Origin of the sequence: Streptomyces albicerus, assembly GCF_008905045.1 — a bacterium.
Taxonomy (GTDB): Bacteria; Actinomycetota; Actinomycetes; order Streptomycetales; family Streptomycetaceae; genus Streptomyces; species Streptomyces albicerus.
Genome location: NZ_VWMY01000011.1, coordinates 56,094 through 113,325 on the forward strand (window position 1 = coordinate 56,094; position 57,232 = coordinate 113,325).

At 69.7% G+C, this 57,232-nt stretch carries 48 protein-coding genes and 1 pseudogene (2 of these 49 only partly in view); 22 read left to right on the top strand and 27 right to left on the bottom strand.

Annotated elements, in window-relative coordinates; genetic code table 11:
• The 3 genes from GAS53_RS11365 to GAS53_RS11375 form a co-directional block, all read right to left on the bottom strand.
• Nucleotides 1–268: the 5' end (the start) of a phosphoribosyltransferase gene (locus GAS53_RS11365; protein WP_151477376.1), read on the bottom strand. It extends 395 nt beyond the left edge of the window; the window shows 268 of its 663 coding nt (coding positions 1–268); it begins with the start codon at nt 266–268; the stop codon falls past the left edge of the window.
• Nucleotides 269–496: 228 nt separating this feature from the next.
• Nucleotides 497–1,264: a response regulator gene (locus GAS53_RS11370; RefSeq protein ID WP_151477377.1), complete on the bottom strand. Its 768-nt coding sequence runs from the start codon at nt 1,262–1,264 to the stop codon at nt 497–499.
• On the bottom strand, nt 1,261–2,946 hold the full coding sequence (locus GAS53_RS11375) for a sensor histidine kinase (protein ID WP_151477378.1): 1,686 nt from the start codon (nt 2,944–2,946) through the stop codon (nt 1,261–1,263). Before GAS53_RS11375 ends, GAS53_RS11370 begins: the two co-directional genes overlap by 4 nt.
• Nucleotides 2,947–3,286: 340 nt before the next feature.
• Between GAS53_RS11375 and GAS53_RS11380 the strand changes: the two genes are divergently transcribed.
• The 3 genes from GAS53_RS11380 to GAS53_RS11390 are packed head-to-tail and all read left to right on the top strand — an operon-like array spanning nt 3,287 to nt 6,301.
• On the top strand, nt 3,287–4,270 hold the full coding sequence (locus GAS53_RS11380; RefSeq protein ID WP_192583078.1) for a Bug family tripartite tricarboxylate transporter substrate binding protein: 984 nt from the start codon (nt 3,287–3,289) through the stop codon (nt 4,268–4,270).
• Nucleotides 4,267–4,806, top strand: a complete 540-nt coding sequence (locus GAS53_RS11385; RefSeq protein WP_151477380.1) for a tripartite tricarboxylate transporter TctB family protein — start codon at nt 4,267–4,269, stop codon at nt 4,804–4,806. The genes GAS53_RS11380 and GAS53_RS11385 overlap by 4 nt, the downstream gene beginning before the upstream one ends.
• A gap of 1 nt (nt 4,807) precedes the next feature.
• Nucleotides 4,808–6,301, top strand: coding sequence for a tripartite tricarboxylate transporter permease (locus tag GAS53_RS11390; RefSeq protein WP_151477381.1), 1,494 nt, complete (start codon nt 4,808–4,810; stop codon nt 6,299–6,301).
• Between the two features lie 157 nt (nt 6,302–6,458).
• On the opposite strand, the gene GAS53_RS11395 is transcribed toward GAS53_RS11390, so the two are convergent.
• Nucleotides 6,459–6,800, bottom strand: a complete 342-nt coding sequence (locus GAS53_RS11395) for a VOC family protein (protein WP_151477382.1) — start codon at nt 6,798–6,800, stop codon at nt 6,459–6,461.
• 167 nt (nt 6,801–6,967) lie between these two features.
• On the opposite strand from GAS53_RS11395, the gene GAS53_RS11400 reads away from it, so the two are divergent.
• Complete coding sequence (locus tag GAS53_RS11400; RefSeq protein ID WP_151477383.1) at nt 6,968–7,873, top strand: helix-turn-helix domain-containing protein; 906 nt, start codon at nt 6,968–6,970, stop codon at nt 7,871–7,873.
• 28 nt (nt 7,874–7,901) lie between these two features.
• Here GAS53_RS11400 and GAS53_RS11405 read toward each other — a convergent pair whose 3' ends face one another.
• A complete protein-coding gene (locus GAS53_RS11405; protein ID WP_151477384.1) occupies nt 7,902–8,717 on the bottom strand; it encodes an SAM-dependent methyltransferase in 816 nt (271 codons plus the stop codon).
• Nucleotides 8,718–9,013: 296 nt separating this feature from the next.
• Nucleotides 9,014–9,466 carry a phospholipase gene (locus tag GAS53_RS11410; protein ID WP_151477385.1) on the bottom strand — a complete coding sequence of 151 codons (453 nt, stop codon included), beginning with the start codon at nt 9,464–9,466 and terminating at the stop codon, nt 9,014–9,016.
• A 475-nt stretch (nt 9,467–9,941) separates the two neighbouring features.
• Between GAS53_RS11410 and GAS53_RS11415 the strand changes: the two genes are divergently transcribed.
• On the top strand, nt 9,942–11,477 hold the full coding sequence (locus GAS53_RS11415) for a purple acid phosphatase family protein (RefSeq protein WP_151477386.1): 1,536 nt from the start codon (nt 9,942–9,944) through the stop codon (nt 11,475–11,477).
• A 31-nt stretch (nt 11,478–11,508) separates the two neighbouring features.
• On the opposite strand, the gene GAS53_RS11420 is transcribed toward GAS53_RS11415, so the two are convergent.
• The 5 genes from GAS53_RS11420 to GAS53_RS11440 all read right to left on the bottom strand — a co-directional run bounded on the left by GAS53_RS11420 (nt 11,509) and on the right by GAS53_RS11440 (nt 17,821).
• Nucleotides 11,509–12,702 (bottom strand): amidohydrolase family protein, encoded by a 1,194-nt coding sequence (locus tag GAS53_RS11420; protein WP_151477387.1) that lies wholly within the window; start codon nt 12,700–12,702, stop codon nt 11,509–11,511.
• Nucleotides 12,703–12,732: 30 nt separating this feature from the next.
• Nucleotides 12,733–14,136, bottom strand: coding sequence for a type I glutamate--ammonia ligase (locus tag GAS53_RS11425; protein ID WP_151477388.1), 1,404 nt, complete (start codon nt 14,134–14,136; stop codon nt 12,733–12,735).
• Nucleotides 14,137–14,351: 215 nt separating this feature from the next.
• On the bottom strand, nt 14,352–15,992 hold the full coding sequence (locus tag GAS53_RS11430) for a thiamine pyrophosphate-binding protein (protein ID WP_151477389.1): 1,641 nt from the start codon (nt 15,990–15,992) through the stop codon (nt 14,352–14,354).
• A complete protein-coding gene (locus tag GAS53_RS11435; protein WP_151477390.1) occupies nt 15,989–16,774 on the bottom strand; it encodes a cyclase family protein in 786 nt (261 codons plus the stop codon). Before GAS53_RS11435 ends, GAS53_RS11430 begins: the two co-directional genes overlap by 4 nt.
• A 249-nt stretch (nt 16,775–17,023) precedes the next feature.
• Entirely contained in the window at nt 17,024–17,821 is a 798-nt protein-coding gene (locus GAS53_RS11440) for a PIG-L deacetylase family protein (protein WP_151477391.1), read from the bottom strand.
• A gap of 251 nt (nt 17,822–18,072) precedes the next feature.
• On the opposite strand from GAS53_RS11440, the gene GAS53_RS11445 reads away from it, so the two are divergent.
• Entirely contained in the window at nt 18,073–19,821 is a 1,749-nt protein-coding gene (locus GAS53_RS11445) for a serine/threonine-protein kinase (RefSeq protein WP_151477392.1), read from the top strand.
• A gap of 91 nt (nt 19,822–19,912) precedes the next feature.
• On the opposite strand, the gene GAS53_RS11450 is transcribed toward GAS53_RS11445, so the two are convergent.
• The 7 genes from GAS53_RS11450 to GAS53_RS11480 form a co-directional block, all read right to left on the bottom strand.
• On the bottom strand, nt 19,913–21,718 hold the full coding sequence (locus GAS53_RS11450; protein WP_151477393.1) for an RICIN domain-containing protein: 1,806 nt from the start codon (nt 21,716–21,718) through the stop codon (nt 19,913–19,915).
• Between the two features lie 28 nt (nt 21,719–21,746).
• Nucleotides 21,747–23,873 carry a beta-galactosidase gene (locus tag GAS53_RS11455; RefSeq protein WP_151477394.1) on the bottom strand — a complete coding sequence of 709 codons (2,127 nt, stop codon included), beginning with the start codon at nt 23,871–23,873 and terminating at the stop codon, nt 21,747–21,749.
• A gap of 46 nt (nt 23,874–23,919) precedes the next feature.
• A complete protein-coding gene (locus GAS53_RS11460; protein WP_225858861.1) occupies nt 23,920–24,867 on the bottom strand; it encodes a carbohydrate ABC transporter permease in 948 nt (315 codons plus the stop codon).
• Complete coding sequence (locus GAS53_RS11465; RefSeq protein ID WP_151477395.1) at nt 24,864–25,763, bottom strand: carbohydrate ABC transporter permease; 900 nt, start codon at nt 25,761–25,763, stop codon at nt 24,864–24,866. The genes GAS53_RS11460 and GAS53_RS11465 overlap by 4 nt, the downstream gene beginning before the upstream one ends.
• A complete protein-coding gene (locus tag GAS53_RS11470; protein WP_151477396.1) occupies nt 25,760–27,151 on the bottom strand; it encodes an ABC transporter substrate-binding protein in 1,392 nt (463 codons plus the stop codon). Before GAS53_RS11470 ends, GAS53_RS11465 begins: the two co-directional genes overlap by 4 nt.
• 336 nt (nt 27,152–27,487) lie before the next feature.
• Entirely contained in the window at nt 27,488–28,543 is a 1,056-nt protein-coding gene (locus GAS53_RS11475) for a LacI family DNA-binding transcriptional regulator (protein WP_151477397.1), read from the bottom strand.
• Between the two features lie 215 nt (nt 28,544–28,758).
• On the bottom strand, nt 28,759–29,664 hold the full coding sequence (locus GAS53_RS11480) for an AraC family transcriptional regulator (RefSeq protein WP_151477398.1): 906 nt from the start codon (nt 29,662–29,664) through the stop codon (nt 28,759–28,761).
• Nucleotides 29,665–29,857: 193 nt separating this feature from the next.
• Here GAS53_RS11480 and GAS53_RS11485 point away from each other — a divergent pair, with 193 nt between their 5' ends.
• On the top strand, nt 29,858–30,175 hold the full coding sequence (locus GAS53_RS11485; RefSeq protein ID WP_151477399.1) for a putative quinol monooxygenase: 318 nt from the start codon (nt 29,858–29,860) through the stop codon (nt 30,173–30,175).
• A 171-nt stretch (nt 30,176–30,346) separates the two neighbouring features.
• Complete coding sequence (locus GAS53_RS11490; protein ID WP_151477400.1) at nt 30,347–31,315, top strand: alpha/beta hydrolase; 969 nt, start codon at nt 30,347–30,349, stop codon at nt 31,313–31,315.
• 406 nt (nt 31,316–31,721) lie between these two features.
• On the opposite strand, the gene GAS53_RS11495 is transcribed toward GAS53_RS11490, so the two are convergent.
• The gene (locus tag GAS53_RS11495; protein WP_151477401.1) at nt 31,722–32,900 is read right to left on the bottom strand and encodes a serine hydrolase domain-containing protein; all 1,179 of its coding nucleotides are present in this window, start codon (nt 32,898–32,900) and stop codon (nt 31,722–31,724) included.
• Between the two features lie 654 nt (nt 32,901–33,554).
• On the opposite strand from GAS53_RS11495, the gene GAS53_RS11500 reads away from it, so the two are divergent.
• Entirely contained in the window at nt 33,555–34,169 is a 615-nt protein-coding gene (locus tag GAS53_RS11500) for a dihydrofolate reductase family protein (RefSeq protein ID WP_151477402.1), read from the top strand.
• Nucleotides 34,170–34,303: 134 nt separating this feature from the next.
• Here the strand turns inward: GAS53_RS11500 and GAS53_RS11505 are convergent.
• Nucleotides 34,304–34,627 (bottom strand): annotated as a pseudogene (locus tag GAS53_RS11505) (LysR family transcriptional regulator); the annotation flags it as partial.
• 234 nt (nt 34,628–34,861) lie between these two features.
• Between GAS53_RS11505 and GAS53_RS11510 the strand changes: the two are divergent.
• Together GAS53_RS11510 and GAS53_RS11515 are read left to right on the top strand one after the other, a co-directional pair.
• Nucleotides 34,862–36,139, top strand: coding sequence for a PucR family transcriptional regulator (locus GAS53_RS11510; protein WP_151477403.1), 1,278 nt, complete (start codon nt 34,862–34,864; stop codon nt 36,137–36,139).
• 105 nt (nt 36,140–36,244) lie between these two features.
• Complete coding sequence (locus GAS53_RS11515) at nt 36,245–36,952, top strand: S41 family peptidase (RefSeq protein ID WP_404829207.1); 708 nt, start codon at nt 36,245–36,247, stop codon at nt 36,950–36,952.
• A 404-nt stretch (nt 36,953–37,356) separates the two neighbouring features.
• Here the strand turns inward: GAS53_RS11515 and GAS53_RS11520 are convergent, their stop codons facing one another.
• Entirely contained in the window at nt 37,357–38,190 is an 834-nt protein-coding gene (locus tag GAS53_RS11520; RefSeq protein WP_151477405.1) for an LLM class flavin-dependent oxidoreductase, read from the bottom strand.
• 250 nt (nt 38,191–38,440) lie between these two features.
• The gene (locus GAS53_RS11525) at nt 38,441–39,718 is read right to left on the bottom strand and encodes an IS110 family RNA-guided transposase (RefSeq protein WP_192583079.1); all 1,278 of its coding nucleotides are present in this window, start codon (nt 39,716–39,718) and stop codon (nt 38,441–38,443) included.
• A gap of 487 nt (nt 39,719–40,205) precedes the next feature.
• Between GAS53_RS11525 and GAS53_RS11530 the strand changes: the two genes are divergently transcribed.
• The gene (locus GAS53_RS11530; protein WP_151477407.1) at nt 40,206–40,436 is read left to right on the top strand and encodes a hypothetical protein; all 231 of its coding nucleotides are present in this window, start codon (nt 40,206–40,208) and stop codon (nt 40,434–40,436) included.
• Nucleotides 40,437–40,563: 127 nt separating this feature from the next.
• On the opposite strand, the gene GAS53_RS11535 is transcribed toward GAS53_RS11530, so the two are convergent.
• Both GAS53_RS11535 and GAS53_RS11540 read right to left on the bottom strand, forming a co-directional pair.
• Nucleotides 40,564–42,135: a serine/threonine-protein kinase gene (locus GAS53_RS11535; protein ID WP_318721981.1), complete on the bottom strand. Its 1,572-nt coding sequence runs from the start codon at nt 42,133–42,135 to the stop codon at nt 40,564–40,566.
• A gap of 159 nt (nt 42,136–42,294) precedes the next feature.
• Complete coding sequence (locus GAS53_RS11540; RefSeq protein ID WP_151477408.1) at nt 42,295–43,005, bottom strand: 2-phosphosulfolactate phosphatase; 711 nt, start codon at nt 43,003–43,005, stop codon at nt 42,295–42,297.
• A 178-nt stretch (nt 43,006–43,183) separates the two neighbouring features.
• Here GAS53_RS11540 and GAS53_RS11545 point away from each other — a divergent pair, with 178 nt between their 5' ends.
• On the top strand, nt 43,184–43,837 hold the full coding sequence (locus GAS53_RS11545) for a M15 family metallopeptidase (RefSeq protein WP_151477409.1): 654 nt from the start codon (nt 43,184–43,186) through the stop codon (nt 43,835–43,837).
• An 88-nt stretch (nt 43,838–43,925) separates the two neighbouring features.
• Here the strand turns inward: GAS53_RS11545 and GAS53_RS11550 are convergent, their stop codons facing one another.
• Nucleotides 43,926–45,461: an MFS transporter gene (locus GAS53_RS11550; RefSeq protein WP_151477410.1), complete on the bottom strand. Its 1,536-nt coding sequence runs from the start codon at nt 45,459–45,461 to the stop codon at nt 43,926–43,928.
• A gap of 22 nt (nt 45,462–45,483) precedes the next feature.
• Nucleotides 45,484–46,425, bottom strand: a complete 942-nt coding sequence (locus GAS53_RS11555) for an alpha/beta fold hydrolase (protein WP_151477411.1) — start codon at nt 46,423–46,425, stop codon at nt 45,484–45,486.
• Between the two features lie 394 nt (nt 46,426–46,819).
• On the opposite strand from GAS53_RS11555, the gene GAS53_RS11560 reads away from it, so the two are divergent.
• The 8 genes from GAS53_RS11560 to GAS53_RS11600 are packed head-to-tail and all read left to right on the top strand — an operon-like array spanning nt 46,820 to nt 55,222.
• Nucleotides 46,820–47,179 carry an NADH-quinone oxidoreductase subunit A gene (locus tag GAS53_RS11560; protein ID WP_151477412.1) on the top strand — a complete coding sequence of 120 codons (360 nt, stop codon included), beginning with the start codon at nt 46,820–46,822 and terminating at the stop codon, nt 47,177–47,179.
• Complete coding sequence (locus GAS53_RS55085) at nt 47,170–48,624, top strand: DUF4779 domain-containing protein (RefSeq protein WP_192583071.1); 1,455 nt, start codon at nt 47,170–47,172, stop codon at nt 48,622–48,624. Before GAS53_RS11560 ends, GAS53_RS55085 begins: the two co-directional genes overlap by 10 nt.
• Nucleotides 48,617–49,519 (top strand): NADH-quinone oxidoreductase subunit H, encoded by a 903-nt coding sequence (locus GAS53_RS11575; RefSeq protein ID WP_151477415.1) that lies wholly within the window; start codon nt 48,617–48,619, stop codon nt 49,517–49,519. Before GAS53_RS55085 ends, GAS53_RS11575 begins: the two co-directional genes overlap by 8 nt.
• A gap of 37 nt (nt 49,520–49,556) precedes the next feature.
• The gene (locus GAS53_RS11580; protein WP_151477416.1) at nt 49,557–50,117 is read left to right on the top strand and encodes an NADH-quinone oxidoreductase subunit J; all 561 of its coding nucleotides are present in this window, start codon (nt 49,557–49,559) and stop codon (nt 50,115–50,117) included.
• A complete protein-coding gene (locus GAS53_RS11585; RefSeq protein WP_151477417.1) occupies nt 50,114–50,419 on the top strand; it encodes an NADH-quinone oxidoreductase subunit NuoK in 306 nt (101 codons plus the stop codon). Before GAS53_RS11580 ends, GAS53_RS11585 begins: the two co-directional genes overlap by 4 nt.
• A complete protein-coding gene (locus tag GAS53_RS11590) occupies nt 50,416–52,290 on the top strand; it encodes an NADH-quinone oxidoreductase subunit 5 family protein (protein WP_151477418.1) in 1,875 nt (624 codons plus the stop codon). Before GAS53_RS11585 ends, GAS53_RS11590 begins: the two co-directional genes overlap by 4 nt.
• A 5-nt stretch (nt 52,291–52,295) precedes the next feature.
• Nucleotides 52,296–53,801: a complex I subunit 4 family protein gene (locus GAS53_RS11595; RefSeq protein ID WP_192583080.1), complete on the top strand. Its 1,506-nt coding sequence runs from the start codon at nt 52,296–52,298 to the stop codon at nt 53,799–53,801.
• The gene (locus GAS53_RS11600; RefSeq protein WP_151477420.1) at nt 53,798–55,222 is read left to right on the top strand and encodes an NADH-quinone oxidoreductase subunit N; all 1,425 of its coding nucleotides are present in this window, start codon (nt 53,798–53,800) and stop codon (nt 55,220–55,222) included. Before GAS53_RS11595 ends, GAS53_RS11600 begins: the two co-directional genes overlap by 4 nt.
• Nucleotides 55,223–55,261: 39 nt before the next feature.
• Here the strand turns inward: GAS53_RS11600 and GAS53_RS11605 are convergent, their stop codons facing one another.
• A complete protein-coding gene (locus tag GAS53_RS11605; protein ID WP_151477421.1) occupies nt 55,262–55,579 on the bottom strand; it encodes a hypothetical protein in 318 nt (105 codons plus the stop codon).
• Nucleotides 55,580–55,939: 360 nt separating this feature from the next.
• On the opposite strand from GAS53_RS11605, the gene GAS53_RS11610 reads away from it, so the two are divergent.
• A protein-coding gene (locus GAS53_RS11610; protein WP_151477422.1) for an MFS transporter crosses the window boundary here: on the top strand, nt 55,940–57,232 show its 5' portion. The gene runs 153 nt beyond the window's last position; only the first 1,293 of its 1,446 coding nucleotides appear in the window; the start codon lies at nt 55,940–55,942; the stop codon falls past the right edge of the window.

Consider the following 57,232-nt stretch of genomic DNA (forward strand, 5'->3'; position numbering starts at 1 on the left):
GCCCGGCCAGGGTCCGGTCGTCGAAGAGGGGAGGCTCGTCTCCGGCGATCGCGCCGACGCCGAGCTCCTCCTGGAACGGCGCCCCGATCTTGCGCACGACGAGCACGTCCAGCGGGGCCTGGAGCATCCGCGCGACTTCGCGGGCGACCGGGACTCCGCCGCGGGGCAGGGCGAGTACCACGGGATGTGGAAGGGCCCCCTTCTCCTGCAGGACACGAAGCCGTTCCGCCAGCTCCTGTCCCGCCTGCCTGCGGTCACGGAACTGCATCTGCTTCTTCTTCCTCACGGCACCGAGTGACGATGGTGCGGCGTGCTTCTCATCTGTCACCGCGTACCCAACGGGCCTCCGTCCAACCGCGCACCCCGCCGACACCCCACGTGCGGTTCGGCCGAGGCCCCGTTAGGGGCGCGGGGCTGTATCGATATGCGGCTCCGCCGCGTGGGCGCGACCAGCCCCCACCGGCCCGCAGGTTCATCCGTGCTTCCAGCGGAGCGCTCACGCGTGGGCTTCGCCACCGGGCCGGAGTCCCGTGGGCTGCCCGCGGAACCGGTAGCGGCGCTCGGGCCGTCCGGCCACGCCGTAGCGCAGGGACACATCGGCGTTACCGACGGTGTGGAAGTACTCCAGGTAGCGGCGGGCGCTGACGCGGGAGATGCCGGCCAGGGTCGCGCACTCGGCGGCGGACAGGGTGTCCTCGGCGTTGCGGAGGGTGCGTTCGATCAGGTCGGCGGTCTCCACGCTCATGCCCTTGGGCAGCGTGCCCGTCGACGTCGGCACGGCTGCTCCGGCCAGGACCCGGTCCACGTCGGCCTGGCCGTTCACGACAGTGGCGAGCAGGCGGCCGCGCTGGTGGGCGTAGCGCTCCAGGCGGGCGCGCAGGTCGTCGAACTCGAAGGGTTTGAGGAGGTAGTCGACGGCGCCGTGGCGGACGGCGCCGCGGACCGTGTCGGCTTCCCGTGCGGCGCTGATGACCATGATGTCGCAGTCGTGGCCGGCGGTGCGCAGCCGCGGGATGACGTCCAGGCCGAAGACGTCCGGCAGATACAGGTCGAGCAGGACGAGGTCCGGGTGCAGTTCGTCGACGGCCTGGACCGCCTGCTCGCCGGTGTTGGCGACACCGACGACGCGGAACGGCTCGACGCGTTCGACGAAGGTGCGGTGGACTCGGGCCACCATGAAGTCGTCGTCGACCACCAGCACGTCGATCGTGCCGGTCGTACCGGGCGCCCCCTGCTCGCCTCGCTCGCCTCTCTCGCCGCTCATCGTGGTGCTCCTTCCGCCACCGCATCGGTGAGGTGGCTGACGGTCATGCGTGCGGTGAACATGGCCCCGTCAGGGGTGTTGGTCACCGAGATCTCACCACCGTGACGCTCGCAGACCAGGCGGGTGAGCGCCAGACCGATACCGCGCTCGCCCTCCTGGGCGGCCTTGGTGGTGAAGCCGTGCGAGAACACCTCCCGGGCGAGTTCCGGTGCGACGCCGGGGCCGGAGTCACGGACCACGATCTCCACACTGGAGGCGTCCTGCCGCAGTTCGACCTCGACCCAGGCCTCGCGGGCAGCGGGGTCAGGTACGGCGGCGCCGTGGGGTTCAGGCCCCGTGGCGGCGACGGCCGCGGCGTCCACGGCGTTGTCGACGAGGTTGCCGACCACGGTCGCCACATCGGCGGCGTCCTCCGGTGTGAGCCGGTCGAGCGCCGTACTGTCCGAGATCCGCAGGCTGACCTTCCGTTCGGCGGCCAGGGAGGACTTCGCCATGAGCAGGGCGGCGACGGCGGTGTCGCGGACACGGCGACTGAGGGTGACGTCCAGTGACTGGCGGCGCTGGTTCAGCGCGCGGATATAGCTCACGACCTCGTCCTGCTCGCCGATCTGGATCAGTCCGGAGATGGTGTGCAACTGGTTGGCGAACTCATGGGCCTGGGCGCGCAGCAGTTCGGAGGAGCTGCGGAAGGATCCGATCTCCCGCTCCAGCCGGGCCAGTTCGGTGCGATCCCGCAGGGTGGTGACCGAGCCGAGCGGGCGGCCGTCCTTGGTGACGGTCATCCGGTTCATCACCAGCACCCGGCCGTGGCGGACGACGACCTCGTCGCGCCGGCCGGCCGCGCCGTCCCGGTCGCCCGCCAGGACGTCCCGCAGCCGTCCCTCGATGGAGAGTTCGGCCAGGCTCCGGCCCACGCAGTCCTCGGGAAGGTCGAGCAGGCGCCGGCCCATGTCGTTGACCAGGGTGAGCCGGTGCTGCGGGTCGAGGGCGATCACGCCCTCCGCGATCCCGTACAGCATCGCCTCGCGGTGCTCGGCGAGGCCGGCGATCTCGCGCGGCTCAAGGCCGAGGGTCTGCCGTTTGACGCGTCTGGCCAGCAGCCAGGAGCCGACCAGACCGAGTCCGCTGGCGATGCCGAGGTAGGCGAGCAGGTACGAGGACGCGCCGCTGAGCCGCTGCCACACCGTCGGGTCGGCCTCGCCGATCATCACCGTGCCCAGATGCTGCCCGAGGTTCTCCTGCGTCGCGCCGAGTACGGGAACCTGGGCCACGAGTTCGCGGCCGCCGTCCAGGGTCAGCGAGCCGGACCAGCCCCGGCCCTCGGCGGCGTCCTCGCCACGAGGCAGCCGGTCGCCGATCGTTGTGGGGTTGGTGGAGCTGACGATCCGGCCGCCGGCGTCGGCCACCGTGACCGAGGTGACCCCGGACTGCGTCTGCGTGGAGTTCACCAGCGGGGCCAACGCCTCCTGCGGCACGGGCTGTGCGAGCTGGCTGCGTACGAGGGGGTTGGCGGCCAGTTGCTCGGCCAGCGCGCCGACCCGGCGGCCCTCTACGCGGTTGAAGGTCGCCTCCGACTGCGCGAGGGAGACCGCGGCGACCGCCAGCAACACCACGACGACGATGGCGAGTTGCAGCACCAGCATCTCGCCCGCGAGGGTCTGGCGACGGAAGGCGGCGACCACGACGTACTCAATCTCTCGTGCCGGCCCGGCACTGGGCGGCTGATCTGCGGGGCCGCACCATCATGGCGTCCGCCCGCGGCCGGGGAAAGAGCCGCGAGAGGAGCCAGGAGGCGAGAGGCGCCGAACCCTCCTCCCTACGCACACGGTGCCGGTGATTCCGCACATGGTGCCGCGGGCTTACGTACTTGGTGCCGGTGACCGCAAAGACCACAACCTCCGTTGGTTCCGGAAGAGAGACAGGCCGTTTACCTGCGGGCAACATGTGGCCCACATCACCCTCCCCCACAGGGCTGCCGTACCTCATCTACCTTCACCGACGTACCGACAGGTGGTGGCATTCGTGCGCCTGCGCACCCCCCTTGCCCTGCTCGGGGCCGCCGTGCTCGTGCTCGTGGGACCTCCGTTGCTCACGTCCGGCAGTGACGCCGCGACCGGCACGCAGATCCCGGGCCTGCGCTTCATGGTCCCCAACACGCCCGGCGGCGGCTACGACATCACGGCCCGTACGGCCGCGAAGAACGCCGAGGACGCCGATCTCACCCACAACATCGAGGTGTTCAACCTGCCCGGGGCCGGCGGCACCGTCGGGCTCAGTCGGCTGGTGAGCGAGCACGGCAACGGCAAGCTCGCCATGTCGATGGGCCTCGGTGTCGTGGGCGCCGTCCGCTCCAACCATGCGCCCAAGACGCTAGCCGACACCACCCCGATCGCCCGGCTCACCGAGGAGCAGGACGTCGTCGTGGTCGCCAAGGACTCCCCGTACAAGACCATCGACGAGCTGATCGGCGCTTGGAAGGCGAACCCCGGCAAACTCCCGGTCGGCGGCGGCTCCTCGCCCGGCGGTCCTGACCACCTCGCGCCCATGCTGATGGCGCGGGCCGCCGGGATCGAGCCGAAGGACGTCAACTACATCCCCTTCGACGGCGGCGGCGAGCTGCTCGCCTCGATCCTCGGCAACAAGGTCGCCTTCGGGGTGTCCGGCGTCGGCGAGTACCTCGACCAGATCAAGGCGGGCGAGCTCCGGGTGCTGGCGGTGACCGGCCCCGAGCGCGTCGACGAACTGGACGCGCCCACGCTCAAGGAGTCCGGCTACGACGTGGACTTCACCAACTGGCGCGGCATTGTCGCCCCGCCCGGCCTGTCCGATGCCGAGCGCGACAAGCTCGTACGTCTCGTCGAGGAGCTGCACGACTCCCCCGAGTGGCAGAAGTCCCTGCAGCAGAACGGCTGGGACGACGCCTTCCTGACCGGCGAGAAGTTCGGCGCCTTCCTGGGGGCCCAGGACAAGCGCGTGGTTTCGGTGCTGAAGGAGCTGGGACTGTGACGACGCAGACGACCGACATCCCCCCGACGCCCACGGACGAGCGTCGCTCGTGGCTGCGCGAACACTCCGAACTCGGGGTCTGCGTCCTGCTGTTGGCTCTCGGCGCGCTGGTTCTGACCGACGCGCTCACCATGGACGTCGACATCACCCAGCGCGGGCCCGTCGGACCGAAGACCGTGCCGGTCGTCGTCGGTATCGGGCTGCTCGTCATCGCCGCCCTGCTCGCCGTCGACGTGTTGCGCGGCGGCCACGGCCAGGCGGAGACCGGCGAGGACATCGACCTGTCCGAGCCCGCCGACTGGCGTACGGTCCTGCTGCTCACCGGCGTCTTCCTCGGCGCGGCCGTTCTGATCGAACCTCTCGGCTTCCCCATCGCGGGCGCTCTCCTCTTCTGGGGAGCCGCCTTCGCGCTCGGCAGCCGCCGGGTCGACCGGGACCCGCTCATCGCGGGCGTTCTCTCCCTCGCCACCTACGCCCTCTTCAACAACCTGCTCGGAGTACCGCTGCCCGGCGGCCCGCTGATGGGAGTGATGTGACATGGATGCCCTCAACTCCCTGATGGACGGCTTCGGTACGGCTCTGACGCCGATCAACCTGCTGTGGGCCGCCATCGGTGTGCTGCTCGGCACCGCGATCGGCGTCCTGCCCGGCATCGGTCCCGCGATGGCGGTCGCGCTCTTGCTGCCGGTGACATACGGGCTCAATCCGATCGGCGCGTTCATCATGTTCGCCGGCATCTACTACGGCGCGATGTTCGGCGGCTCGACCACCTCGATCCTGCTCAACACCCCAGGTGAGAGCGCCGCGGTGGTCGCGGCCATGGAGGGCAACCCGATGGCCAAGTCGGGGCGCGGCGCGCAGGCGCTCGCGGCCGCCGCCATCGGCCACTTCGCGGGCGGCCTTATCGGCACCATCCTGCTGGTCGCGCTCGCGCCGACGGTCGCGGAGCTGGCGGTGGACATCGGTGCGCCGGACTACTTCGCCATCATGGTGCTGGCGTTCATCGCGGTGACGTCGGTGCTGGGTTCGTCCCGCATCCGAGGCCTGGCGTCCCTGCTGATCGGTCTGACGCTCGGCCTGGTGGGCCTGGATCAGATGACCGGCCAGCAGCGCCTGACCTTCGGTTCCCTCCAACTCGCCGACGGCATCGACGTGGTGATCGTGGCGGTCGGTCTCTTCGCGATCGGCGAGGCCCTGTGGGTGGCGGCGCACCTGCGGCGCAGGCCGCCGGAGCCGATCCCGGTGGGCCGCCCCTGGCTCGACCGGGGCGATGTGAAGCGCACCTGGAAGTCGTGGGCGCGCGGCCCGTTCATCGGCTTCCCGTTCGGCGCGATCCCGGCGGGCGGCGCGGAGATCCCCACCTTCCTCTCCTACGTCACGGAGAAGCGCCTGTCCAAGCACAAGGACGAGTGGGGCAAGGGTGCGATCGAGGGCGTGGCGGGGCCGGAGTCTGCGGCGTCCGCCTCGGCGGCGGGCACGCTGGTGTCCATGCTGACCCTGGGGCTGCCGACCACGGCGGTCGCGGCGGTGATGCTGGCCGCCTTCCAGCAGTACGGCATCCAGCCGGGCCCGCTGCTGTTCGAGCGTGAACCGGATCTGGTGTGGGGCCTGATCGCCTCGCTGTTCGTGGGCATGGTGCTGCTGCTCGCGCTCAACCTGCCGCTGGCGCCGGTGTGGGCGAAGCTGCTGCGCATCCCCCGGCCGTACCTGTACGCCGGGATCATGTTCTTCGCGGCGGTCGGCGCGTACGCGGTCGGCGGCGAGGTCATCGACCTGGTGATCCTCCTGATCATCGGCCTGATCGGCTTCGGCATGCGGCGCTACGGCCTGCCGATCCTGCCCGCCGTCATCGGCGTCATCCTCGGTCCGAACGCCGAGCAGCAGCTTCGGCGTGCCCTGCAGATCAGCGACGGCAGTGTCACGGGACTGGTCAACACGCCCTTCGCGGTGACCGTGTACGCGGTGACAGCGGTGCTGCTGGCCTGGCCCCTGCTCAAGCGGCTCGTGGTGCGCGACCGCGTGAGCGCCTGATTGTTCGTTCGCGGTGTCCGGCCACCTTCGTGGCCGGGCACTGTGTCGTTTCGGCTGACTTGCGGACGAGCATGGTCACCGCCTCTCCTCTCCCGGTCACCCATGGGGCAAGGTGGTGCTGGAGACGCGCCAGGAGTGGGCGACGGGTGCGGGCGGATCAGTGTGAAGCGCCGCCGAATCCGAACTCGTTGCCGTCCGGATCGTGGTACGTGATCTTGCGCATGCCTTCCGGGTAGGTCGCGCGGCTCGTGGGCTTCAGCCCCCGATCGGCGATCTGGGCGACGCGGGCATCGAGGTCGTCGACGAGGATGGTGTGCATGGCGTGGCCGGCCTGCTCGGGCCGCTCCGCGATGTACACGTACCGATGTTCCGCGAGTTCCCACACGGCTTCCGTGTCGTTCGGGACGAACGCCGGTGGGGAGCCGAGGAGCCGTTCGTACCAGGCCACTGCCGTGGCGTAGTCGTTGACCGGGATGCCTGCGAAGAGGTCGAGGGGCATGCCGTCATGGTAGGTCCGGCGCCTTGGTGAATCACGGCTCCACTCGCACCCCACCAGCAACGAGTCCATTCCCATGACTCGAAGATCATGTACAGGACAGCCCCTAGGATGGCTAGCCGCAGCGCTTGCACGCGTGCAGAGTTGGGTTCACCGCAGGGAGCATGCCCATGGGCACCACAGAGGCCGCATACACACCCTCCGACAGCGGGGTCCTGGACAGCCGGTCGGTCGGCCCCATGGTGCCGCGCCTGATACTGGGCGCACGGCTGCGCAGGCTGCGGGAGGAGCGGCGCATCTCCCGTGAGGCCGCGGGTCACGTCATCCGCGCCTCCCGGTCCAAGATCAGCCGGCTGGAGGGTGGTCGCCACGGGTTCAAACTGCGTGACGTGGCCGATCTGCTCACCCTCTACGGAGTCACGGACGAGGCCGAACGCGCCACCTTGCTGGCCTTGGCCGAACAGGCCAACACCCCCGCCTGGTGGCAGTACTACAACGACGTGGTGCCCGCCTGGATGCAGGCCTACCTCGGGGCCGAACAGGCAGCGAGTCTCATCCGCTGCTTCGAGGTCCAGCGTGTTCCCTGCTTGCTGCAGACCCCCGACTATGCGCGTGCCGCCGTCCGGCTTGCCCACCCGGGCGCCGATGCGGAGGAGATCGACCGGCGCGTCGCGTTGCGGATGACACGCCGGCGCATCCTGCACCGGGAGCCGGCGACTCAGCTCTGGGCCGTGATCGACGAGGCGGCGCTTCGTCGCCCGGTGGGCGGCACCAGCACGATGCGCGCCCAGCTCAGGCATCTCATCGAGATCTGCCAACTCCCGCAGGTCACCGTCCAGATCATGCCGTTCCACGTCGGCGGCCACGCCGCGGAAGGCGGTCCGGTCACCATCCTGCGCCTGCCCGGCGGTCAGTTGCCCGACGTGGTCTACCTCGAACAGCTCGCCACCGCCCTCTATCCCGACAAGCCCGCCGAGATCGAGTGCTACTGGGACGTCATGAACCGCCTGGTGGTCGAGGCCGAATCACCGGACGAGACGCCCACGATCCTCCATCGCATCCTCCAGGAAACCTGATCCCGGAGGTGGGTCGGCCGTCGGCGGGTCAGCGCTTGAGGGCGACCCCGCCGTACTGATGTACCTCCGCCGGCAGGCCCCAGGCGCCGGCGTCGGGACGCCAGCGTGAGCACGACGCCACGCCCGGTTCGAGCAGTTCCAGACCCTCGAAGTAGCCCGCGATCTGCTCCGGGCTGCGGAGAATGTACGGGATCGAGCCGCCCTCGTTGTACTGCTGGATGGCCTCGACATAGGCCTTGCTGGTGCTGGTGCTGTCGTACTGCACGAGGTAGCTGCCGGCGGGCAGAGCGTCCACCAGCTGCCGCACGATCGAGCGCGCCTCGTCGTAGTCCTCGATGTGGCCCAGGATGCCCATCAGCATGAGAGCGACGGGCTGGTCGAAGTCCAGCGTCTTCCCGGCTTCCCGCACGATGGTGCTCGGCTCGCGCAGGTCGGCGTCGACATAGTTGGTGACGCCTTCCGGGGTGCTGGTGAGCAGCGCGCGGGCGTGTGCCAGCACCAACGGGTCGTTGTCGACGTAGACGATCCGGCATTCGGGGGCCACCCGCTGCGCGATCTCGTGGGTGTTGTCCACGTTGGGCAGCCCGGTGCCGATGTCCAGGAACTGCCGGATGCCCTCCTCTGCGGCCAGATGACGAACGGCGCGGGCGAGGAAGTACCGGGCGGCACGGGCTCCGGTCTCGATACCGGGGAAGATCGTGCGGAACGCGTCACCGGCCACACGGTCGACTTCGTAGTTGTCCTTCCCCCCCAGCCAGTAGTTCCAGATCCGAGCCGACTGCGGCACGGAGGTATCGATCTTGGAGAGCGCCTCCTGCTTGGAGTTCTCTGCCTCATCAGTCATGGACGCTCCTGTGTGTACGTAGTGCCGGAACCACGAAACCGTCGAACACCAGTTGTGGACGCCCACGTTATTCCCCACGGCCCGACTCATGTAAATCACCGGCCCCAACCTGCCTTTGTGCGACGGCCAGTTGGCTTGTTTGCCTCCTCCGGTGAGGTGTGACGACAAGTCGAGGTGCGGCGCATGAAGGCGGCCGGCAGTGCGCCGATGAGTTGTACGGGAGTGCGAGGGGCGGCACGACGCCGGGCCCCGGCTGGTCGGCCGCCCCCTGTTCACCCGGCTCGGCCGACGGTCTGTCAGCCGAGGGCCCTGACGGCCTGGTAGTAGGTCCACGCCGTGCTGTTGCAGGCGGTCTTCGTCCCGCCGCTGTAGTTGTTGCAGACGCGCTTGAGGTCCTCGTAGAAGGCGCTGTCGAGGCGCGACTTGTTGGCGCTGAAGGTGCCCGCGGCCTTGTAGTTGCGGTAGCCGAAGTCGTGGCGTGCGCAGGACGTGGCGAAGGGGAAGCCGAACGGGTTGTCCGGCGAGGAGGAGCAGTAGTCGGTGGACCAGTCGAACTCGTAGGCGGCCCAGGTGGTCTGGTTCGCTCGGGCGGCGGCCCAGAGGCTGTAGCTCGACGCGCTGGTCTGGGTCCAGTTCGCGAGGACCTGGGGCTTGTCGGCGGGAGCGGCGTCAGCGGCTGTGGCGGTGCCGGCGACGGTGATCAGGGCCAGGGCCGAAGCGGCCATACCGGTGGCGAGTCTGCGGTGCATCCCACACCTCCATGAGGCTGCGATCCGCCCATCGGATCGCAGGTTCATGACAAGATGATTCGCCCCTCAAGAGTGCTTTCACACCGCATGCGCCCTAATGGCCCGTTAACTCTGGGGCATGACAGGAGAGCGGAGCGTGAACCGGACGGGAGATCCGGACACGGAAAACGCCTCGCCGCGCTCGACGCCCGGTCATGATCCAGGGCAACTGCGTGGAAATGGTGGCGAAGAACACGTTCGGGCGAGATGCGCGGCCGTTCGGCCGATGCGCCGCTCCGGCTCAGGGTGCGTGACGCTCCCTGCGGATACCGCCAAATCCCTTGCGGTACAAAGGCGTTGGGCCCACGTGGACGAGAGCGCGAGCGTGGAGAAAGATCGAGTATGTCGGCAACCGGGTGGAGATGTCGCATCCCGTACCGGGTGCCGCCGTCGTCACCACCGCCAGCGTTCACCGCGCACGGGCACATACTCAGGCATGCGCTGCTGCTTCTCCGCCCCCCTCGCGGCCCTGTCGGCCCTGCCCTCACCCTGTGAAGTCGTGCGATCCGGCGCCCTCCTCGCCCCCACTCTGCTGCGGGCCGCCGCCGGTGCCTTCCACGGCTCCGCGCGCAAAGGCCACAACCGTCACCCCGACGCCCTGGCGGCCGTCCATCTGGAACTGGTCACCGTGACCGAGGACCGCGCCATCATCACCTGGTACACCGGGGTGCCCGGCACCTACGACGGGCTGGGCCACATGCTCCCCGCCGTCACGGAGGGCGAGGTCGTCTACGGCACCCACCCCGCCCGGCTGGACCGCACCGCGGCGGAGGACCGGCCCACCGCGCACCACCATGTGGAGCTCACGGGCCTGGAGCCGGGGCAGACGTACTACTACCAGGCCCGCTCACGGGGCAAGGCCGCCACGCCCACACCGCTGCACCTCATCCGCGGCAACGCCGTCGGCACCAACCGCTTCGGGCTCGGTTCGAGCGGGGGTCCGTACTCCTTCACCACACCGCAGCCCCCGCCGGGGCGGCATCTGCTGTCGATCGCGCTCTGCAACGACCTCCACGTCGGGGAGACCACCGCCGGTCTGATGGCCGGTGTGCCCCTGCTGCGCGGGGTGACGCAGGAGCCGGGGCTCGCGCCGTATCCGGAGATCATGAGCCGAGCCCTGGTGGAGGAGGCCCAGCGGCGCGGAGCGGACCTGCTGCTGGCCGCAGGGGACATCTCGGCCGGCGGCGCGCTGCGGGATCTGGCCGAGGCCAAGCGGATCCTGGACGGCTTCGGCACACACGGGCAGGACTACTTCGTCGTGCGCGGGAACCACGACCGGCCCCGTCGCGACGGCGATGGTGACGCCTTCCGCGACGGGTTCCTCGGCGGCGAGGGACCCGCCTACTTCGCCCGCGACCTCGGCGGACTGCGCATCGTCGGGCTCGACACATACGAGAAGGACGGCAACGGCGCCGACGCCGGCGGGCTCGGTGCCGAGCAACTGTACTGGTTCAAGGATCAGTTGAAGGAGCACAGGGACCAGCCCACCGTCGTGTTCGGCCACCATCCGCTGACCGTACGGGACTCCGTCTTCCCCGTGGCCCGCGGTCAGCGACTGGGCCGCCGCCAGGCCCGCTCAATCCTCGACGCCTACGCCGCCGCGCCCGGTGTCTTCCTCCACCATGCGGGCCACACCCACCGCAACAAGCGCACCGTCCTGCCGCAGGCCCCGCACGTCACCCTGCAGGAGGTCAGCGCCGTCAAGGACTATCCCGGCGGCTTCTGCCTGCTCCGGATCCACTCTGGCGGCTACGCCCTCAACCACTACAAGACCAGCAGCGCCCAGGCCCGCGAATGGGGCGAGCGCAGCCGCCGGGTGGCCGGAGGTCTGTGGCCGCACCACGCTCTCGGCCGCTCGGTCGGCGACCGCAACAGCATGACCCCCCACGACCTGTCGGGCATCAGCCCTGTCCGACTCGCGGCCACCGGGCCGGCGGATCTCCGTCACAGCCTCGACACCGCCGGATCATAGACATCCGGGGAACACCCTTCCCCGGACGTGGTCAGGTCGTAGCCGAGCCCTGACCATGCCGCTCGGGGAGGCCGTAGACGCGGCGGGCGTTGTCGCGTCCCGTCCATCTCGCGACGCGGAGGGCGTCGGGCAGGCTCAGGTCGTCGGCATTCACCCGGTCCTGGAGCAGCCCGGCCAGCCCTTGACGGAACGCGAGCGCGCCGAGCTGGTAGAACTCCGCGACTCCATAGGCGTCGGAGCTGTAGAGCAGTTTGCGGAACGGGGTGATCTCGAGCGCCTCCTCCAGGATCACGCGGGCCCGGGCGGGGCCGACGTAGTGCAGGGCGAGTCCGACATCGAGGTACACCCGCTCGAAGACCGTAGCCAGGTAGGCGGCCTGTCGCTGGTACGGCCAGCAGTGCAGCAACAGCACCGGAATGGTGCCCGAGGTCAGGTGCAGCCAGTCGGTGAGACGGGTGGGGTCCACCCGGTGCATCCGGATGTCGCTGTCCCCGAGTCCGGTGTGCAGCTGGAGGGGGAGCCCGAGATCCACGGCGGTCCACAGCAAGTGACGTACGAGGACGGGGTCTGCCAGTCGGCCGCGCCCCTCGGCGGTCTCGAACCAGCGCCGGGCCGCTTCCGTGACCTCCGCCGCCGAAGGCCTGCTCGGGTCCAGGTCGAAGCCGGTGCGATAGGCGGCCACGGACTTCACCGCCACCACGCCCGGCCGTGCGATGGCGTCCTGTACGGCCGAGACGAACCCGGGCGCGTACTCGTCCGGCTCCGCTCCCCTCGCCGCGACGGCCTCGGCGACGCTCTCCAGGCGTACGACCTCGTACGCCTCGGCCGTGCCGCCCGCGGCGTCGGCGAGTTCCGTCGGGGTCGTGATGCGGTCCGGGGCGTATCCGGTGTCGACGCAGAACACCCCGGTGCCGGCGGCCGCGACGAACCTCCGGTTCACCTCGCGCCAGCCCAGTTCGGCCCGCCGGGCCAGGTATTCGGTGGCGGGCGCGTGCCGCGGCAGGTCCAGTACGGGAGCGCAGTGGCGGCGGACGGCCACGCCGACGGGGCTGTCGAAGGACGAGATGCCACTGCCGGGCCATACATCGCCCTCGGTGATCAGCGACTCGTACCGCTCCGCGCCGAGGTCGGCGGTGACGACGCCGTGGCAGTGGTGGTCCACGAGGGACAGCCCGGCGACGGCCTCGTGCACGGGCCCGAAGGCATGGTGTGACGCGGTGCTCACCCGTTCCACCCGATCTTCCGATCCCTCCGGTCAGTACTTCCACCGGTACGCGGCCGCCACCAGCTCGTCGTCCAGCCCGTCCACGGCCGCGATCTCCCCGAGTCGCACGGCGATCACGGCGTCGGCCAGGACCGGTCCCAGCGCCGCGCGGAGCCGTTCGTCCTTGCGGAACTCCTCGATGGCCTCGTCCAGCGACGTCGGCAGGCGGCGCACGCCCCGGGCCACGGCTTCCTCGGCGCTGAACCGGGCGGGATCCCCGGTGATCTCACCGGGCAGGGACGAGGACGACTCCAGGCCGTCAAGACCGGCGGCGATGAGGGATCCGAGCGCGAGGTACGGGTTGGCCGCCAGGTCGACCGGCTTCACCTCCAGGTTCGCGGCCTGGTCGCGCACACCCGCCGTGCCGGTGATGACGCGCACCGCGGATTCACGGGTCTCCAGGCCCCAGGCGGTGAACACCCCCGCCCACTGGGAGGGTTTGAGCCGCAGATAGCTGGCCGGGCTCGGGGCGGTCACGGCCGTGAGGGCCGCCAGGTGCGCGAGCACTCCGGCCGCGAACGACTCGGCCGCGGCGGTCATGCCGTAGCGGCGGTCGCCGCCGGCGTGCAGGTTCGCCCCGGCACGCCAGGCCGAGAGGTGCACATGGCCGCCGTTGCCGACGCCTTCGGCCAGGACGGCCGGCGAGAACGACACCTTGAGGCCGTGCCGCTGCGACACCGCCCGGATGGTCTGCCGTACGAGCACGCTCCGGTCGGCCGCGGCCACCGGGTCGAGCGCGCCCACCGAGATCTCGAACTGCTCGGCCGCGTACTCGGGATGGATCTGGTCGATGTCCACGCCCTGCGCCGCGAACGCCGCCATCAGCCCCGCCGTGTAGTCGCTCAGCTCGACCTGCCGGGTGGCGCTGTAGGCCGGTCCGGAGAGCGCGGGGACGAACTCGTCACCGGAGGTCCAGCCCAGTCCGATGGCCCACTCGACCTCGACGGCCCCCTTGAACGTGATGCCGTGGTCGCGGGCGGCCTCCGCGACGATCCGGCGCAGGAAGGTGCGGCTGCACGCCGGGTGCCGGCCGCCCTCCTGGGTGATCCGGTCGACCGGGGCCCACGCCCAGCCGGGCTGCCCCGACAGGACCACCAGCTGGTCGAGGTCGGGGTAGAGGCGAAGGTCACCGTCCGGCGAGCCGAGCACATCGGTTGCGACGATGGAGTCGTTCGCCAGAAAGGTGTCGAACACCGGCGACATGCCGACGCCCCAGGCCGCCGCCGAGGCGAGCCGTGCCACCGGGATCGTCTTCACCCGGCCGATGCCCGCGGTGTCGACGTAGGACAGGACGATGCCGTGCACGCCCCGCCCGGGCAGCTCCACGCTCAGCGCGGTGGCCCGCTCGACATCGCCGGGGCGCCCGCCCGGGACGGGGTCGGCGAGGGTGGTCATACGTCCTCCTTGGCGAGCTGGGCAGTACTGCGTCCGCGCCTCCCGGAACGGTGCGGCGCCTGCACACCGTAGGGCGGTTCGATGCTCACGCAGATGCGGTGGGCGGGCAAGTCCGCCTTGTGTTCGCCGCGCGGCGACGCCCGTCCCGTACGTTGCCGCGCGACTCCCGCCCCGTACGTTGCCGCGCGACGCCCGCCCCGTACTCGACATCTGCCTCAATGTCCGCGGAACGCCTCCTCCAGCCACCAGGCACCTCGGTCGCTGACCACCTTGGCGTCGATGAGCAAAGGCGCGGATCGTGGCCCGGCGAGCCAGTCCTCGACAGGCTTCAGATCCGCCCGCGTACGCACGGTCACCGCCTCGAAGCCGTACCCTCGCGCCACGGCGGCGACGTCCGTAGGCGGGAACTCGACTGTCCCGAGCGGATGTCCCTCGGGCCCGAAGTGGTGCACCTCCGCCCCGTAGGCATCGTCGTTGTACACGACGACCACCATCGGCAGCCCGAGGCGGCGCACCGTGTCGAGTTCCGCGGCGCCCATCAGCGCGCCGCCGTCCCCGAGCGCGGCCACCGGAAGCCGGTCAGGCCGCGCCAGTGCCGCGCCGATCGCAGTCGCAAGGCCCAGGCCGATCGACTGGAACGCCTGGGTGAAGCACAGGCCGTTCTCGTCCGGCACCGACAAGTACATGCTCGGGTAGCCCATGAAGTTGCCTGAGTCCACGCCGATCACCCGCTCCGCGGGGAGGATGTCGTCGAGCGCGATGCTCAGCGTTCGCGGGTCGATCCGCTCCCGGCTGCTCGTGTCCTCGTACGGCACATCACGCCAGCGCACGCGGGCGGCGATGGCTTCGGCGATGTCGGTGGTCCGGTAACCCTGCCGTGTCCCGCCGCTCGTCTCGAGCACGCGCCGTGCCGTGAGTTCCACGTCGCCGGTGACCCCGAGCTGCACGTCCCGGTGAACGCCGAGCGCCGACGCGTCGTCGTCGATCTGCACGACGGTCGTGTCGGCCCCGATCAGGCGGCCGTGCCGCATCGTCCACATGTTCAGCGCGCAGCCCCAGCCCACGATCGTGTCCGCGGCCGAGATCAGTTCGGCTGCCAGGGGCGAGGAGAAACCTCCGGACACATCGAGCGACCAGGGGTTGCCGTGGAACAGGCCGCGCGCCACGGCCGACGTCGCCAGCAGCGCACCGTAGCGCTCGGCGACTGCCTCGAGACCATCCCGGGCGCCTGGCGAGCGTGCTCCCCGGCCGGCCACGAAGACCGGCCGTCGAGCCCGTTCGAGTACCCGCGTCAACGCCGCCACGTCGGCCGCCGCCGGCTCGACCGCCACCCGTTCCGGCAGCGGCGTGGCCGGCGTGAGCGCACCATCGGGCACGTCCAGTGCCTGCACGCCCAAGGGGAGGTTGAGCAGCACGGTGCGCCGTTCGTGCAACGCGCGCTGCGCCGCGGCGCGGGCCTGCCCCACCGCGTCCTCCGCGGACGTGACCCGTGCCGTGAGCGCCCCGAGCGCGTGCGCCAGCGCCTCCTGGTCGACGTGGAAATTGGACCTCGGTTCGGTCGCCTCGGCCGCGAGCACAAGGAGGGGCGTACGGCTCTTGGCCGCCTCGGCGACACCGGTGAGGGCGTTCGTCAGACCGGGCCCCTGATGGACGCTCAGCGCGGTCACCGTGCCGCTCATGCGCGCGTACGCGTCGGCCATCGTCGCCGCACCGCCTTCGTGGCGTGCGGCTACGAACCGCGAACCCGCCGCGACCATGGCATTGGTGAGATGGAAGTTGCCCGATCCGACCACGCCGAAGACATGGCCGACGCCGGCCGCGGACAGCGCCCGCCCGACGGCCTCCGCGACCTTCATGAGCGCTCCACCAGCGCGAGCACCCGCGCGGGAGCCCCGGACCCCGTGACGATGGGCAACGGTCCCGCGATGACGACGCAGCCGGTGGCCGGCAGCGCCGCCAGGTTCTGCAACTGGGTCAGTCCGTACTTGTCACTGCCCATGAGATACGAGTGACACGGGAAGGCCGGGTCGAACGCGTGCCCACGTCCCGCGTCGGTGCCCACCGTCTCGACTCCGAGGCCGATCACCGGTGACTCCTGAGCCACCCAACGGGCGCATTCCGGCGACAGGCCAGGGGTGTGCGGGCCGCTCTCGTCCGCGTTCAGGAACGCCTCCTGCGAGTGCGAGCGGGCGTCCCAGCCGGTGCGCAGCAACAGCCAGCCGCCGTCGGGCAACGGCCCGTTCTCGGTTTCCCAGGCCCGCACGTGCTCCACCTCCACGAGGAAGTCCGGGTTCTCCTCCGCTTCGGCGGTGAAGTCCAGTACGGCGGCCGGTGCGATCAGCCGACGCGCGGGCACGGAGGCCACGTCGGCGAGGTCCTTCCCGGTCACCCAGTGGTTCGGGGCGTCGAAGTGGGTACCGGTGTGCTCGCCGCTGCGGAAGTTGTTCCAGTACCAGGCCGGTCCCCGGTCGTCGTACCGGCTGATCTCGTCCAGTTCGAACACCGCCGTCTGGCCGAACTCCGGCGGCAGTTGGATCACCGGTGTCGACGACGACAACGGCGACGTGAGGTCGACGACGTCGATCGACCCACCCCGCAACCCGGACACCAGCGAAGCGAGAACGGACGGCTCGGGCATGAGGGCCTCCTGAGTCAACGCGGAACTGACAGCATGGCAGCCTGATGTGACGGCCGTTCAGATGAATGAGCCGGTGTCTCGCCCGGACCGAAGCAACCGAGGGGCCGCCGCCTCGCCGTGCCGGCGCCCGGAGGGCCGGCACAGACGGTTCCGTGGTAGGGACAGTCCAGTTGAGGCGATCGACGGGCCTCAGTCGCCATGGACGTTCCGCGGATCTCCTTCGCCCAGAGCGGTACGCCGCCCGGGGCGTCACTGCTCCCAAGGCGGAGGCCCCTCGAAGGCGAGTTGGTGCACGTCGAAGAGGACCGCGGCCTCGACGCCGAGCGCCGGTCCGCTCTGCCTGGCTGCCCACGTCAGGAAGGGGCGGGGCTCGAAGCCCTGCGCCCCGAGCCCCTTGGTGTACTCGGCGTGGGCGGCCAACGAGGCGATACCCCGCTCCAGGGGCTCACCGGTGACGTCCACGCCGTGCGTGGGCTTCTCGGCACCGGCGAGACACACGAAGCGGACTCCGCCCCAGGGTTCGAGGCCCTCGTCGGCGAGCTCCGGGAAGATCCAGCGGTTGCCCGCGTCCCGTGCCGCGTCGAGCGCCGCGAGTCCCACCGCGCGATGGTCGGCCTGGTTGGTCACGCCGGCGACCATGCGCACGGTGAACGCCCCCGACACCACGACCTCGGGCCGGTGGCGGCGGACGGCCCGCACGATGTCACGGCGCAACGGCGGGCCGTACTCGACGATCCCGTCGGAATGATCGAGGAACTCCACCGTGTCCACACCGACTTCGCGGGCCCCTGCCCGCTCCTCGACCTCACGCAGCGGCCCCACCTGGTCCGGGTGCATCCCGTCGATGCCCGCCTCGCCGCGAGTGGCGAGCAGATACGTGACCCGCTTGCCCTGGGCCGTCCACCGGGCCACAGCCGATGCCGTCCCGTACTCGATGTCGTCCGGGTGGGCCGCCACGGCCAGGCAGCTCTCCCAGTCCTCCGGCAGGGGCGGCAGTGCGCTCCCGGCGCCGAATCCGCCGGGACCCGCGTTTTCGAGAGTCGTCATGCCCCAGATGATTACGGTCCCGACGCCTCGGCCGACAGAGGCGCGTGCACGTATATCCATGGGGCACCAGAACAAGCCATCCCACGTGACTCACGTGGCGGAAGTGATTGAAACCCTGAACGTGGGCCAAGGCTGGGTTAACCTCGTTTTCCCTTGCGTCCGAACAGGCATACGGCGAAAACCACTTCGGGGGATCCGTGTCAGAACAGCGGCCGGTGCCACCGGACTTAGCAACGAGCGAGGCTGCCGCGTTGCGGCAGACCGGTGCCTCACCCCTGGTCCCGAACACCCCGGACCGCATCGGCCCTTATGTGCCGCTGGCGCTGCTCGGCAGCGGCGGTATGGGACGGGTCTATCTCGCACGTCCCGCGGACGGCAGCCCCGCGCTGGTCGCGGTGAAGGTGATCCGACCGGAATACGCGGACGACCCCAGCTTCCGGCGCCGGTTCGAGCGTGAGGCGTCGGTGCACGCCCAGGTCCGTACGCCGCACACGCCGAAGTTGTGCGGCACGGGCTTTCAGGACGAACTGCTGTGGATGGCCACCGAGTACCTGCCGGGGCTCGATCTGGCGGATGCCGTGCGTGCGGACGGCGCCCTGGAGACGGCCGCGGTGTGGCGGCTGGTGGCGGAGCTGGGCCGGGCGCTCGCCGCCCTCGCCGCCGCGGGGATCGTGCACCGGGATCTGAAGCCGTCCAACGTGCTGCTGTGCGTCCGGGGCGCGTATGTGATCGACTTCGGCCTGTCGAAGGCCGTGGACGCGAGCGCGCTCACCGGCACGGGCAACCGGGTGGGGACTCCGGCCTACATGTCGCCGGAGCACCTGAGGACGGGCACGTGCGACACGGCGTCGGACGTGTTCTCTCTGGCCGGAACTCTGGTCTACGCGGCGACGGGGCGTGCTCCGTTCGGCGACGGCTCGGGGGTCGACGTGATGCACCGAGTGGCGTTCGAGGAGCCGAATCCGGAGCTGATCGGTGAGATCTCGGCGGCGGATGCGCCACTCGGCTCGCTGCTCTCCGCCTGTCTGGCCAAGGAGCCCGAGCGGCGGCCCACTCCGCAGGACCTGATCGACGCGGCCGAGGCACATGCCGGTACGTCCGTCTGGCCCGAGCCGCTGGGCGGCACAGTGCTGGCCCGGCAGGACGCGTACGAGGTGCTGCTCAGCCTCCCCGTCGAACGGAAGGCTCGCTCACAGCCCCCGATCCAGACCCCGGACGATCGGCCTTGGGCGGTGCCGCCGCCCCCGCCCGAGCCGGTGAGTCGGCCTGCTCCGCCCGCTTTCGGAGCACCGATGGAGGCGACAGGCCCCGCCGTCACGCCACCGGAGCGGTCACGCCCGGTGGGAGCCCGCACCTGGGCCCAGAAGAAGCCGGTGCTGGCCGTCGCCGCTGGCATCACCGTCTGCGCGGTGGCCGCGGCGGTCTTCGTGCTCACCCGTCAGGACGCCCCCGCGACCGCCTCCTCCCCCGGAGCCAGTGCGCCGACCGGCGGCACCGTGCCCGGTGATGCCGGTTTGCCGCCGGTGCCCGGGACCTCGGACGGGAGTTCTGGGTCCGGCAAGAGTCCGGACGGTGCCGCGAACACCGACGGCGACGCCTCACGTCCTGAGGTCTCCGACTCCTCCGCGGACAGCGACTCCTCGGACGCCGACCGCGGAAACGCTCCCTCGGCTCCCGGTACCGAATCCAGTACTCCCACGTACGCGGCTCCGTCCCCGACCGGCCCGCCCGCCGAGCAGCCCGCAACCCCGTCCTGGATCTCCGACTGCACGCACTACTCCGGCAACGGACGCACACGTCAGGGAGACAGCGGCAAACGCGTGCTGCAGGTGCAGTGCGTACTGACGAAGCGCGGGTACGGCGTGGGCAGCACGGGCGTCGACGGCAACTTCGGTCCCGGAACGGAGTCCGCGGTGCGCAGCTTCCAGAGCGACAAGGGGCTGGACGCCGACGGCATCGTCGGCCGCGAGACCTGGACCGCTCTGCGCAGCACCGCGTGAAGTCCTGGCGCAGGACAACGTTCGGGCTGTCGCCGAACGTTGTCCTCGCCGCATCCTCGAAGTCCTGCGTCGCGTCCTCGAATCTCGGAACCTACTGGACGAGCTCCCACTCCTGGGAGCCGTCCGTGGCCGCGTTCTGCAAGGTGAGCGGCGCCCCTTCGGACGCACCGGTCAGATACAGGTTCGTGTTCTTGACCGCCTGCAACTTGTAGAACCCGTCGTCGGTCTTGATCAGGTTCCAGCTGCCGGTGGCGCTGTCGTCGACCCACTGGCCGATCCGCTGGCCGACCGTCGCGTTGCCGGTCCAGATGGCTGCCGCGCGGCCGCCCGACTTGTTCAGCAGCGTCACGCCGCCCTTCGGCTCGGTCATCACGTGCCAGTACTGGGTGTCCGCGTTCCCCGCTGAGCCGGGGTCCTCCAGGACGACGTCAGGAACGTCTCCGTTACCGATGTTCGCGTCGTTGGTCTTGTTCCCGGTACCGATCACCTGGTCGGTCTTCCGGTTCACCAACTGGTAGTACGCACCCTCCGAGTGGCCGAGATCAAGGTCGGCGTAGGCGAGCGTCGAGGTGCCCTGGTTGCGGAGGATCGAGATGCGGCCGGTGCCCTCGACGTACGTCAGGTTGCGGCTGTAGCCGCCTCCCAGGGTCGTCTGGTACTCCTTCCACACGCCGTCGCTGCGTCCGCTCTCGTTGACCCAGACGTTGCCACTGCCGGCGGCGTTGTACACCAGGCGCCCCCCGGGAAGCCTGATGATGACCGGACTGCCGCCCCTCGAGAGAGGACGGGAGCCGGTGTCGACCGGCAGAGAGGCCACGTCTGTGCCGGTGGCGGAGCCTCGGTAGAACTGCAGCGGGTTGTCGGCGATCACGTACCTGGTGTTGGCTCCGCCGGCCCAGTACTCGAAGGGGAGGATCCACTTGCCGTCCGTCGTCCGGACGACGTTCGTCATGCCCGGCCGGCCGCCTCCGATCTCCTTCTTGCCGCCGCCCATGTCCTGGGTCAGGCCGGCGACGTCCACGACGGGGGCGCTCCAGTTGGCGCTGCGGCCGTCCCAGGTCTTGTGGGCGAGGATCTGGCCGTGCGAATCCTGGGCGGTGTCGTTCGCGGGGTCCAGTGTCGGGACGCCGGTCGCCGCGTCGAAGCCGAGGTAGTCGTTCTCGTCCGAGTAGTAGCAGACGAGCTTGCCCTTGTAGACCATCAGGTACGGCTCCCAAAGGGGATCCACCTGCTTGTTCGTGTTCGCGTTGGCTATGTTCTGCCCGACCGCGCCCGCGCTGCCGCCCTGCCAGCCGCCGGTCGCGATGACGTTGACGACCTTCCACGTCGCACCTTCGTCGGTGCTGGAGTACAGCGCGATCGCCATGTCCTTGCGGTCTCCGTCGTTGGACGGAGTCCAGCTCGGGTCGGCCGCCTTGTGCTCGCGGTAGTAGTAGTCGTCGCCGGACACGACACTCGCGAGGAGCACCGTGCCCTGCTTCAGGTTCCCGACGTCCTGCGGGAGCGTGTAGAGGTAGGGGTTGGTCCAGTTGCTCGTGTACTTCGCGTACTTGGCGTCGCCGGAGAGGTACGCGGGAGCCTTGACCTCCGACAGCGGCTGCCACGTCGTTCCGTGGTCGTCGCTCTTGTACACGGGGAGCGTCTGTCTGTCGGCGCTTCCCGTCTCCGGTACGACCGTGGACTTCTCGAAGGACGCGACCAGACGTCCGCTCGGCAGTTGCGCCGACTTGGGGTAGATCGCGCAGTTGCCGCGCCCCTTGAGGCAGGGTTCATCGCCGAGCTGGTAGAGGATTCCGCCCGTCGGGTTGTACGCCTGCGCACCGGACGCGGGGACGGCCAGCATCGCGGACGTCGCGATGAAGGTTCCCAGCGCCTTCCCCAGCCTTCTTCCTTGCATGGTTCCTCCTTTGGTGAAGCTCGGATGCTCAGGTGTTCGGCTGAACGAGCACGCGTACGTCCCATGGGCCGAGGTCGAGCGCGGTGCCTGCGGGGACGGCGCTGCCGTCCAGTACGTCGGACAACTCCACCGGGGCCTGGACGCGGGCGGGCTCCCAGCTCCAGTTGTGGACCACGTGGACGCGCCGTCCGTCCGGGGACGTCCCGGTCGTCGCGGTGACGGACCCGGGAAGTCCCTGCCATCCGCCGCGCGTTGCAGGCGCCAGCCACGCGGCCAGCGCCTGCGCGAGGCCGCGGCCGGGCACGGTGCCGACGCAGGTGACCTGGCCCGCGCCGTGGCGGCGGGTGGTGACCGCCGGCCAGCGGCCGAAGTGGGGGTGGTCGTACTCGACGAGGACGTCCGCGTCGACGACGGTGAGGCCGTCGGCCCAGCGCGTCGCCGTCGCGTCCTCGGGCAGGTCGAGCGGGCCGCCGGGCACGGCGCGGACCGGGATGTGCTGCGGCAGGTTGCTGAACTCGTCGTACTGGACGCCCGCGGCCTCGACGAGACGTCCGGGGGCCGGCTCCTGCCGAGCGCGGGCCTCGTGGTCGGCGTAGGCGGTGCGCGGGCCGAGGACCAGGTGGCCGCCCGCGTCGGCGTAGGCCCCGAGCCAGTCGATTGTCGCGTCGTCGACGACGTACAGGGCCGGGACGACGAGGACGGGGTGGCGTCGGGCGCCCTCTTCGGGCGTCATGCCCCCCAGTTGCCGGGCGTGGACGATCCGCACCTGGCGGCCGGCGTCGAAGGCGCCGCGGTAGAAGGGGTCGAAGAACCGGTGGTAGGCGGCGGGGTCCGGTTCGCCGTCGGCGGTGGCGAGCGGCGGATACTTCTGCATGAGCCACTTGCTCGGCATCGAGTAGACCATCGCGATGTCGGCGTCCGGCTCGATCCCGGCGACGAGCGGGCCGGCGGCCTCCAACTCCGCGCCGAGACGGGCGATTTCGGCGTACGTACGGCCGGGTCGGCCGCTGTGTGGAAGGACGCCGCCCCAGTATGTCTCCGCGCCGAAGCGCAGTGTCTGCCACTGCCAGTACTCGATCATCCGTGCTCCGCGCGCGACGTGCGCCCACGCGGTCTGCCGCCACTGGCCGTCGTAGCCGGGGCGGTTGTCCCACGGGAAGCCGATGGAATTCGCGTTGGTCTCGGTGACCAGGAACGGTTCCTGGCGCGAGGAGAACATCCAGTCGGCGGCCTGGTACATCGCCCAGACGCCGGTGGTCTTCCAGATCTGCTCGTGGTCCTCGGGCGTCGGGTCGGGCAGCGCGAGGCCGTCCTGCATGTCGTAGTACGGGTTGCCCGAGGCGATGTCGAGGCGGTCCGTCATCTCGTCGTCCTCCACCCCGCGGCGGGTGTACGAGATGCAGGTGGTGACGAAGTGCTCGGGCCGGGCGTACTCGCGGACGATGTCGGCCTGCCAGCCGATGAACTCGGTGACCTGGCGGGCCTGGAACTCCCGCCAGGCGACGTCGTACTGCGGCTGGGCGTTGCCGTCCGGTCTCCACAGGTCGGCCCAGGTGGAGAGGCGGTGCGACCAGTAGACCAGGCCCCATTCGCGGTTGAGGGTCTCGATGTCGCCGTACTTCTCGCGCAGGTGGTCCACGAAACGCTGGAAGACGCCGTGGTTGTGGAAGAGGTGCAGGCCCGGCTCGTTGTCCACCTGCCAGCCGATGACCGCCGGGTGGTCGGCGTACCGGGCGGCCATCTTGCGGATCACGCGCTCGGCGTGGAAGCGGAACGCGGGGTGGGTGAAGTCGGCCTCCTGGCGGGCGCCCCAGCCGAGGCGCTGTCCGGTGGCGTGCTCGCCGGTGATCTCCGGGTACTGGCGGGCCAGCCACGGCGGTACGGCGTACGTCGGTGTGCCGAGGATGACGGAGATGCCGCGTTCGTGGGCGCTGTCGAGGACCGGCTGGAGCCAGTCGAGATCGAAGCGTCCGTTCTCGGGTTCCCAGGTCGACCAGACCGATTCGCCGACCCGGATCACGGTGAAGTGTGCGTCGGCCATCAGGTCGAGGTCGGTCTTGAGCTGTTCATGGGGCGGCGACTGGAGATCGTAGGCGGGCGTGTACTCGTGGTAGTACGCGGCGCCGAAGAGGACACGGGCGGGCAGAACCGCCATGGAGGAACCTCCGGAGGAGTGCGAAGTGCGGAGTGGCGTACGCGCGTTACTGCTTGACGCCGCCGGTGGCCAGGCCGCTCTGCCAGTACCGCTGGAGCAGGAGGAAGGCGATGACGAGCGGGATGATCGAGAGCAGGGATCCGGTCACGACGAGCGCGAGCATGTCGCTGCTGGCGCCGGCCCCGCCGTTCTGGGCCTGGGAGGCCCAGGAGGAGAGCCCGACCGTGATGGGGTACAGGCTCGGGTCGTTGAGCATGATCAGCGGGAGGAAGTAGTTGTTCCAGGTCGCGACGAGCGTGAAGAGCACGACGGTGACCAGGCCCGGTGCCAGCAGCCGCAGGGCGATCCGGAAGAAGATCCGCAGCTCGCCGGCGCCGTCCATGCGGGCGGCCTCGAGGAGGCTGTCGGGGACGGCGTCCTGTGCGTAGATACGCATCAGGTAGAGGCCGAACGGGCTGACGAGCGAGGGCAGGACGATGGCCCAGGGGGTGTTGACCAGCTCCACCTTCGCGAAGAGCAGATAGGTCGGGATGGCCAGGGCGGTGGTGGGGACCATGATGGCGCCGAGTACGAGGTTGAAGGCGGCGTTGTTGCCGCGGAACCGGAACTTGGCGAAGCCGTATCCGGCGGCGGCCGCCAGCAGCGCGGCCCCGAGCGCGCTGCCGACGGCGTACAGGACGGTGTTGAGCAGCCAGTGCAGGAAGATTCCGTCGTCGTGCGTCAGGGTCTGCCGGATGTTCGTGAGCAGTTGCGGGGTGCGGGAGAACCACAGCCCGAACGTGTTGATCAGGTCCTGGGTGCTCTTGGTCGTCGCGACGAGCAGCCAGAACAGCGGCAGGAGGAAGTAGGCCAGGGCGGCCAGCATGACGATCGTCAGCGGGGTGCTGCGGCGACGCACCGACGACGGGCGGCGCCGGTTGTCGCGTGCCGTGCGTGTCCTGCCGGTTGTCGGGGCGCTCGGGGGCGTGGAGGCGGGAGCCACGGAGGTGGTCATGAGGTCCTCCTGCGGTTCGCGGTGAGCAGGACGGCGTAGGAGACGATCACGATGACAAGCCCCAGGAGGAAGGAGACCGCGGCCGCGTAGTTGACCTGCTGGCCGGTGAAGGCGAGCGTGTAGGCGTAGAGGTTGGCGGTGTACGAACTGTCAATGACGTCCGGGGCGATGCTCTGCAGCAGCTTCGGCTCGTTGAACAGCTGGAAGCTGCCGATCACGGAGAACAGCAGGGTGAGCAGGAGCGCCGGCCGCAGCGCGGGCAGCTTGACGGACCAGGCGATCCGCCAGGCACCGGCCCCGTCCAGCGCGGCAGCCTCGTACAGATCCTCGGGAATGGTGCGCAGCGCGGCGTACAGGATGATCATGTTGTAGCCGACGAACTCCCACGTCACGATGTTCGCCAGGCTCCCGAGCATCCAGCCGTCGCTGAGGAAGTGCCAGACCGGCAGGTCCAGCTTCTCGCTGAGCTGGGCGAACGGGCCGAAGTCCGGCCCGTAGAGGTAGCCCCACATGAGCGTGGCGACCACGCTCGGGACGGCGTACGGGACGAAGATGCCCAGCCGGATCACGCGCGCCAGCCGCAGCAGTCCGCTGTCGAGGGCGAGCGCGAAGAGCAGGGCCAGGACCAGCATCACAGGGACCTGGATCACGAAGAACGTCGCGACCCGCAGCACGCCTTCCCGCAGGAGCGGGTCCTTGACGGCGGTCACATAGTTGTCGAGGCCGACGAACGCCGTCCCGCCGATGAGCTTCTCCTGGAACAGGCTGATGTAGGCGGCATAGCCGAGCGGGGCGAGGAAGAGCAGGACGAACAGCACCATGAACGGTGCGACGAACAGCGGCCCTGCCGCACCGCCCGAACGGCGGCGCCCGCCGCGGAGCACCTGATTGGTCATTGGCCACCCTTGACGGTGAAGCCCTGGCTCTTGGCGTATGTGGTGATCCGCTTCTGCCACTGGTCGAGCGCGCCGACGGTGTCGGTCTTCTTGGCGAGGGACTTGCCGACGGTCTCGGTCCAGTCCGTCACCACCTGGTCGAGGAACGGCGGCCACTGGAACTCCGGACTGACCGTGCTACTGACGTCCGCGAACATCTGGTTGACCTTCTGGCCTCCGTAGAAGGCGGGCGCGTCACCGACGAAGGCGGGGTCCGCGAGCAGCGACTTCGTCGCCGGGAAGAAGGACTGCTTGGTGGCGAAGAGCTGGGCGCTGGCGGGGTCGCTGTTGAGGAACTGCGCGAACTGCGCAGCCGCGATGGGGTTTTGGGTCGCCTTGATGACCGCGCTCGTCGAACCGCCCCAGTTGCCCGAGCTCGGCTTGGCGGCGTCCCACTGCGGCAGCGGGGCCGCCCGCCACTTGCCGGCGGTCGACTTGGCGGAACCGGAGAGGAAGACCGGCCCCCAGGCCGCCGTGATCCAGGTGGCGTACTTGCCCTGGTTGAGGCCGGCGTACCACCCGTCGGTGAAGTCCGGGTCGGCGCTGATGACTCCGTCCTGCGCGAGCCCTCCCCAGTACGCCGCGAGCTTCCTGGAGGTCTCGTCCGCGACGCTGATGGTGACATCGCTCTTGCCGGCGGTCCGGTACGGCTTGGCACCCGCCTGCCACAGCAGGCCGTGCCAGGCGGCGGCCTCGTTCGCGGCGAGGTTGGTGAGGTAGATCCTCGGGTTGGCCTTGTGGAGCCTGCGTGCCGCGGCGGCGAACTCGTCCCAGGTCTTCGGCGGTTCGATCCCGTACTCGTCGAAGATGTCCTGCCGGTACAGCATGCCCATCGGGCCGGTGTCCTGCGGGATCGCCCAGACCTCGCCGCCCGGGCCGCTGACCTGCCCCCACGTCCAGTCGACGAACGTGTCCTTCAACTCCGTGGCGCCGTACGGCCGCAGGTCCATCAGGCTGTCCGTGATGGTGAACGTCGGGATGGCCTGGTACTCGATCTGCACCACGTCCGGAGCGCCCTTGCCGGCCTTCAGCGCCGTCCGCAGCTTCGTGTAGTGCGCCACGCCCTGACCGGCGTTGACGACCTTGACCTTGATGGCCGGGTACTTCTTCTCGAAGAGCGCGATCTCCTGGGCGATGTCCGGGACCCACGTCCAGAACGTCAGCTCGGTCGGAGTCTTCATCGCCTTGTCGATGTCGGCCTGGCTGACCGGCTCGGCGGAAGCGGAGGAGCCGCCGGTGTCGTCGCTGCCGCCGCACGCGGACAGCGCGGCGCCCAGCGATACGGCTCCCGCGGTGGTGAGGACGGTTCTACGGCTTACCTGAGGACGATGTGCGAAGGATCTGGGCATGGTGAACTCCCGCCGGTGGGCGAAGGATTCCGGACGCCTGGCGACGGCGCGCGGATCAGGGGTGGGTGAGGCGGAGGAGAAGCGCGGACGACACCAACAGGGCGTCGGGGTGGGCCAGTTGAAAGGCGCGGCCCGTGCCGCGCGGACGGAAGCCCGCGGTGGGGGCAGCGCGGGACCGAGCTGAGGCGAGTCTCTGCGGCCTGCCTCGGGATCAGCGGCCCAGCCGGAAACGGCGGGGCTGGGGCCGGTTGACCTTGATCAGCGGTGGATGAGGGCCCTCCATACGCGATCGCGGTCCCCGACCAGGCGGCCGCTACACGGACGGAGAGCGGTGCGTCACCCGTGTCCCGGGGTCGTCCGGGGCGGCGGGGGCGCGGTCGAGGAGCGTACGACGAGCTCGACCGGTGGGTCGCTCGCCAGTAGAGGGTCCTGGTGCGGCTTTTCGATGGCGTGCACGAGGAGCTTGAGGCCCTCCTGGGCCACGGCGTCGAACGGCTGGCGCACCGTGGTCAGCGGAGGAGTCACATAGGCGGCGACCGGGATGTCGTCGAACCCGACGACGCTGACGTCGTCCGGCACGCGTCGGCCGGCTTCCGTCAGGGCGCGGATCAGCCCGATGGCCATGTCGTCGTTCGCGGCGAACACCGCGGTCACGTCGCCGTCGGAAGCCAATTCGCAGCCCGCCGCGTATCCGGACGCGGCCGACCAGTCCCCCTGGACGACGGACGGTTCGTCCCGGCCGTGGGCCTTCAGCGCCGCTCGCCATCCGTCGAGACGGTCCCTGGCGGCGTACCACCGCTGCGGACCGGCGAGGTGGTGGACCGTCGCGTGCCCCAGGCCGAGCAGATGCTCGGTGGCGGCCCGCGCGAGCAGGTCGGAGCCGACGCCCGCGGTCACCACCCGGGGGCCGGCGAAGTCCGGTGGCGCGCCGAGGACGAGGACCGGCACCTCGACGTGGATGGAGACCTTGCTCTCGTCGATCGGCTCGGAGATGACGATGCCGTCCACACCCTGTTCGAGCAGCGACTCCACGGCGCCGGCGATACCTCCGGGGTCGCCTTCCAGCGTGTTGACCACGCGGAGGGCGTATCCCGTGTCGCGGGCGGCTCGCTCGATGCCCATGAGCAGTGAGGCGGGTCCGTACAAGGCCGTCCCGAGCGTCACCACGCCGATGGACCGCGTGCGTCCGGAGGCCAGCGCCCGGGCCGCGTTGTTCAGCCGGTAGCCGAGTTCGTCGGCGGCTTCGAGAACGCGTCGGCGTACGTCGGCGGAGACGTACTGCTCGTCGTTGAAGACCCTGGACACCGTCTTCTGCGAGACGCCCGCCAGGCGTGCCACATCCACACTGCGCGGCGCAGCGGAGCTCCCGCCCCGTCCTACCGGTCGCGTCATGGCATCTCCCGATGGCCGCTCGCGGAATCTCCGATGATTCCTTCGTATGACTGCGCAGCCATGTCTACGCAGTCATACGCCACCCGTCAAGAGTCTGGAACGCATCCGTAACAGCCAGTACCGACCACTCGAGGGCTTTCAGCGTCGGCGAGAAGACGACTGGACATGCACCCTGTCGGCCTGGCCGATGCCGCATGACGTCACGTCACGTCACGTCAGGGCAGGACGCCCGCGGTGGTGGGCACGGTGTGGCGCAGGCGGGCGGCGTCCTGGCTGGGTGGTGCGCCGAACTGGCGGCGGTATTCCCGGCTGAACTGCGAGGGGTTGTCGTAGCCGACTCGGTGGCCGACGCCGGTGACGTCGCCCGGGTGGGTGGCGAGCAGCAGCCGGGCCTCCTGGAGCCGGATCTGTTTCTGGAACTGGATGGGGCTCATCGCGGTCACCGCCTGGAAGTTGCGGTAGAAGGCGGAGACGCTCATGCCGGACATGCGTGCCACGTCCTCGACCCGGAACGGCTGCGCGTAGTGCTCGCGGATCCATCGCACGGCCCGGGAGACATGGCTGAGGCCGCTGTCGGCCAGGCCGAGTTGGCGCACCGTCGCGCCCTGCTCGCCGGTGATCAGGCGCCACAGGATCTCGCGTTTGACCAGCGGGGCCAGCACCGCCCGGTCGCGGGGTTCGTCGAGCAGGCGCAGCAGCCGGACCACCGCATCGAGCATCGCGGCCGAGGCGTCGCTGACGGCGATCCCCGACGGCACGCTCCCGTCGGCCCGGGGGGTGTCTCCGGGACCGGCCTGCAGCAGCAGTTCGGCGACGGCGGACGGTTCCAGCGTGAGACCGAAGCCGAGAGCCGGCTGCTCGGGATCGGCCTGGGTGAACTGCCCCGTGACGGGCAGGTCGACGGATGCGACCAGGTACTGCCCGGGGCCGTACTCGAACACCCGGTCGCCCAGCGCGAGGCGTTTGGCGCCCTGGGCGATGACCGCCAGCACCGTGCCGGACATCGACGGCGCGGGCGGATCGGACCGCTCGACCTTGGAGATGAGTACGCCGTCGATGGCCGTGGTCCAGTCGGGCCGCGCGTGCCGGGCCAACAAGGTGCGGAGTTCGTCGAGGTCCATGCACCCATTGCAACACCCCTCCAGCCCTCTGCTCCCGCACGCGAGAGGATCGTGCAAGGGCCCGCGAGCATCGTTCTACCGTTTCCGCAGGTCACGCCGGTTGAATGGAGTCACTGGAATCCAAGGGCAAGCCACTGGGCTCTCGCTCCAGGACAGCACATCAACATTCCGTCGCCGCAGAAGAAGGTAAGTCGTGATCGCCACCTACGGATTCAACGCCACCCTGACCGCCAAGCCCGGAATGGGCGACCGCCTGGTCGACCTGCTGCTGACCGGCCTGCACGAGGGAAGCCCCGGCGCGAGCGAATACTGCGTCGTCTACCTCGTCTCCCGTTCGGCGTCCAACCCCGACGTCGTCCACATCACCGAGGGCTGGACCAGCGAGGAGGACCACCACCGGCTCTTCGCCGGCGAGGCGGCCCAGGCCCTCGTGTCGCAGATCGAGGGGCTGCTGGCCGGGGAGTCCAAGTACACCGACTACGTCCCGGTCCGCGGCAAGGCCGCCTTCTGAGACCCGCTGACCGATCGGCCGGTCCTACCCCGATCCCCGATCCGGTCCGACGGGCCCGACACCGGTCGCATCCCTGCCCATCTGGCAGGCACGGTCAGCCGGCGGCAGCGCCTGTCGACCGGCTCTCTCCTTACCTGATCACTCGGCCAAACCCGACGAAAGGTGGCCATCATGGCCCTGGCGCGACCCGACCTGGATCCCGAACTGCGTGCGCTGCTCGCCGACATGCCACTCATGACCCACCTCAGTCCGGAGGTGCTGGCACAGCTGCGCCAGCTCCCGCCGACACCGGTCGACACCCTCCTCGAAGGCCGCCCGGTCGACCGACGCGAGGTCACCGTGCCCAGTGGCGACGGCGCGCAGATCCCCCTGTCGATCTTCAGCCCCGCCGGGGCCGATCGCTCCACGGGCGCTCCGTGCGTCTACTGGATGCACGGCGGCGGGATGGTCATGGGGGATCGCTTCTCGCAGATCGACATCCCGCTGGAGTGGCTCGACCGGTTCGGCGCCGTCGTGATCTCCGTGGACTACCGGTTGGCGCCGGACGCCACCGGCACGACCCTGGTCGACGACTGCTACCAGGGGCTGCTCTGGATCGCCGAGCACGCCGACGACCTGGGCATCGATCCTGCCCGCATCGTCGTCGCGGGCGTCAGCGCCGGCGGCGGCCTCGCCGCGGGAGTCACCCTGATGGCACGCGACCGTGGCACCCCGGCCATCGCCGCCCAGATGCTTGTCTGCCCCATGCTCGACCACCGCAACACCACCACCGCGAGTCGGCAGTACTCCGGCACACCCGGCGTCTGGACCCGCGAGATGAACGAGTTCGGATGGCGATCCGTTCTCGGCGGCCTCGAGGACGCCCAGGTGCCCGGCTACATCTCACCCGCGGTGGCCGACGACCTCTCGAGCCTGCCGACCACCTACATCGACGTCGGCTCGGCCGAGGTCTTCCGCGACGAGGACGTCGACTACGCCACCCGGATCTGGGCGGCCGGCGGCCAGGCGGAACTGCACGTCTGGGCCGGCGGGTTCCACGGATTCGACGCGCTGTACCCGCAGGCACGGGTCTCGGCCGGGGCACGCCGGACACGCAATGACTGGCTCGCCCGAGTCCTGAGTCCGGCTTCCGTCGCATAGCGCTGCCGCACAACTGCCAGGCCCGTCAGAGCAGTTCCCAGGGAAGGCGGCACGGCCGTCGCACTGCCGCCCGTACAACTCGTCGTGGCCACGTGCACCTTGGTCGGAGCACATGGGCAGACGAAGGCCACCTCAGTGTCCGGCGGATGCCGGCCGTACGATCAAGTACTCTTCGTCGACTTCCGGACCGAGTACACCTGGCAAGGTCAAGAGATCCTGACCTCGGAGGACGACCTGCCACGGATCTTGGCTCCGCTCGTAGAGCTCGTCGAAGCGGCAACGGAGCGAGGTTGAGGAACAAGCCTTGTCCGGTTCCTGGCGCGCCCGGCTCGCGGTCGCGGCGAAGCGTGCTCAGCTCGCCGGCGTGGTTGCCACAGACACCCTCGGCCTTCCCTTTTGGGCAAGGTCAAGAGTTGTAAGAGGTGAGTGCGGCGACCACTCGGTTGACCATGTCCTCGTCCGTGGTCAACGGGGTCGGGGTGTAGGACAGGACGAAGCGGAGCCGGAGGTCGAGGGTGGAGAACACGCGGGTGCGGTAGCCGTACACCTCGCCGGTCTTTCCCCAGAACGTCACGCCGTTCACCGTGGCCGTCTGCAGGCCCATGCCGTAGCGGGCGGGGCTGCCGTCCTTCAGCATGCGGACCTCGGCCGGGGGCAGTGTCCAGAGCTTGTCCATCGCCCGGCGCGGCAGCAAGTCGCCGGAGAACAACGCCTGTTGGAAACTGAAGAGATCGTCGACGGTGGAGACCAGTTCGCCCTCGCCCCATGTGCTTGACGGGTTGTAGACGGTGGCGTCGCGCAGGGAGCCATCGGTCATCCGCAGATACCCGTGCACATGCGGACCGTGCAGGCGGGGGTCGTCGCCCGGTGTCAGCGTGCGTCTGAGGCCGAGCGGTCGCAGGACGCGGCAACTGATCGCCTCGCCGTAGCGCTGTCCGGTCAGCTTCTCGATGAGGAGGGCGAGGAGTACGTAGTTGATGCCCCGGTACTCCTGCTTGGTGCCCGGGCGGAACTTCAGCGGGCCGTGCGTCACTGTCCGCACCCACTCGTGCGGCGTCCAGCGGTCGAACCGGTGCCTCAGGGCGGCCTCCGGCGTGCTCGTGTCAGGGATGCCCTGGTGATCGGGGATTCCGCTGGTGTGGTTGAGGAGTTGAGTGACGGTGATGCGAGCGAAGTCGGACGGGAGCAGCCCCGGAAGGTAGCGCCCGATCGGTGCGTTCAGCTCCACGCGGCGCTCTGTCCACAGCTGGAGCACGACCGTGGCCACGAAGGCCTTGGTGACGCTGCCCGCGCGGAACCTGTCGTCGGGGCGTGCGGCACGCCCGGTGGTGAGATCGGCCAGGCCTGTGGTGCCGTACCAGTGGTCCGTGCCATGGGCGGCCCGTAGTTGGGCGGAGGTGGCCGGCGGGTGGGAGAGGTCGGAGATCGCCGCCTGTAAGGCGCCGATGTCCAAGCCGGTGTCCAGCTCCTCGCGCCTGGCGGAGTCCGCCGCCGCCCGGGAAGCCGCACTTCCGGCCGCGACCAGCACGGCACCGGCCACAGAACCACGGGCCAGAGAACGTCGGGAGATCGACTGAGAGGTCATGGAGCTCATGCTGCCGACGGCCCCACAACCCGGGCATCCGGGATGTCCCCCAGGTATCCCTGACCCGACCCGTACCCGCCGGTGCACTCGAGCTGAGCCTCGATGCACCGAGCAACAGCCGGTCCAGGGCTTGGACTTGAAGACGCGGATGTTCTCTGAGCTGGGATGACGGGGCTTCCTACGGCCAGCAGTGTGGCCGGCATGGCCGCGCCTCGGCACCTTCAAAAGTGGCGGTCTCGACGCCGGTCGGCGAGGTGGCTGAAGCACCCACATGCCCGACTCGCAAAGCGTCACGACCTCGTGAGCCCCAGACTCACCACGGAATCCATCTTCAAGCTGGTGAGGTATATCGCCCAGGACCAAACGCAAACCAGCGGGCGAAACGCTCTTTCAGGAATCCGGCGCCGCCGTCCCGGAACCGTATGGCTGGCGGATCGCACACAACCGGCGTACCAGAAAGTCGTCGAGAGAAATCCGGAAGGCGGTGTCGGATCGGGGCTGAGGTGTTCGTAGCAAGGGTGGGAGGCCGCCCACGAGGGGCGTCCCACGCCACACGCGATTCGACCGGACGGCCTCTGCTGCGACCGATGCGATCGGCGCCGCGGTCCGGTTGAATCGAACTACGACAAAACCGGCAAGAAGGGAACTGCGTCCATGAAACTGACGACCATCACGAACATCTCTGTCGACGGAGTAATGCAGGGACTCGGCGGGGCCGATGAGGACCGCAGGGGCGGATTCGAGCGCGGCGGATGGGCCTTGCCGTTGTTCGACGGCGAGGCCGAGACGTTTCTCAGCCAGGTCTACCAGCGCGCCGACGCGTTCCTGTTCGGCCGGCGGACCTACGAGATCTTTGCCGGCTACTGGGGAGCAATCGCAGATCCGGCCAACCCCATCGCAGCGGCGTTGAACACGCGGCCCAAGTACGTCGCATCGACCACGCTCACTGACCCGCAGTGGGCGGACACGACCGTCCTCTCCGGTGACGTCGCGGCGGCCATCGGCGAGTTGAAAGCCAAGCCAGCTGGTGAGCTGCAGGTGCACGGCAGCGGCGCCCTGGTTCGGTGGCTGTTCGACAACCAGCTTGTCGACGAGATCATCCTGCTCACCTATCCCGTGGTCGTCGGCCAGGGCACGCGCCTGTTCCCCGCCACCGGCCCGGACACAGCGCTCGACCTGGTCGACTCGCGAGCCACCCCGGAGGGGGTGACGATCCAGGTCTACCGGCCCACGGGGCGCCCGCAGTATGCAACGGCCACGGCCGACTGAAGCACGTGACATAGGTGCCGAAGCGAGTGAGAGTCGCTCACTGGTGGGTGCCGGCCTGAGCCAGTGACCAGAACACGTTGATGTTGAGGTATTCGTCGCGCACCCGGCTGGCCGACCTTCACCCGTCTCGCCCTTCAAGTACCGGATGTCGACGCCGCGTTGGCGTCGAGGGCTACGGCACGCAGGGCGGCTGCCATGCGGGTGACCGGTTCGGTCGGTGGGTGCGGAAGGCGAGCCAGGAGCAGGCGCCGTTGCTCCTGGGGCCCGCCACGCACCGGCAGGACGCGTACGCCCGGCGGCGCGGTCCGGTCCTCCCCGGAGGAGGAGCCGGCGATCCAGCGCTGCCCGCGCAGGTCGGCCACGTCGACGAAGTCGCCGCGGGCCGGCGGATGGGTGGCGGGTACCGCAAGACGCAGGGCTCGTTCGGTGAGCGTATGCGGCACCAGTGGTGGAGACTCGGCGCCAAGAACCTGCACAGCGCCGCGGCCGCTCTGTGACCCACCCGCGGTTACCTGGCCCCGTACCCCCCGAGCGGGCGCGGGGCCACAGCCGGTGATATCGACAGGACCCAGCGTAAAGACTGCCGCACACCCCTAGGTACCGACTGGCCGGTATGCCATTCTTCAGTGCCACAAGGGAGCGGGGCCGCAGCCGCGCTCGGCGTCGGAGCGACCGGCTACGGAAGGACCGCGATGCGTAATGCCGGACGATCTCAGGTCCGGGTACTCCCCGAGCAACCCGCCGTCCCGCCTTCCCGCGCGGGACGCAGCCGTTCGCTGGTCGATGCCGAGGCGCTCGTCGCACTGCACCGAGCGGCGCGGGAGCTCCTGCGTGATCTTCCCGGGCTCACGGACCGTTTGATGGCCGTCCTCCGTGTGGAGGAGCCGACGTACCGTGTGCTGCTCGAGAACGACGCGGCTGCCTCCTGGCACGAAGCCCACCGTTCCTTGGAGCACAGCGTCGGTTCGCTGCTCGGGTCGAGGGCGACGCGGGACGCGGCCCGCAGCTGCTCCCGGAAGATCGCTTCGGCCTGGGCCGAGCAGGGCCGGCCTCTGGAAGCCCTCCTGCACGCGTTCCGGCTCGGCGGCTCCCTGGTGTGGCAGGCCCTCCTCGCCGCGACCTCCCGTCGAGATCCCGAGGACGTACGCCTGCTGGTGCATGTGGCGGGTGACGTGTGGGCGTTCGTCGACGAGCACTGCGCCATCACGGCCGATGCGTACCGGGAAGCGCAGCGCCGGCAGGCCTGGCGGCGTGAGAACCACATTCGCCTGATGACGGCCGCACTCCTCGAAGGCACCACTCGTATCGCCGAACTGCCCGAGGCCGCGGCCGCTCTGGAACTTCCGGAACAAGGTCGCTACGCCGTCGTCGCCGTCTCCGCGGCGTCGCCCTTCGCCGCCGGCCATGCCCTGCCCGTGGGCGCGCCGCCAGGCATGCGGATTCTGTGGCACGCGGGCGGCACCGTCGAGCTCGGCATCGTCGCTGTGGGAGACGCGCGTCTGGAGCAGTTGGCCGAGGCGTTCGGCGAAAGGCCCGGCAGCGGCAGACGGATCGGGATCAGCACGGCCGTCGAGGGCCTGGCGGCCGTGGGCGAAGCCCGGCGGCAGGCGGAGACCGCCCTGCGCATCTGTCCGGAGGCGGGCGGCACCGTGCTGCTGCGGGACCATCTCGCCTCCGCTCTGCTCGTCGCCGCACCGGAGTTGGGCGCCGCCCTCGCGGACCGCGTACTCGGGCCGCTTCTCGTCCTGGAGCCGTCCGACCGCGACCTGCTGCTCGACACCTTGGCCGCCTGGCTCGAGTGCGACGGCTCGGCACAGCGGGCCGCCGAACGCCTCTACTGTCACCGCAACACGGTCCTCAACCGCCTGCGCCGATGCGAACAGCTCACCGGAAGGTCACTCGCCCGTCCGGCCGACCTGGTCGACGTCAGCCTGGCCCTCACCGCGCGCGGGCTCCTGCATCGCCGGTAGGACATCGGCTGGTCCAGTGCCCGAAGAGGCGCGCCGCCGCACATCCAGGCAACCGACCTCCGGGGAAGCGCCGTACGGATCGATGACGGTCCGCGTACCGGTGACGTGGCCGAACAGGCACGGCCGGCCGCCCAATCAGCCGCGCCTACGCGGCGTGCGGCGAACTGTCCCGGGACGAGCGGCGGAGCGCAGGACCGGACGTCACGAGATCGGCACGTCCTCCCTTTCACCGACGAGGAGTCGTACGCGCAGTGGGAGGCGGCGCTGGAGGCCGCCCTGGACAAGATCCCGTGGACGCGCCTGAGCGGGCTCGTCCTGGACGTACGCGTGAACGGCGGCGGCGCCGACCCGCTGGGACTGCGCATCGCCTCCCGGCTGACGGACCGGCCGTACACCGCGTACACCAAGTACGCCCGCAACGACCCCGACGACCCGACCCGGTTCACCCGGGGAGAGCCGATCACCATACGTCCGCACCAGGGACCCCGCTTCACCGGGCCGGTCGCGGTCCTCACCGGCGGGCTGACCATCAGCGCGGCCGAGACCTTCACCCAGGCGCTCATGGCACGCACCCAGGCACCGGTCCGGATCGGGCAGAACACCCAGGGCGTCTTCTCCGACACCCTGGACCGCGCGCTGCCGAAGGGCTGGCAATTCTCGCTGCCCAACGAGGAGTTCCGTACAGCCGACGGCACCACCTTCGACGGCACCGGGATCCCGCCGCAGCACCGCACGCCGGTCTTCACGGAGGAGGAATTCGAGCAGGGGCGCGACAGCGCGCTGGCAAAGGCACGGGAGTTGCTGCGCCGGTAGGGCCGGGGATCGGGTCCGCCGAGCGCGACGTCAAGGCTGGCCCGAACAGAGGAGGCGGGCAGGAGCCGCGGTCTCGTGCCCGGCGTGGACCGTGGGCGTGGCCCAGGATCTCGGTCGGCGGTGATCGGTTCGCTCAACTCGGCAGCTGGCTCCGGCAGTTCGACGTTCTGTACGGGCAACTCAGCGTCCGTCCTGGCAGTTCGACGGCCGGTTCTTGCGACTCGGCGGCCGGTCCCGGCAGTTCGACGGCCGGTCGTTGCAGCTCTACGGGTCGGCAGGGCGGCTCGGCGTCCTCGTCGTAGCGGGCGACGAGGCCTGGACCTGGCCCGTCCGCCGCCACCGGCGGCTTCAGCCCCGGACGGGAATGCAGCCGGTGGCGGCATTCCCGTCCGGGACCGCAGTGCCTATACGCGGGGCGGACCGGCGTCCACGACCGCCATCGACAGGTCCAGGGGGTCGAAGTGAATCAGCGATTCCAGCCACCAGGTCATACCGGCCTGGGCGAGCCCTCTGAGGTCCACGTTCTTGTCCTCTTCCCACGCGGCGCTCGCGTTGCCGCGCACGGCGATGTCGAACGGCCGGTCGGCCGGCAAACCGGCGCGGTACAACTCCCGACGGATGCCGGCGACCTCTTCGGGGGTCAGCTCGTGGTCGGCCGGATTGGGAAAGATGCCGTCGCAGCCGGAGGCACGGCTGATCACCCGCGGGTTGTTGGTGGAGCTGGCCATCCAGACCGGGATGCGGTACGGATCCGGTTCTGTGGCAGTCAGGTTCACCTGATAGTGCGGACCGCTGTGCTGGATCGCCTTGCCGGCCCACATCGCCCGCATCAGCGCGAGCCCCTCGGTGAGCATCGCCGAGCGGGTCGCCAGATCGGCCGGTTCCCCGAAGCTGCTGAAATCACCGGACTCATCGACGCCCACTCCGGTGCCGACGACAAGCCGTCCATGGGAGAGCCTGCTGACCGTGGACGCGTGCCGGGCGACCACCCAAGGCCTGCGCCGGGCCGGCGGGGTGACCGTCGGACCGAGCAGCAGGCTTTCGGTGGCCTGCGCGATCGCGGCCAACGTGGTCCAGGGATCGGCAATCGGCATCGCATCGGTGACCACGTGATCCCACAGGAACACACCGTCCCACCCTGCGGCCTCCGCCCGTACCGCCAGTTCGACGAGGACTCTGGGGTCGCCGAACGGGCCGAACGGCGGAAGGTAGACACCGAAGCGGATGCTCTCGTTCACGAGGACCTTCTCCTGGGGTGGGTTCTGGGACGAGGGTGGATCAGATGCCGATGCACCTCGTTCAGTGTGTCGGGCCGGTTTCGCGGTGCGTGAATTGGGTCACCGGGCCGCAGAGGTTGTCGGAACGCCACCAGCGAGCGGCGACCAGCCTTGAGGCGACTCCCAACCCACGCTTGCCCATACGTCAGCACCAACCATGCAGGCGGTCGATAGTGCGGTGACCGCGTAGACACCTCAGGCGCTTAACTCGTCAAGCGGCGACTGCGAGTTCGGCGGGGAAGGCTGTGTTCTCGTCGAACAGCTGGCGCTTCTGGAGACAGTGATAGAGCTGGCCCAACATTCGGTTGAAAAGGTTGCGCTGGGCTGCGGCGTGCCAGTCTCCGTGGTTGTCGCGCCGCCTGCGGTAGTGGGCCTTGGCACCGGGTGAGGCGGTGATCGCGGAGAAGGCCCAGAGATAGCCGGCATGGTTGAGGCGGTTGTTCTTCACCCACCGCCTGGTGATGGACGACTTTTTGCCGGAGGCCCTGGTGACGGGCGAGGAGCCGGCGTATGCCTTCAGGCCGCGGGCGTCGGCGAACCGCTGCCGGTCGTCCCCGACTTCGGCGAGCACCCGGGCGCCGAGCTGGACGCCGAGGCCAGGGAAGCTGAGGATGATCTCAGCGTCCGGGTGCTGAGGGAAAGTCTCTTCGACCGCCTCGGCCAGATCGTCGGCGGCGGTGCAGGCGGCTTCAAGCTGAACCAGGAGTGCGAGCATCTGCTTGCCCAGCGCGTCTTCGATCAGCGGCGGCTGTTGGGCCCAGTCCGCGCGGAAGACTTCGCGGAGCCGTTCGGCCTCGGCTTCGATGCCGCGTTTGCGGCCGGCCCGCTTGAGCGCGGCCTGGAGCTGAGTGCGGGTGAGCCGTGCGGCCCTGGCCGGTGTCGGGGCGGCCTTGAGGAGCTCGTGGGCCTCGGGTCGGCACAGGCTGTTTTTCCAGGGCTCGAAGGCTGCCAGTGCCGCTGGGTAGTACTCGCGCAGGAGCGATCGGAGCTGGTTGGCGGCCTGCTGGCGGTTCCAGGTGGCGTCCTGCTGGGCGCGGGCCAGGACGGCGACGGCGCGGGCGAGATCGGAGTCGTTGGGCAGTGGCCGGTGGGCGTGCATGTCCGTGCGCAGGATGTTCGCCAGTACCAGGGCGTCGCCCGGGTCGGACTTCTTGCGCGAGACGCTGTGGCGGTCCCGGTAGCGCGCGGCGGCCATCGGGTTGATCGCGAACACTTGCCGCTTGCCGGTCCGCAACACCGTCACCAGCAGGCCGCGGGACGTTTCGATGGCGACCGGGATCGGATTCTCTTCGGTGTCGCCGTACTCGGCGAGCAGGTCCAGCAGGATCCGGTAGCCGACCGCGTCGTCGGTGATGTGGCGCTTGGCCAGCAGCTGGCCGGTGTCGTCCACCAGGGCGACGTCGTGCGTCTTCTCAGCCCAGTCGATACCGCAGTAGATCAAGTTGCTCCTCCCCTGAGCACAGGCTGTTTGCGCTGGTCGCGAGCGCATGCGGGCCACGCAGCGACCTAATTCCAGGACTCGACGCGAGGGCCGGTCCGCCACCTCAGAAGCCGTTCGTGGCACCAGCTCACCGCACGGGCCTCGGTCTAGACAGGAGCTCGGACGGCTCGGGCGTAACGAGAGGTCACCGCGCAGCAGGCTCGCACCACCAACTGCAACGAGGAAGCACGACGTGTGGTGGCAGCCGCGAGGACGCCGAACGCCGCCGATCTTGAACCAGGCATCAGTGCCCGGCATACCTCAGGCATCCGCTCGACGCCCACACGACCGCCACCACGACGAGTACGAGGACTGCGTGCCGCTCTATGCGGAGGTCTCAATGGACCCGGTTCGCCGGAGGCATCGCAGCCCCGTACTCGAACAGCCCGCTGGAGCGGCAACCGCTCTTCGTGGGCTGCTGAGAACGAATTAGGTTCGCCGGGTTGGTGTCGTGGCGGTTGGATGTGCGGCGACATTGGTTTCGAAAGGAGCGGCCATGCCGCACACGACACAACAGCCCGCATCCGAGCCGGTTGGCAAGCCTGACTATCTGACCGATAGGCAGTGGGCTGGCCTCACCCTCGGCGTCCTCATGGGCGTTGTTGAGGGCTGCGAGAGGGCCGAGCTCAAGGGCGCGTGGGCGTCGGATTTGGGAGTCGCTGCGGTGAAGGGGTTGCGGGCGCGACTGGACGAGTTGGTGGTGGAGGAGGGCGCGTCGGACGGATGAGCTGGTGCGGTGGCTGGAAGTCAGCTCGAATGGACAGGCTCGGCCACCCAGCCTCCAGCCGTTGAACCGGACGTCGCCCCCGTAACCGCCACGAGCATCAACCCGGTGAACCTACGCGGTCAGAGGACTAGTCCAACGGCTCGCGGAAGGTCTCCAGGACGGTCTTCAACGCCTGCTGATTGCCCGGGCTGTTCCAGACAGCGGCCGGAGTCGTCCAGCGGAGCGAGAAGCCCCGGCCGCCCCCGATGAGGAAACCCCGGCCGAAGGTGCGCACACGCGTGCCGTCGGACTGGTCGAGCCACTCCATGTCCGCGGCCTTGTGCCCCTGGTAGGTCGTCGCGCGGATGGCGCCCAACCGGTCGAACCCGGACCGCTGTTGCAGCGAGGGCTCGACATCGTCCCGCCATACGGCGACCGGGTCCGGGCCGACACGCGTGCTGAAGGTGACGGTCAGGTTCCGTGGGTCGCCGTCGGCGCCGAAGACCACCCGGTAGGAGAGGTCGTCCGCACGGCCGGTGCTGAGGCGCTTCCAACCTTTGGGAAGCGCGACCGCGAAGCCCTCCGGTGCCGTATAGACGCGATAACCGGCCGGCAGGGCCGCGGTGGCGGAGGCCGAGGGGGGCGTGGAAGCCGAGGGGGACGCGGAGGCCGAGCGGGAAACGGAGGCCGAGGGGGACGTGGTGGGGTCTGCGGGGCGGGGCGATGGCGTGGTCGCTTCGCTCGGGTCACCGGTAGGGACGCCGGAGCCGGTGGGAGACGCGGTCGCGCCAGGTCCGGGTAAGGAGGAATCGACACCGGGACGTTCGCCGGTCGCGGCGAGGGCAGTGACCGTCAGACCGACGGCGGCGACCGCGGCCCCGATGAGCGTCGCACGGCCGAGCTTCCGTCCGCCCCCGCCCCCGCCGGCGAAGCGGCGAGCGGACAGCCGAGGCGGCGGAACCGCCTGGTGTACCGCTTCGGAGCTCTCGCTGACGATGCGGGTGAGGGCGTCGCGTACGACGGGACCGGTGAGCCGTTCGCGCGGGTCCTTGTGGAGCAGCCCCTGCACGGTCTGGGCGAGCGGGCCCGCCCGCCGCGGGGTGCGCGGTGGCAGCCGCTCCACCGCCTTGAGGGTGGCCTCGGGCCGGCCGCGGTCGCGGAAGGGCGGACGTCCCTCGGTCATCGTGTAGAGCAGTGCGCCCAGGGCCCACAGGTCAGCCGGCGAACCACCCGACTCGCCGCGGGCTTGTTCCGGGGATGCGTACGCCGGTGCGCCGAGCAGCACCGGCGGAGCCACGCCCGCCATGCCGAAGCCGGTGACGACCACGCCGCCATGGTCGCGCACAAACACCTGGCCGGGGCTGAGTTCGCCATGGGCGATGCCGTCACCGTGCGCGGGCTCCAGCACGTCGAGGAGGTCGAGCCCGATGCGAGCGGCCCGTACGTAGTCGAACGTGCCGTGCTGGTCGAGGAGTTCACCCAGGGGCATGCCGTCGATCCACTCGACGACCGTCCACAGCGTGCCCGACTCCTCGACCACCTCAACGACGGCCGCCACCCCGCCGGGGCACCGCAGCCCCACGACCTCGGACGTGCGCATGATCCGCGCGATGTTCCAGCGGGAGACGTCCTCCCCTGCATCGACCGGAAGTTGAGTCTGCGTCAGCAACCGCGGGCGCGCGCACGCGGTGTCCTCGCCGTACCAGCAGACACGGTTCACCTCACGGTGGACGACCTCCTGGAGCCGATATCTTCCGGCAACCAACCCATTCGCAGCGGCACCCGCGTTGCCCATGGCCATCCCTCGCTGAACCCTTGCTGTCGCCTGCCCATAAGTACGCAGTGCGCCACAGCTTGTGTTCAACGGATCCGCAATCGCTTACTCCAATGTGGTTGAAGCCTCGTCGGTCAGCGAAAGCACGGCACGCGGACGGAGGACCATGAGCGAACCTTCCAAGCTCGCCACCATGGCAAAGGGGAACCGGTCGACCTCAAGACAGAGCGCGACGTCATCAGAATGGACTCCTTGACGCACACCATCCGCCAACTCGGCGGCGGCGCGCGACTCGGCAGCGCGGTGGACGAACTCGGCAGCGTCCGTCCGAGCCTCCGTGGCCCTCCGAGCGATGTATTGAGCACACGCCAGATCTTCATCGGCCTGCCCATCGTCGCCGGTGACCACGAACGTGACACTGTCGCTCTTGCGCGTCCGCAAGAGCCGAGCCGTTGCCTCCGCCACCACGAAGCCGGCGCACAGCACCAGCGACGCATCCTTGACCGCGAGGGCGCCGACCGTCCCTGCCGTGGTCTTCTGCACAACGGTCCGTCCGCCAAGGTCAACAGACCGCAGCAGGCCCGGCGAGTTGACCATGTCGAACCCGGGCGCGGGCGGACCGTCTTTGAGCGCCGCCCAATCCGGGTGGCGAGCCTTGAGCGCCAGGGCTTCGTCCAGCGACTCAGCAAGAACGATCTTCTCCGCCCCCTGGGCAAAGGCCCAGGCAGCCACGGTGAAAGCACGCATGACGTCGACTACGACCGCCACGGACGGGGCTTCGACCAGCTCAGTGATGCCAAGGAAACGAGCGTCCATTCCGATCATGATCGCGCATGCCCGACCCGAACCACCCTGAGAGTGGTCCACACCACATCGACGGCACAGCCTCTGCGGACACAAGCCGGCCCCACGCCGTGTCCATGCTGGGGGTGTTGCTGATTGGGAATCCGATGCGCACTGTGCAGTGAGTGGGACGGTCGGCAATGATCAGTGCATGAACGAGATCGTGCTGATGTCAGATCCAAAGATCGCGGCGATCCGGGTGTCCGACTGCGGCGAACCACTCGTTGACGTCCGGCTCGAGGAATCCCTCGTCGTCGACTCTCGCAAGGTCGATGACTCAGGAGCGTTCGCGTATCTGCGAGAAGGGGTTCTGACCCGTCTCCTCAAGGCTCAGCAGCTGCTCCCGGATGGCATCCGTCTGCTGTTCATCGAGGGGTACCGGCCGCCCGCGCTGCAGCGCTACTACTTCGAGAGCTACGCCGGTGAACTGCAAGCCGGCAATCCGGGCTGGTCGCCGACGCAGGTTCGCGAGGCCGCGAGCAGGTACGTATCGCCACCGGAGATCGCGCCTCACAGCGCCGGCGCCGCGGTGGATCTCACTCTCGTCTCGGTCGACGGGCGGGAACTCGACATGGGCACTCGGGTGAATGCCAGCCCGGAAGAGAGTGACGGCGCTTGCTACACGAACGCCGGTAACGTCGGCTCTGAAGCGCGGGCCAACCGCCGGGTGCTCGGTGACGCACTGAGCACTGTGGGCCTGGTGAACTACCCCACCGAGTGGTGGCACTGGTCCTACGGCGACCGCTACTGGGCCCTTGCCGTCGAAGCCGGCAGCGCGATGTACGGGCCGCGGGAACTCAGTTGAGCTGCGAGTGACGTCCATGCCTTCGTGGCGGTCGAGGAATTCCACCGCGGAGACGCCGACGGGGGCGGCCGTGGCACGCTGCCTGCGTTCATGGATTGCTCCCGTGATGGTGCGAAAACCGCGGCACAAGGGGCGGTTCCATCAACCAGCCATGGGCTCGCCAATGCGCCCGGTGAGGGATCGCGGTGGTTTCTCGCAGCGTCGCGAAGGCCAGCACGGCCGCGATGCCCAGCATGGCCGCGCACAGCGGCATCGCCCGGCTGAACGACGTGTCGAAGGCTGTGCCTGAGCGGTACGCGTCCGGCCCCATGCCGACAAGCAGTGGCAGCGCCGCCACGGCGACCAGCCCGGAGGCCCGGGCCGCCGCGTTGTTTATGCCGCTTGCGAGCCCGGCATTCTTGCTGTCCACGGACGACAGGAGCGTCACGGTCAGCGGAGCGACCATGACGACCATCCCCGCGCCTATGACCAGCAGGGCCGGGAAAATGTCCAGAAGATACGACGCGCCGGTACCGACGCGCAGCATCATCAGCATGCCCACCCCGCACATGAACGGGCCCACGGTGAGCGGGATGCGTGGCCCGAGGCGCTGGGCGAGTTCACCCGAGTGGGACGAGAAGATCAGCATGAGCACGGTGCTCGGCAGCATGGCAGCGCCGGCTTCGAGTGCCGAATACCCGACCACTATCTGCAGTTGAAGAGCGGTCAGGAAGAAGAATCCGCCCAGGCCCGCATAGACGCAGAGGGTGATGAGGTTGATCGAGGTGAACTGGCGGGAGGCGAAGATGGACAGCGGCATCATCGGATCGGGGCGGCGCCGTTCGACGAGAACGAACGCCACGCCTGCCACCACGCTGCCGACCGCCGTGACGGCGACCATGAGGCTTCCGTTGCGGGCCTCGGTCAGCGCGTACGTCGCCAGAGCGAGCGCGAGCGCCCCGAGGACAGCCCCCGGGACGTCGAAGCCGTGCTGTCGGCGTGCGTTGCCCGTCGCCGCCACGGCACCCTGAGGGGCAGTGCCGACGGATTCCGGTACGTGGCGCAGTGCGATGGGGACGCACGCCAGAGCCAGCGGAACGTTCAGCAGGAAGGTCCAGCGCCAGCCGGGGCCGTCCACCAGCCAGCCTCCCAGGAAGGGGCCGAGTGCCGCGCCGATGCCGCCGAAGCCCGACCACAGGCCGACCGCGCGGGGCCGGTCGTCCGGATGGAACGACGCCTCGATGAGCGCCAGCGAGCCCGGCGTCAGGAGGGCCCCGCCGACGCCCTGCAGGGCGCGCGCGGCGATCAGCGTGCCGGTGTTGGGGGCCAGACCGCACAGAAGCGAGGCTGCGGCGAACCACACGACCCCCACGAGGAAGATCCGGCGCCGTCCGAACCGGTCACCCAGGGATCCTCCCAGGAGGATCAGGCCCGCCAGGGTCAGCATGTAGGCGTTCACAGTCCACTGAAGGACTGCCAGGTCGGCGGAGAAGTCCTCGCCTATGCGGGGCAGCGCGACGTTGGTGACCGTCGAACCCAGGAGCACCACGCTCGAGCCCAGGACTGTGGTCAGCAGGATCCACCTGCCGCGGGCGGTCGCGATGCGTGCAGTGGGTTGTTCGGAAGAGGTAGAAGAGGTATCCATGTTGAATCCCCGACGTCACCAGTCAGATTCGGTTGCGGGCGGCGTGTTCCTGGCTCAGGAGCCTGACGTCACGGACCGCGGCCGCGAACGCTTCGGGGCGTTCCTGCGGCAGGTTGTGACCGGCGTCCTTCACCAACCGGTGCAGTCGGGGGCCGGTGAAATGGTGTGCCGAGGACGTACCGTCCGTCGCCGGGAAGTTCCCGTCGGCCAGACCGTCCAGGGTGACGGCAGGCACGGTGATCACGGGCTGCTGGGCGAGGAGGGTTTCGATTTTCTCGTACTCGCTGAAACCGGGGGCGAAACCGAGCCGGTGGCGGTAGGAGTGGATGACGATTTCGACGTAGTCGGGATTCTGAAAGGCCTCGGCGGCTCGGTCCAGGACCTCGTCGCCGAAATGCCACTTGGGGGAGTTGCGCGTCCAGATGACGCGGGCAATTTCCTTGGCGTTGGCGGCGAGACCGGCCCGCCCGCGCTCGGTGAGGAAGTAGTAGAAGTACCAGAACCCGGCCTCCAGAGGAGGCGCGATGGGGTTCATCGCCGCAGCGATGTCCTGGATGAGGTAGCTGTTGACCGAGACCAGGCCGAGACAGCGCTCGGGCCATACGGCAGCGGCGATGCAGGCGGCCCGGCCACCCCAGTCATATCCGGCCAGGTAGGCGCTCTCGATGCCCAGGGCGTCCATGAGGGCGATGACATCGGCGCCCAGAGAGGCCTGTTGGCCCGCGCGGGGGGTCGCATCGGAGAGGAACCTCGTGGGACCGTGCCCCCGGAGATAGGGGACGATCACCCGGAAACCTACTTCGGCCAGCAGCGGAGCCACGTCCACGTAACTGTGGATGTCGTAAGGGAACCCGTGCAGGAGCAGCACGGTGTCGCCGTCCCGCGGCCCTGTTTCGTAGTAGGCGACGTCCAGAGCATCGGTTCGGACGTGCTGCAGTGGGGCGAGCGCGCGGCGGTCCATCATGTGTTCCTCCGAGATCGGGTGCGTATACGGGATCGCTGCGGGCCGGCAACGGTGTGCGAGAGCCGGGCCAGGTGACAACGCGGCCTCTCCCCGAAGTTGTGCTGTGTGACAGGTAAGACCGGGCAGTCGCCCTTGATGTGACAGGCGGATCATGCGGTCTGCGGGCCGTCGCCCGCGCGATGTACCGGTGCCTCAGACCGCCCAGAAGCCGGTCATCGCCTCGGACAAGGGCAGAGTCAAGGGCCAGTGGCCCTCGGTCGAATCGCGTGCGATCTCTGCCGCAGGTGCGGCGCGCCATCAGGACTGTGGCGTTTCACCTGTGGTGAGGGCGGTTTGCCTGGCAAGCTGCGCCACGTTGCTCTGCCGAGCGACCACCGCATGGGAAGGGGATCGTATGGACACCTCCGACTGGCAGCCGGTCCTTCTCCTGCTGGTGCTGATCTCGGCGGGACTCGTCCTGCTGTACGTGATCGGAGCGGCCCTCAGTGTCGAGCGTGAACCGCTGTGCGACGTACCGCCGTTCAGTGGCGGTCTCGGGCCGGAGGAGCATCCGTTCTCCCGGTTCCACGTGCGCTGGTACCCGGTGACGATGGTCTTCCTCGCCTTCGACATGGAGATGCTCTTCATGTATCCGTGGACGAAAGTGGTGGGCGAGGTCGGCACCAGCGCCGTCGTGGAGATGTTCCTCTTCCTCGGGATCCTTCTCGCGGGGGTGGGCTACGCCTGGCGGGAAGGCGCGTTCCGATGGAGCTGAGAGCAAGACTCCTGCGGACGGCGACCTCCCGTCCCGGCGTGCTGCTGGCGGTGTGTCCCGGGGCGGCCCGGGCACGGCTGGCCATGGAGCGAGAACTGCGGAGCAGAGGCTGGCCGCAGGTCGGCAGCCCGGCGTCCGCCAACCTGCTCGTCATCGTGGGTGATCCGGATCCCGCCGACGCCGAGTGGATCGACGGGCTGTGGCTCGGGATCCCTGCTCCGAAGGCCCGCGTCCGCGTTCGCGAGGCGGAAGACGTGCCCTCAGCTCTCGACGAGGGGCGGGCGTCCCTACTCGTACGCGGAAAACGCCCCGAAGGGGACGCCGGGCATGTCGACGAGACGCACGGGGAGGGCGACAACCACGGTACGACTCCCGAACACGCCGAAAACAACGACACACATGGAGGACATGGCAACCACGGTGACGACAGTGACAGTAGCCACCATCAGCACGGCGAGCACGATGGCCACGATACGCACGACAGCCATTCCGGCCCCGACACGCACTCCGAGCACGATGGACACGGAGGTCACGACGGACACGGCGAACACGACGGACACGGCGGACACGGCGGACACGGCGGACACGGCGGACACGGCGGACACGGCGGACACGGCGGACACGGCGGACACGACATGCATGCCATGTCGGTCGCCGGGCTGCCCATGGCGGACCGCGCCGACGACCGGGACGGGCTGAGGCTCGACCGGCTCCATGTGCCGTTGGGGCCCGCCCTGCCCGACTGGCCGGCAGGCCTGGTGCTGAGGTTGGCGTTGCAGGGTGACGTGGTGCAGCGGGCCGCGGTCGAGCAGGTCCCGGTGCTCCCGTCGGCGCGGCGGCCCTTCTGGAACGAGCCCTGGCTGCGCGCCTCGACAGGTGAGGCGGTCGCCCGCGGGCTTGCGGCGCGGCGGCTGTGTGCGGCTCATCTCGACAGCCTCTGGCGGTATCTGGCGGTGGTCGGCTGGGGCGGTGCGGCGGCCCGCGCGCGGGCGGCGCGTGACCAGGCCCTCGCCGGCGAGTCCTCCGGTGAAGTCCTGGCTGCGGTACGGCCGTTGATCCGGCGCGTCCAGCGGTCTCGCACGCTGCGCTGGCTCACCGCGGGACTCGGCGTACTGCCCAGCGACCGCGCGGCCTCCGCCGGGGTGAGCGGCCCGGCGCTCGTCGCGGGCGGCGACGCGTACGACCGTGTCGGCGTATGGCTGGACGAAGTGGGCCGCGCGGCGGCTGCGTTCGATGACGACGGATGGCTTGACGCGGCGACTGAGTTGAGTGGCCCCCGTGGCAGGGTGGACGGTGGCGTGCCCCCGTCCCGGGCACTGCTCGACGTACTGCCTGGCCTCCTGGAAGGCGCCGAGTTCGCCTGCGCCCGGATCATCGTCGCGAGCCTCGACCCCGATCTCGACGAACTCGTCCCGGCTCTCCGGCCCGAGGTGGTCCATGGCTGAGACCACTCCGCTGTGGGCTGTCGCCGTACTGCCCTTCGTTCTCGTACTGGTGGCTCTGGGGACCGCGCACTTCGACGCCCTGCTCGCGGCCGACCCGGCGGCGAACCCGGGCCGTGAGGTGCTGCGGCTTCTGGTGCAGCAGCGTCGCCGTACCAACGCGGCCGACGAGCTGCTGACCCGGCTCGGCGTGGTACTGCTGCCGGTCGCGGCCGTGCTCGCCGCCGTCGTACTCCCGCTCGGGTTCCGCTCGGTGAGTGATCTGGCGGACGGGATCGTGTGGTTCAACGCGATGGAGGCGCTCGCGTGGGCGGCGGTGTGGCTCGCCGGGTGGGGGCCGAACTCGACGCTCTCCCTGATCGGCGGCTATCGCTTTCTGGCCCAGGGACTCGCGTACGAGCTGCCGCACATGCTGGCCATCACCACCGCAGCGCTCGGGGCGGAGTCGCTTCGGGTCGGCGACGTGGTCGATGCCCAGTCGGGTCTGTGGTTCGCGGTCTGGATGCCCGCCGCCTTCGTGATCTATCTGCTGAGTGCCATGGGCATGGCCTTCTGGGGGCCCTTCGACCAGCCCGTCGGTCGCGATGTGGCAGGCGGCGCGGCAGCCGAACTCTCGGGTGTCGACCGGATCGTCTTCCTCGGCGGCCGGTGGCTGCTGTTCGTGGTGGCCGCGGCCGTCAGCGTTCCGCTGTTCCTGGGCGGCGGCCATGGCCCGCTGCTGCCCGGCTGGGCGTGGACGCTGCTCAAGACCGCGGCAGTGCTGGCGCTCCTGGTTTGGGTACGACGACGGGTTCCCGGCGTACGGATGGAGCGGTACGTGGAGTTGGCGTGGGTGGTGCTCACTCCGCTCGCCATCCTGCAGGCCCTCGTGGTGGCGCTGGTGGTGCTGAACCGATGACGCAAGGAACGGAACGAGCGGAAGGAGCTGTTCGCCCATGAACGATGTGCTCTTCTGGACACTGGCCGTCCTCGCTGTCGCCTCCGGAGTGATGGTCTTCCGGTTCGACTCGATGGCCCGGGCGACCTTCTCGCTGCTCACCTCACTGCTGTGCGTGGCCGGTGAGGTGCTCCTGCTGGGCATGGACTATCTGGGGATCGTCATCGTGCTGATGATGACGATCGAGATGGCCATCATGGCCGTATTCATGATCATGTACATGATGAATCCGGCGGGCCTGATGCCGATGACCATGATCCACAACAAGAGGGGCGCGGCCGTCATCTGCGTCGGCGTCTTCGTACTGCTGGCCGTCGGCATCTTCCTGGCGCCCTGGCCCGGCCGCCGAGGCAAGCCACCGGCCGACGTGACGATGGACCTCGGGATGTCTCTGATGGGTCCGCAGATGCTCACCATGATGACGCTGGGCATGGCCTTGTTCGCGACGATCGTCTCCAGCGTGGTCCTGGCCACGCGGCGGGGCCGCTACGACCGCCTGGGCGACGACCTGCGGGCCGAACGCTCCGACGACCCGGTACGAGGCGGTGTCGGCCGGTGAGTCTGGAACTGTTCATGCTGCTCGGCGCCGCCCTGCTGTGCGTCGGGCTGTTCGGGGCGCTCACCCAGCAGTCGATCGTGATGCTGATGATGGGCCTTGAGCTGATGCTGGGCGGGGTGATCGTCGGCGCGGCGGCGGCCTGGCACTACATCGCGCCGGCCGCGCCCGACGGGCAGGTGCTGGTGGTCCTGGCGGTGACCGCGATGGCTTTGGAGATGGCGATCGGCTTCGCGGTGGTCACCGCGTTGTTCCGCTCTCGCGAGGTCGACATGACCGACATGGCGGCGGAGTTGAAGGAGTGAGCGCCGTGCTGTGGGCACTGGTCGCCCTGCCGGTGGTCTTCGGCACCGCGCTTCTCGTGGCCGGGCGCAGGGCCGATCGCGCCGCCCCGGTCGTCGCGGTGGGCGTCATGCTCGCAGCCCTGGGGCTGGCCGTGGCGACCGCGTTCCGGCACACCTCGGTGACGGCGCCGCTTCTCGAACAGCTGCCGGTCCGGCTGGCCGTCGACGGTCTGTCCGGGCTCCTCGTCGTCACCGTCACGGCGGTCACCGTGGCCGTACTGCTGTTCAGTGCGGCGGAGTTCGGCCGCGAGGAGGCCCGATCCCGTTTCTTCGGGCTGATACTGCTGTTCGCGGGCAGCATGCTGGTCACCGTCACCTCCGTAACCCTTCCCGTGCTGCTCATGAGCTGGGAGGTCATGGGCGCCACCTCCTGGGCCCTGATCGGCTACTGGTGGCGCGACCCGGAGCGGGTCGACGCCGCCAACACCGCCTTCCTCACCACCCGTACCGCCGATCTCGGCCTCTATCTGGCGGCCGGAGCCGCACTCGCGAGCAGCCAGTCCGCAAGCCTCTCCCTGGAGGATCTGCCCGGGGCCGACGAGCCCTGGCTGTCGCTCATCACCGCGGGCGTCATCGCCGCGGCCTTCGGCAAGTCGGCCCAACTCCCCTTCAGTTTCTGGCTGTCGCGCGCCATGCAGGGCCCGAGCCCCGTCTCCGCGCTGCTGCACTCCGCGACGATGGTCGTGGCGGGCGCGTACCTGCTGCTGCGCACCGGGCCGTTGCTGGAGGCCTCCGGCTGGGGCGATGAGGTGGTGGCGTGGACCGGAGCCGTCACCGCCGTCGCCCTCGGGCTGGTGGCCGTGGCCCAGACCGACCTCAAACAGCTACTCGCCGCCTCCACCTGCGCCCAGATCGGATTCATGGTGCTGGCCGCCGGCGTCGACGGCACCACGGGCGGCACCCTGCAACTGATCGCCCACGCCGCTGCCAAGAGCCTGCTGTTCCTCGTCGCGGGGGTGTGGCTGACGGCCCTCGGCACGAAAGCGTTGCCGGCGCTGCATGGGGCGGCCCGTCGCTACCGTACGGTCGGCATTGTCTTCACCGCCGGCGCCTGCTCCCTGGCCGGGCTTGCGCCGCTGTCCTTGTGGGCGGCCAAGGACGTACTGCTGTCCGCCGCGCGCGAGCACACGCCGTGGCTGTACGCGGTGGGCCTGGCCGCCGCCGTCCTGTCCGCGGTGTACAGCGCCAAGGCGCTGTGGTTCGTCTGGCGCCCGCAACCGGCGGCCGAGGAGCAGCAGTTGGACACCGAGCAGCGCGGCACCCGGCACGTCCCCCGGATGTCCGTGCCGCCGCTGGTCCTGCTGGCCGTCGCCTGCGTGGTCCTCTCACCGCTCGCGCTGCCACCACTGGCCGACGCTGTCGAGCGCGTGCTCGGAGGTGACTCCCAACCCACCCCGTACGCGTGGGAGTTGGGCCTTTCGGCTGCCCTCGCCCTGATCGCGGCGGCCGCCGCCTGGGCCTGGGGCGGGCGCGTACTGCCGCTGCCCGCTCGGGCGAAGGGCTGGTTCCGGGACTGGCTCTCCCTGGAGCGCGCGGCGCAGGCGCTCGTCGTACGGCCCGTGTTCTGGGCTGCCCGCAGCGCCGCCGCCTTCGACGAGCGCGTACTCGATCGCGGTGTTGAGGGTGCGGCGCGCTCCGCCGTCGGCTTCGCCCGCTGGTCCGACCGGACCGTGGAGCGGGCGGTCGACGGCACGGTGACCACGGTGGCCGCCGCCACCCGGGCCCTCGGCCAACTGGCCCGCAGGCCGCAGACCGGTCAGCTGCACCAGTACCTCGCCCAGGCCGTCGCGGCCTTCACCGTCCTCGCCGTCGTGCTCGTCCTCGTGAGGTGACCCTCTTGCTTACGGCCCTCGTCTTCACGCCCACCGCCGTCGCACTGCTGCTGCTCGTGCTGCCGCGGCGTACTCCGGAGTCGGTGTTCCGGATCGTCTGGGTGGTGTCCACGGCCGTGCTGCTCGCCTTCGTCGTCGGCTTGTGGGCGGGTTACGACCACGGCGGCGGCATGCAGTACGAGGTCCGTGCCCGGTGGATCCCCAGCGCCGGGGTCGGCTACCACGTCGGCGTCGACGGACTGTCGCTGCCGCTGCTCGCCATGACCTGCGTGCTCTTCCTGGCATGCGCCGTCCATTCGCTGCGCCAGACCCGCCGGGTACGCGAGTTCGCCGCGCTGTTCCTGTTCCTGCAGACGACCTGCCTCGGGCTGTTCGTCTCCCTCGACCTGATCCTCTTCTTCGTCTTCTTCGATCTGTCCATCGTGGGGATGTACTTCGTCATCGCGGGCTGGGGACACCAGCAGGCCGCCCGGGCCGCCCTGATGTTCTTCCTCTACACCTTCATCGGCTCCCTGGCCCTGCTGCTCGGCTTCATCGGCCTCTATCTCGCCGCCGATCCGCACACCTTCGACATGGTCGAGCTGACCCGGCAGAACCCGCTCGCCGGGCGGTCCGTCTACGCGGCCCTCGTACTGTTGGCCATCGGCATCGGACTGGCCGTGAAGACACCGACCGTGCCCTTCCACACCTGGCTCCCACCCGCGCACACCGAGGCGCCCGCCGCCGGCTCCGCGATCCTCGCCGGTGTGCTGCTGAAGATGGGCACGTACGGCTTCCTGCGCATCGCCATGCCGATGCTCCCGGACGCGTGGCGCGACTACGCACTGGTCATCGTGATCGTCGGTGTGGTGTCGGTGCTGTACGGCGCGCTGGTGGCGCTGGCCCAGACGGACTTCAAGCGGATGATCGCGTACACCTCGGTCAATCACATGGGGTACATCATCCTCGCGGTCGGTGCGGCCGCCGCGACGGCCGACACCTCCGAGCAGGCGCGCTCCCTCGCCGTCACCGGGGCCGTGACCCAGATGGTCAGCCACGGACTGCTCACCGGGGCGCTGTTCCTGCTCGCCGGTGTGCTGTACGAGCGCGGTCGTACGTACGACATGGGCGCGTACTCCGGGATCGCCGCTGCGGCACCGGCGTTCACCGGCATGACCGCCGTGGCCGCTTTCGCCTCCCTGGGCCTGCCGGGCTTTTCCGGGTTCATCGCCGAGTTCCAGATCTTCACCGGCAGCCTCGGCCCGCGTCCGGTGGCCACGTCCCTGTCCCTGCTGGGCATCCTGCTGACCGCGGGGTTGTTTCTGCGCGCCCTGCAGAAGATGTTCCTCGGTCCGCTGCGGCTGCCCGACGCACCCGGTAGCCCACGCGCCTTCCCCGACGTCCGGGCCCATGAGAGCGTCGCCGTCGTACCGCTGCTGATGCTCGCCGTGGTGGTGGGCGTCGCGCCGCGCTTCCTCCTCGACGTCATCGAGCCCGCTTCCCGTGCCGTTGTGGAGCTGCTCGCGCGATGACCGAGATGAACGAGAACCCTCTCGACATCCTGCCGGAGATCCTGCTGGCGGCCGGCGCCGTCCTCGGGCTGCTGCTCGGCGCCTGGCTGCCGCGCTCGCGTCAGTGGATCGTCGGACTGCTGGCCGCGCTGGCCTCCACTGCCGGGATCGTCGCGGCCGCCGTGGCGGCAACCGAGCCGGCCACCGCCGCCTTCGACGGAGCGTTCGCCGTCGACCCGGTCACCGGCACCTCGCGGATCGTCATCCTCGCCGGAGGCCTGCTCGTGCTCGCGCTCAGCATCGGCCCCATGCGCGCCGACCCGCGCGAGAGCGAGTTCTACGTCCTGCTCCAACTCACCGTCCTAGGCGCCCTGGTGCTCGCCGGAGCGCAGGACCTCCTGCTGCTGGCCGCCGGCTATCTGCTCGCGAGCATCCCGGCGTACACGCTCGCCGGTTTCCGCAAGGACGGCCCCGGCACCGAAGCGGCGCTGAAGTACTACGTGATCGGTGCCCTGCTCGGCGTCCTCATGCTCACCGGCATCACCGTCCTGTACGCCACGGGGCGCGGCACCGGCTATCCGATGCTGAGCACGGAGCTGCGCGAGGCGCCGGAGGCGCTGCTCGCAGCCGGAACGCTGGGGCTGCTCGCCGGCCTGCTCTTCAAGGCGGGCGCGGTGCCTGCCCACTTCTGGGTACCGGACGCCGTGCAGGGCAGCACACCACCGGTCGCCGCGCTCCTCACCACCCTCCCGAAGATCGGCGCGCTGGCCGCCCTCTTCCGCCTCGGAGCGGTGCCCCTGGCCGACAGCCCACTCCCCTGGGCCGCCCTGATCGCCGTACTCGCCGCGGCCTCCATGACCCTCGGCAATCTCGCCGCCTTCTTCCAGAGCGACGTCAAACGACTGCTCGCGTACTCCACCATCAGCCAGGTCGGCTACCTGCTGATGCCCGTGGCGGTCGCCGTCCGCTCCGACGAAGCCCAGCAGGCGCTGCTGTACTACCTCGCCGCATACGCCGTCACCAACCTCGGCGCCTTCGCCGTGGTCTGCGCCCTCCCCCGGGCCGTGAACCTGGACGACTACCGCGGACTCGCCCGCCAGCGGCCCCTGTTGGCCCTGAGCCTCGTCATCTGTCTGCTGGGCCTCGTCGGCACCCCGCCGACCGCGGTCTTCCTCGGCAAGCTGGAGATCTTCACCGCCGCCGTCGACGGCGGCTACGCCTGGCTCGCCGTCCTGGCCGCGGTCAACACCGTCGCCTCGCTCTTCTACTACCTGCGCTGGATCGTCCCGGCCGTCTCCCGGGGCGAGGGAACAGTGCTCCGCGACGGCGACGGCGACGGCACGGCACGCGTCGTGGCGTACGCGGCCGCCACCGCATCACTTGGACTGGGACTGGCCGGGGGGCCGGTACTCGCGATGCTGTCCGGCACGCTCACCCGGTGACGCCACCAGCAACCGCGCGGAGCGCCAGGTGGAGGGAAGTCAGTAGCCTCCCGCCGCCCGCCACACCGGCCCCAGATATTCGGAGAGTTCGGATTCCTCTCGCCGCGCCAGTCCCACCAGGTCGACATCGCGGAGATCCCCCTCCCCGGAAGTCATGATCTCTTGTACTTCGTCGGCCATCGGCAGCTGCTCCGGTGAGAGCGACACCTCCCTCGTATCCTCCACTTCCTCCGCCATACGGCGGAAGTGGAGGATCAGCGCGGCCAACGCGACATCTCTGACTTCGAGTTGCATGGCATCCCGAAGTCTGGCGACCTCCCCAGCCGTGACCATGAGGTCACGCGCATCGGCCGTCATGTACCTCATTGCGCTCCCAGCGTGGTCGACCGGCTTACATCTGAAGGTGCGCCTGCGTGTCGGCGTCGTGCAGCTTGTCCCTGGAGTCGACCTGGGGCGAAACCCGTCACCGTCGATGTTGTTCACGCGACTATGACCGGTTCTCGACAGTCGCAGGTGATCATTAAGTGAACGGAGAGGGTCAGTCGTCTCAGAGCCGGCCGTGTGCGGCCTCAATGGCCGGGATTGCCATGAGGGCATGGATACCCCCAGCGGGTACCAAAATCATTGACGCAACCCCCTTCCATACCCCCATGGGGTTTGTTACCTTCGGCCCTCGAACATACCCCCCTGGGGTATATCGAGAGAAGGGACACCCTCATGTCAACCGTCAACCCGCGTCGGTGGTGGGCGCTTTTCGTGCTCGCCACCGCGCAGTTCATGGTCATCATGGACACCTCGATCATCGGCGTGGCGCTCCCCGAGATGCAGCGCGACCTCGGCTTCTCCCCGGGCGATCTGCAGTGGGTCTTCAACGCGTACGTCATCGCCTTCGGCGGACTGCTGCTGCTCGGCGGCAGACTGTCGGATCTCCTGGGCGCCCGGCGGATCTTCGTGACCGGCTGGACCGTACTGATCGCGGGCTCTGTCGTCGCCGCGGCCGCCACCACCGCGTGGGTCGAGGTCCTGGGCCGAGCCGTCCAGGGAGTGGGCGGCGCACTCATCGCGCCCGCCTCGATGACCCTGCTCATGATGCTCTTCAGCCACGACCCGAAGGAACTCGGCAAGGCCCTCGCGCTGTACGGCGCCGCGGCCCCGGCAGGCGGCACCGCGGGCGTCTTCCTCGGCGGCGTCTTCACCGAATGGGCCAGCTGGCCCTGGGTGTTCATCATCTACATCCCGATCGGCATCGCCACCCTCCTGGCCACCGGACTGCTGCCGGCGGTCGCGAGACGGCACGGCTCTGTCGACGTCCTCGGCGCCGTCTCCGTCACGGCAGGCCTCGCGCTCGCGGTGTTCGCGGTGGTGCGTGCTCCCGAGATCGGCTGGGGTGCCACCCAGACCATCCTCGAACTCCTCGCCGCCGCCGTGCTGTTGGCCCTCTTCCTGGTAGTCCAGCGCTCGGCCGCGGCGCCGCTGATGCCGCTGGGCGTGTGGCGGACGCCGGGCCTCGGCCCGTCGAACCTGGCGATGACCCTGCTCGGGGCCGCCTGGATCCCGATGTGGTACTTCCTCAACCTCTACCTGCAGCAGGTGCTCGGATACGGTGCCTTCGCCAGCGGCGCCGCGCTCCTGCCGATGACCGGGCTCCTGATGGTCTTCATGACGATGGTCACCGCCCGGCTGCTGGGCCGCTTCGGCCCCAAGCCGCTGATCGCGGGCGGGCTGTTCGTCCTCGCGGCGGGTCTGCTGTGGCTGGCGGCCGTCGAGCCGTCGGGCACCTTCGTGGTGGACGTCCTGCCCGCCTCGCTGGTCGCCGCGATCGGCATGTCACTGGCGTACATCCCGGCGATGATGGCCGCGATGTCCGGCGTTCCGCAGGAGCAGGCGGGCCTGGCCTCCGGCATCGTCAACACCACCTATCAGGTGGGCTCCGCCCTCGGCCTGGCCGCACTCACCGCGCTCGCCACCTCCCAGGGCGCGGGCCGGCTCGGCGACCTGCCCGGCCTCACC

What these genes read in the sequence shown, in the direction of transcription:
- GAS53_RS11370 (WP_151477377.1), bottom strand. Translation starts at nt 1,264, where the DNA reads ATGAGCGGCGAGAGAGGCGAGCGAGGCGAGCAGGGGGCGCCCGGTACG.
- GAS53_RS11390 (WP_151477381.1), top strand. Translation starts at nt 4,808, where the DNA reads ATGGATGCCCTCAACTCCCTGATGGACGGCTTCGGTACGGCTCTGACG.
- GAS53_RS11395 (WP_151477382.1), bottom strand. Translation starts at nt 6,800, where the DNA reads ATGCCCCTCGACCTCTTCGCAGGCATCCCGGTCAACGACTACGCCACG.
- GAS53_RS11400 (WP_151477383.1), top strand. Translation starts at nt 6,968, where the DNA reads ATGGGCACCACAGAGGCCGCATACACACCCTCCGACAGCGGGGTCCTG.
- GAS53_RS11405 (WP_151477384.1), bottom strand. Translation starts at nt 8,717, where the DNA reads ATGACTGATGAGGCAGAGAACTCCAAGCAGGAGGCGCTCTCCAAGATC.
- GAS53_RS11410 (WP_151477385.1), bottom strand. Translation starts at nt 9,466, where the DNA reads ATGCACCGCAGACTCGCCACCGGTATGGCCGCTTCGGCCCTGGCCCTG.
- GAS53_RS11415 (WP_151477386.1), top strand. Translation starts at nt 9,942, where the DNA reads ATGCGCTGCTGCTTCTCCGCCCCCCTCGCGGCCCTGTCGGCCCTGCCC.
- GAS53_RS11425 (WP_151477388.1), bottom strand. Translation starts at nt 14,136, where the DNA reads ATGACCACCCTCGCCGACCCCGTCCCGGGCGGGCGCCCCGGCGATGTC.
- GAS53_RS11430 (WP_151477389.1), bottom strand. Translation starts at nt 15,992, where the DNA reads ATGAAGGTCGCGGAGGCCGTCGGGCGGGCGCTGTCCGCGGCCGGCGTC.
- GAS53_RS11435 (WP_151477390.1), bottom strand. Translation starts at nt 16,774, where the DNA reads ATGCCCGAGCCGTCCGTTCTCGCTTCGCTGGTGTCCGGGTTGCGGGGT.
- GAS53_RS11440 (WP_151477391.1), bottom strand. Translation starts at nt 17,821, where the DNA reads ATGACGACTCTCGAAAACGCGGGTCCCGGCGGATTCGGCGCCGGGAGC.
- GAS53_RS11450 (WP_151477393.1), bottom strand. Translation starts at nt 21,718, where the DNA reads ATGCAAGGAAGAAGGCTGGGGAAGGCGCTGGGAACCTTCATCGCGACG.
- GAS53_RS11455 (WP_151477394.1), bottom strand. Translation starts at nt 23,873, where the DNA reads ATGGCGGTTCTGCCCGCCCGTGTCCTCTTCGGCGCCGCGTACTACCAC.
- GAS53_RS11460 (WP_225858861.1), bottom strand. Translation starts at nt 24,867, where the DNA reads ATGACCACCTCCGTGGCTCCCGCCTCCACGCCCCCGAGCGCCCCGACA.
- GAS53_RS11465 (WP_151477395.1), bottom strand. Translation starts at nt 25,763, where the DNA reads ATGACCAATCAGGTGCTCCGCGGCGGGCGCCGCCGTTCGGGCGGTGCG.
- GAS53_RS11470 (WP_151477396.1), bottom strand. Translation starts at nt 27,151, where the DNA reads ATGCCCAGATCCTTCGCACATCGTCCTCAGGTAAGCCGTAGAACCGTC.
- GAS53_RS11475 (WP_151477397.1), bottom strand. Translation starts at nt 28,543, where the DNA reads ATGACGCGACCGGTAGGACGGGGCGGGAGCTCCGCTGCGCCGCGCAGT.
- GAS53_RS11480 (WP_151477398.1), bottom strand. Translation starts at nt 29,664, where the DNA reads ATGGACCTCGACGAACTCCGCACCTTGTTGGCCCGGCACGCGCGGCCC.
- GAS53_RS11490 (WP_151477400.1), top strand. Translation starts at nt 30,347, where the DNA reads ATGGCCCTGGCGCGACCCGACCTGGATCCCGAACTGCGTGCGCTGCTC.
- GAS53_RS11495 (WP_151477401.1), bottom strand. Translation starts at nt 32,900, where the DNA reads ATGACCTCTCAGTCGATCTCCCGACGTTCTCTGGCCCGTGGTTCTGTG.
- GAS53_RS11500 (WP_151477402.1), top strand. Translation starts at nt 33,555, where the DNA reads ATGAAACTGACGACCATCACGAACATCTCTGTCGACGGAGTAATGCAG.
- GAS53_RS11510 (WP_151477403.1), top strand. Translation starts at nt 34,862, where the DNA reads ATGCGTAATGCCGGACGATCTCAGGTCCGGGTACTCCCCGAGCAACCC.
- GAS53_RS11525 (WP_192583079.1), bottom strand. Translation starts at nt 39,718, where the DNA reads ATGCGCTCGCGACCAGCGCAAACAGCCTGTGCTCAGGGGAGGAGCAAC.
- GAS53_RS11530 (WP_151477407.1), top strand. Translation starts at nt 40,206, where the DNA reads ATGCCGCACACGACACAACAGCCCGCATCCGAGCCGGTTGGCAAGCCT.
- GAS53_RS11540 (WP_151477408.1), bottom strand. Translation starts at nt 43,005, where the DNA reads ATGGACGCTCGTTTCCTTGGCATCACTGAGCTGGTCGAAGCCCCGTCC.
- GAS53_RS11545 (WP_151477409.1), top strand. Translation starts at nt 43,184, where the DNA reads ATGAACGAGATCGTGCTGATGTCAGATCCAAAGATCGCGGCGATCCGG.
- GAS53_RS11550 (WP_151477410.1), bottom strand. Translation starts at nt 45,461, where the DNA reads ATGGATACCTCTTCTACCTCTTCCGAACAACCCACTGCACGCATCGCG.
- GAS53_RS11555 (WP_151477411.1), bottom strand. Translation starts at nt 46,425, where the DNA reads ATGATGGACCGCCGCGCGCTCGCCCCACTGCAGCACGTCCGAACCGAT.
- GAS53_RS11560 (WP_151477412.1), top strand. Translation starts at nt 46,820, where the DNA reads ATGGACACCTCCGACTGGCAGCCGGTCCTTCTCCTGCTGGTGCTGATC.
- GAS53_RS55085 (WP_192583071.1), top strand. Translation starts at nt 47,170, where the DNA reads ATGGAGCTGAGAGCAAGACTCCTGCGGACGGCGACCTCCCGTCCCGGC.
- GAS53_RS11575 (WP_151477415.1), top strand. Translation starts at nt 48,617, where the DNA reads ATGGCTGAGACCACTCCGCTGTGGGCTGTCGCCGTACTGCCCTTCGTT.
- GAS53_RS11580 (WP_151477416.1), top strand. Translation starts at nt 49,557, where the DNA reads ATGAACGATGTGCTCTTCTGGACACTGGCCGTCCTCGCTGTCGCCTCC.
- GAS53_RS11600 (WP_151477420.1), top strand. Translation starts at nt 53,798, where the DNA reads ATGACCGAGATGAACGAGAACCCTCTCGACATCCTGCCGGAGATCCTG.
- GAS53_RS11605 (WP_151477421.1), bottom strand. Translation starts at nt 55,579, where the DNA reads ATGACGGCCGATGCGCGTGACCTCATGGTCACGGCTGGGGAGGTCGCC.